This is a genomic window from Mesorhizobium sp. Mes31 (assembly GCF_024519675.1).
GTDB lineage: Bacteria > Pseudomonadota > Alphaproteobacteria > Rhizobiales > Rhizobiaceae > Mesorhizobium.
In genome coordinates, this window is sequence record NZ_JALJRL010000028.1 from 18403 (window position 1) to 62252 (window position 43850).

At 62.9% G+C, this 43850-nt stretch carries 42 protein-coding genes, 1 tRNA gene and 1 pseudogene; 10 read left to right on the forward strand and 34 right to left on the reverse strand.

Features of this window, described 5'->3' with window-relative positions; translation table 11 throughout:
* Both NR193_RS30550 and NR193_RS30555 read right to left on the reverse strand, forming a co-directional pair.
* Nucleotides 1–97 (reverse strand): annotated as a pseudogene (locus NR193_RS30550) (proline racemase family protein); the annotation flags it as partial.
* Between the two features lie 12 nt (nt 98–109).
* On the reverse strand, nt 110–496 hold the full coding sequence (locus tag NR193_RS30555) for an ectoine synthase (protein ID WP_256754396.1): 387 nt from the start codon (nt 494–496) through the stop codon (nt 110–112).
* 127 nt (nt 497–623) lie between these two features.
* On the opposite strand from NR193_RS30555, the gene NR193_RS30560 reads away from it, so the two are divergent.
* The gene (locus NR193_RS30560) at nt 624–1523 is read left to right on the forward strand and encodes a LysR substrate-binding domain-containing protein (protein ID WP_256754397.1); all 900 of its coding nucleotides are present in this window, start codon (nt 624–626) and stop codon (nt 1521–1523) included.
* A 10-nt stretch (nt 1524–1533) separates the two neighbouring features.
* On the opposite strand, the gene NR193_RS30565 is transcribed toward NR193_RS30560, so the two are convergent.
* The 3 genes from NR193_RS30565 to NR193_RS30575 form a co-directional block, all read right to left on the reverse strand.
* Nucleotides 1534–2535: a 4-hydroxyproline epimerase gene (locus tag NR193_RS30565; RefSeq protein ID WP_256754398.1), complete on the reverse strand. Its 1002-nt coding sequence runs from the start codon at nt 2533–2535 to the stop codon at nt 1534–1536.
* Between the two features lie 17 nt (nt 2536–2552).
* Nucleotides 2553–3809, reverse strand: coding sequence for an FAD-binding oxidoreductase (locus NR193_RS30570; protein WP_256754399.1), 1257 nt, complete (start codon nt 3807–3809; stop codon nt 2553–2555).
* Between the two features lie 69 nt (nt 3810–3878).
* Entirely contained in the window at nt 3879–4772 is an 894-nt protein-coding gene (locus NR193_RS30575; protein ID WP_091578860.1) for a dihydrodipicolinate synthase family protein, read from the reverse strand.
* A 111-nt stretch (nt 4773–4883) separates the two neighbouring features.
* On the opposite strand from NR193_RS30575, the gene NR193_RS30580 reads away from it, so the two are divergent.
* Entirely contained in the window at nt 4884–5534 is a 651-nt protein-coding gene (locus tag NR193_RS30580) for a GntR family transcriptional regulator (protein ID WP_167365090.1), read from the forward strand.
* 9 nt (nt 5535–5543) lie between these two features.
* Here NR193_RS30580 and NR193_RS30585 read toward each other — a convergent pair whose 3' ends face one another.
* Together NR193_RS30585 and NR193_RS30590 are read right to left on the reverse strand one after the other, a co-directional pair.
* Nucleotides 5544–5861 carry a hypothetical protein gene (locus tag NR193_RS30585; RefSeq protein ID WP_256754400.1) on the reverse strand — a complete coding sequence of 106 codons (318 nt, stop codon included), beginning with the start codon at nt 5859–5861 and terminating at the stop codon, nt 5544–5546.
* A gap of 230 nt (nt 5862–6091) precedes the next feature.
* Nucleotides 6092–6469, reverse strand: coding sequence for a helix-turn-helix domain-containing protein (locus tag NR193_RS30590; RefSeq protein ID WP_256754401.1), 378 nt, complete (start codon nt 6467–6469; stop codon nt 6092–6094).
* Between the two features lie 78 nt (nt 6470–6547).
* On the opposite strand from NR193_RS30590, the gene NR193_RS30595 reads away from it, so the two are divergent.
* Together NR193_RS30595 and NR193_RS30600 are read left to right on the forward strand one after the other, a co-directional pair.
* A complete protein-coding gene (locus NR193_RS30595) occupies nt 6548–6877 on the forward strand; it encodes a nuclear transport factor 2 family protein (protein WP_256754402.1) in 330 nt (109 codons plus the stop codon).
* Nucleotides 6878–6904: 27 nt separating this feature from the next.
* Entirely contained in the window at nt 6905–7678 is a 774-nt protein-coding gene (locus NR193_RS30600; RefSeq protein WP_256754431.1) for an SDR family oxidoreductase, read from the forward strand.
* Nucleotides 7679–7744: 66 nt separating this feature from the next.
* Here NR193_RS30600 and NR193_RS30605 read toward each other — a convergent pair whose 3' ends face one another.
* The gene (locus tag NR193_RS30605) at nt 7745–9241 is read right to left on the reverse strand and encodes a CoA-acylating methylmalonate-semialdehyde dehydrogenase (RefSeq protein ID WP_256754403.1); all 1497 of its coding nucleotides are present in this window, start codon (nt 9239–9241) and stop codon (nt 7745–7747) included.
* A 197-nt stretch (nt 9242–9438) separates the two neighbouring features.
* On the opposite strand from NR193_RS30605, the gene NR193_RS30610 reads away from it, so the two are divergent.
* The 3 genes from NR193_RS30610 (at nt 9439) to NR193_RS30620 (ending at nt 13043) form a co-directional block, all read left to right on the forward strand.
* On the forward strand, nt 9439–10320 hold the full coding sequence (locus NR193_RS30610) for a LysR family transcriptional regulator (protein ID WP_256754404.1): 882 nt from the start codon (nt 9439–9441) through the stop codon (nt 10318–10320).
* 120 nt (nt 10321–10440) lie between these two features.
* On the forward strand, nt 10441–10884 hold the full coding sequence (locus NR193_RS30615; RefSeq protein ID WP_256754405.1) for a hypothetical protein: 444 nt from the start codon (nt 10441–10443) through the stop codon (nt 10882–10884).
* Nucleotides 10881–13043, forward strand: coding sequence for a phosphatidylserine/phosphatidylglycerophosphate/cardiolipin synthase family protein (locus NR193_RS30620; RefSeq protein ID WP_256754406.1), 2163 nt, complete (start codon nt 10881–10883; stop codon nt 13041–13043). The genes NR193_RS30615 and NR193_RS30620 overlap by 4 nt, the downstream gene beginning before the upstream one ends.
* Nucleotides 13044–13051: 8 nt before the next feature.
* On the opposite strand, the gene NR193_RS30625 is transcribed toward NR193_RS30620, so the two are convergent.
* From NR193_RS30625 to rsfS, 10 genes are all read right to left on the reverse strand, one after another.
* Nucleotides 13052–14308 (reverse strand): D-amino acid dehydrogenase, encoded by a 1257-nt coding sequence (locus NR193_RS30625; protein WP_256754432.1) that lies wholly within the window; start codon nt 14306–14308, stop codon nt 13052–13054.
* Nucleotides 14309–14429: 121 nt separating this feature from the next.
* Nucleotides 14430–14972, reverse strand: a complete 543-nt coding sequence (locus tag NR193_RS30630; RefSeq protein WP_256754407.1) for a nucleoside-diphosphate kinase — start codon at nt 14970–14972, stop codon at nt 14430–14432.
* Nucleotides 14973–14986: 14 nt separating this feature from the next.
* Nucleotides 14987–15409: a nucleoside diphosphate kinase regulator gene (rnk, locus tag NR193_RS30635; protein WP_256754408.1), complete on the reverse strand. Its 423-nt coding sequence runs from the start codon at nt 15407–15409 to the stop codon at nt 14987–14989.
* Nucleotides 15410–15683: 274 nt separating this feature from the next.
* The gene (gene alr / locus NR193_RS30640) at nt 15684–16823 is read right to left on the reverse strand and encodes an alanine racemase (protein ID WP_256754409.1); all 1140 of its coding nucleotides are present in this window, start codon (nt 16821–16823) and stop codon (nt 15684–15686) included.
* Between the two features lie 191 nt (nt 16824–17014).
* The gene (locus NR193_RS30645) at nt 17015–17536 is read right to left on the reverse strand and encodes an RNA pyrophosphohydrolase (RefSeq protein ID WP_256754410.1); all 522 of its coding nucleotides are present in this window, start codon (nt 17534–17536) and stop codon (nt 17015–17017) included.
* 38 nt (nt 17537–17574) lie between these two features.
* Nucleotides 17575–18756: a divergent polysaccharide deacetylase family protein gene (locus NR193_RS30650; RefSeq protein ID WP_256754411.1), complete on the reverse strand. Its 1182-nt coding sequence runs from the start codon at nt 18754–18756 to the stop codon at nt 17575–17577.
* Between the two features lie 282 nt (nt 18757–19038).
* Nucleotides 19039–20370, reverse strand: a complete 1332-nt coding sequence (locus tag NR193_RS30655; protein ID WP_167365099.1) for a S41 family peptidase — start codon at nt 20368–20370, stop codon at nt 19039–19041.
* Nucleotides 20371–21708 (reverse strand): murein hydrolase activator EnvC, encoded by a 1338-nt coding sequence (locus NR193_RS30660; RefSeq protein WP_256754412.1) that lies wholly within the window; start codon nt 21706–21708, stop codon nt 20371–20373.
* Between the two features lie 124 nt (nt 21709–21832).
* Entirely contained in the window at nt 21833–22315 is a 483-nt protein-coding gene (gene rlmH / locus NR193_RS30665; protein WP_256754413.1) for a 23S rRNA (pseudouridine(1915)-N(3))-methyltransferase RlmH, read from the reverse strand.
* A gap of 85 nt (nt 22316–22400) precedes the next feature.
* Nucleotides 22401–22778, reverse strand: a complete 378-nt coding sequence (rsfS, locus tag NR193_RS30670) for a ribosome silencing factor (RefSeq protein ID WP_091578959.1) — start codon at nt 22776–22778, stop codon at nt 22401–22403.
* A gap of 242 nt (nt 22779–23020) precedes the next feature.
* Between rsfS and NR193_RS30675 the strand changes: the two genes are divergently transcribed.
* Complete coding sequence (locus tag NR193_RS30675) at nt 23021–23872, forward strand: mechanosensitive ion channel family protein (RefSeq protein WP_256754414.1); 852 nt, start codon at nt 23021–23023, stop codon at nt 23870–23872.
* On the opposite strand, the gene NR193_RS30680 is transcribed toward NR193_RS30675, so the two are convergent.
* The 5 genes from NR193_RS30680 to obgE all read right to left on the reverse strand — a co-directional run bounded on the left by NR193_RS30680 (nt 23873) and on the right by obgE (nt 29604).
* Nucleotides 23873–25162 (reverse strand): MFS transporter, encoded by a 1290-nt coding sequence (locus NR193_RS30680; protein WP_256754415.1) that lies wholly within the window; start codon nt 25160–25162, stop codon nt 23873–23875.
* Between the two features lie 103 nt (nt 25163–25265).
* Nucleotides 25266–25853: a nicotinate-nucleotide adenylyltransferase gene (locus NR193_RS30685; protein WP_256754433.1), complete on the reverse strand. Its 588-nt coding sequence runs from the start codon at nt 25851–25853 to the stop codon at nt 25266–25268.
* Nucleotides 25854–26102: 249 nt separating this feature from the next.
* A complete protein-coding gene (locus NR193_RS30690) occupies nt 26103–27389 on the reverse strand; it encodes a glutamate-5-semialdehyde dehydrogenase (RefSeq protein WP_256754416.1) in 1287 nt (428 codons plus the stop codon).
* A gap of 3 nt (nt 27390–27392) precedes the next feature.
* Nucleotides 27393–28568 (reverse strand): glutamate 5-kinase, encoded by a 1176-nt coding sequence (gene proB / locus NR193_RS30695; protein WP_256754417.1) that lies wholly within the window; start codon nt 28566–28568, stop codon nt 27393–27395.
* Nucleotides 28569–28572: 4 nt separating this feature from the next.
* Nucleotides 28573–29604 carry a GTPase ObgE gene (obgE, locus tag NR193_RS30700; RefSeq protein ID WP_256754418.1) on the reverse strand — a complete coding sequence of 344 codons (1032 nt, stop codon included), beginning with the start codon at nt 29602–29604 and terminating at the stop codon, nt 28573–28575.
* A 132-nt stretch (nt 29605–29736) separates the two neighbouring features.
* On the opposite strand from obgE, the gene NR193_RS30705 reads away from it, so the two are divergent.
* Nucleotides 29737–30606 carry an endonuclease/exonuclease/phosphatase family protein gene (locus NR193_RS30705; protein WP_256754419.1) on the forward strand — a complete coding sequence of 290 codons (870 nt, stop codon included), beginning with the start codon at nt 29737–29739 and terminating at the stop codon, nt 30604–30606.
* A 7-nt stretch (nt 30607–30613) separates the two neighbouring features.
* On the opposite strand, the gene NR193_RS30710 is transcribed toward NR193_RS30705, so the two are convergent.
* The 4 genes from NR193_RS30710 to NR193_RS30725 form a co-directional block, all read right to left on the reverse strand.
* Nucleotides 30614–31147, reverse strand: coding sequence for a GNAT family N-acetyltransferase (locus NR193_RS30710; RefSeq protein ID WP_256754420.1), 534 nt, complete (start codon nt 31145–31147; stop codon nt 30614–30616).
* Between the two features lie 21 nt (nt 31148–31168).
* Nucleotides 31169–31756 carry a GNAT family N-acetyltransferase gene (locus tag NR193_RS30715; protein ID WP_256754421.1) on the reverse strand — a complete coding sequence of 196 codons (588 nt, stop codon included), beginning with the start codon at nt 31754–31756 and terminating at the stop codon, nt 31169–31171.
* Nucleotides 31757–31892: 136 nt separating this feature from the next.
* Nucleotides 31893–32162, reverse strand: coding sequence for a 50S ribosomal protein L27 (rpmA, locus tag NR193_RS30720; RefSeq protein WP_091578900.1), 270 nt, complete (start codon nt 32160–32162; stop codon nt 31893–31895).
* A gap of 96 nt (nt 32163–32258) precedes the next feature.
* Nucleotides 32259–32918, reverse strand: a complete 660-nt coding sequence (locus tag NR193_RS30725) for a 50S ribosomal protein L21 (RefSeq protein WP_256754422.1) — start codon at nt 32916–32918, stop codon at nt 32259–32261.
* A gap of 444 nt (nt 32919–33362) precedes the next feature.
* On the opposite strand from NR193_RS30725, the gene NR193_RS30730 reads away from it, so the two are divergent.
* Nucleotides 33363–33452 (forward strand) — tRNA-Ser (locus tag NR193_RS30730).
* An 831-nt stretch (nt 33453–34283) separates the two neighbouring features.
* Here NR193_RS30730 and NR193_RS30735 read toward each other — a convergent pair.
* The 7 genes from NR193_RS30735 to NR193_RS30765 all read right to left on the reverse strand — a co-directional run bounded on the left by NR193_RS30735 (nt 34284) and on the right by NR193_RS30765 (nt 43699).
* Complete coding sequence (locus tag NR193_RS30735) at nt 34284–35375, reverse strand: porin (RefSeq protein ID WP_256754423.1); 1092 nt, start codon at nt 35373–35375, stop codon at nt 34284–34286.
* An 840-nt stretch (nt 35376–36215) separates the two neighbouring features.
* Complete coding sequence (locus NR193_RS30740) at nt 36216–37010, reverse strand: antitoxin Xre/MbcA/ParS toxin-binding domain-containing protein (protein ID WP_256754424.1); 795 nt, start codon at nt 37008–37010, stop codon at nt 36216–36218.
* A 964-nt stretch (nt 37011–37974) separates the two neighbouring features.
* Nucleotides 37975–38508: a MucR family transcriptional regulator gene (locus tag NR193_RS30745; RefSeq protein WP_256754425.1), complete on the reverse strand. Its 534-nt coding sequence runs from the start codon at nt 38506–38508 to the stop codon at nt 37975–37977.
* A gap of 588 nt (nt 38509–39096) precedes the next feature.
* Nucleotides 39097–39708, reverse strand: coding sequence for an invasion associated locus B family protein (locus NR193_RS30750; RefSeq protein ID WP_256754426.1), 612 nt, complete (start codon nt 39706–39708; stop codon nt 39097–39099).
* Nucleotides 39709–39955: 247 nt separating this feature from the next.
* The gene (locus NR193_RS30755) at nt 39956–41539 is read right to left on the reverse strand and encodes a type II and III secretion system protein family protein (protein ID WP_256754427.1); all 1584 of its coding nucleotides are present in this window, start codon (nt 41537–41539) and stop codon (nt 39956–39958) included.
* A gap of 281 nt (nt 41540–41820) precedes the next feature.
* Entirely contained in the window at nt 41821–43035 is a 1215-nt protein-coding gene (locus NR193_RS30760; protein ID WP_256754428.1) for a patatin-like phospholipase family protein, read from the reverse strand.
* 190 nt (nt 43036–43225) lie between these two features.
* Nucleotides 43226–43699 carry a MucR family transcriptional regulator gene (locus NR193_RS30765; protein WP_256754429.1) on the reverse strand — a complete coding sequence of 158 codons (474 nt, stop codon included), beginning with the start codon at nt 43697–43699 and terminating at the stop codon, nt 43226–43228.
* Between the last annotated feature and the right edge of the window lie 151 nt (nt 43700–43850).

A 43850-nucleotide genomic window follows, 5' to 3' on the forward strand; every position in this document is an offset into this window, starting at 1 on the left:
ACTTGACCACAAAACCATGCGCGAACGGATCGCGGTCGTCGATGAAGATGGTGTTCAATCCGGTCATCCACGCCCAACCGCCGATCGAGGGGACGATGACTCCTCCGGCTCAGTAGGCAGACCCGCCATTCTCGCTCAGGACATGCCGCTCGGTGCCATCAAGGGGAGGGTTGAATACGCTGACTAGGATCATATCGCCGGCAGCGTCGGCACGCAGATAGTGATCGTCATGTTCATTGAGCACATAGATCGTGCCCGGTTCGATACGATGCACTTCACCGGACATGTCTTCGACTTCACCGGAGCCGGCGACGCAGTAGCAGGCCTCCAAATGCCGCCGATAGTGGAGACGTGATTCGCTGCCTGCCCGCACGACGGTATGACAGACAGTGAACCCCATGCCGTCCTTTTGTGTCAGCAGGCGATGGCTGGTGCCATTGCCCCAATCAACGAAGAAGTCAGATTTTTCTACATCAACCAATTGTCTTGTAAACATGATCTCTCCCGCCGCGGCCATTGAACTGGAGTGCTGAACGCCTCCAGGATCGGGCTGCAGGAGTGCCGCAACGTATGCGGGCTTTCAAATGATTGCTTCTCACCTGATATGTTAGTAAATTTTACATATGAAATATGTCCCGCTCAACGCCGTCCGTGCTTTCGAGGCCGCTGCGCGCCATTTGAGTTTCTCCGCTGCCGGCGAGGAACTTCATGTCACGCACCCGGCCATCAGCCACCAGATAAGGCGGCTGGAGGAGTGGCTGGGCGTGTCCCTCTTCCACCGGGATGCGCGCAAGGTACGACTGACGGATGCTGGGATGATCCTTCAGGCATCGGCGAGCGAGGCACTTGCCGAACTCGGCGCCACGTGCCGGCGCATTCGGCGCAATGCAGCTGTGGCGACCGTTTCCGTGGGGTGCATACCTTCCATTGCCAGCCGCTGGCTCGTGCCCCGCCTGCCGGACTTCAGCGCCAGCCATCCCGATATCGGCATGCGTGTCGCTTACGCCCGGGCAGAGGAGAGGCTCGGCGATGGTGAGAGCGATGTGCTGATCACGCTTGGAGCCGATCCGACGCCCGGCGTTACCAGTCTCAAGCTCTTTTCGCGCCTGAACCGGCCGGTGTGCAGCCCCCACTACTTCGCCGGCAACGACTATCTGCGAACACCTGCCGGGATCGCTGGCGCCGACCTGCTGCATGACGAGAACCGCGAAGGCTGGCGGGAGTGGTTCTCCGAAGCCGGACTACCCAATTTCGATGTAGGCAACGGACCCGTCTTCGCCGACTTCAACATTCTTGCAACGGCGGTCATCGCCGGTCACGGTGTGGCGCTTTGTCCAGTCGACGTTTTTCGTGACGAGTTGAAGCGCGGCGACCTGATCGTCTTGTCGCAGGTCGCAACCAACCGCGACAAGGGCTACTTCCTGACGCTGTCGGTGGATGCCTCGCCCGCCGCGCTTACCTTCGCCGACTGGTTCCGCCAGGCGGTCTCGGTCGATGCCGGGACAGACGATCAGCAGGTCTGAACGTGCGGTATCACTTGACCACAAAACCATGCGCGAACGGATCGCGGTCGTCGATGAAGATGGTGTTCAATCCGGTCATCCGCGCCCAGCCGCCGATCGAGGGAATGATGGCCGGTTTGCCGGCAACGGTGGCGTCCTTTTCGACCTTGCCCTTGAACAGCGAACCGATGATCGATTCATGGACGAAGCTGTCGCCGGCCTTGAGTTTGCCCTTGGCGTGAAGCTGCGCCATGCGCGCCGAGGTGCCGGTGCCGCAAGGTGAGCGGTCGATCGCCTTGTCGCCGTAGAAGACGGCATTGCGTGCGTCGGCTCCCCCCATCGTGGGCTTCCCGGTCCACAGCATGTGCGACAGCCGGTTGATATCAGGGTTTTCCGGATGCACGAAGGAGTACTTTTCGTTGAGCCGTTGCCTCACCACCGGGCTCCAGGCGATGAAGTCGCCCGCCGAATAGTCGGCCATGTCGCGGTAGTTCTTCTGCGGCTCGACGATGGCGTAGAAATTGCCGCCATAGGCGACGTCGACGGTGATTTCGCCGAGTTGCGGGCATTCGACCGTCAACCCTTCGGCGTAGAGGAAGGACGGCACGTTGGTGATGCGCACCTCCTCGACATAATCGCCGACCTGCTTGTATTCGGCGATCACCAGACCGGCCGGCGTGTCGAGCCTGAGCACGCCCGGTGTCTTCGGCTTGATGAGACCGTGCTCGATGGCCATCGTCACCGTGCCGATCGTGCCGTGGCCGCACATCGGCAGGCAGCCCGAGGTTTCGATGAACAGGATGGCGATGTCGCAATCGTCGCGCGTCGGCGGATAGAGGATCGAGCCGGACATCACGTCATGACCACGCGGCTCGAACATCAGCCCGGTGCGGATCCAGTCATATTCGGCCAAGAAATGCGCCCGCCGCTCCATCATCGTCGACCCCTGCAGCAGCGGGCCGCCGCCGGCGACCAGCCGCACCGGATTGCCGCAGGTGTGGCCGTCTATGCAGAAGAAGGATTTCTTGGCCATGACGCTCCTCGAAAAAATCAAAACCGCAGTGGACTGAAGGGGGCCAGATCGATCGCCAGAGTCTGCCCCAGGACGAGTTCGCGGATCAACCGCCCGGTTGCCGCCGCCTGGGTCAGGCCGAGATGGCCGTGGCCGAAGGCATAGACCACCGACCGGCCTCCTGGCGCGCGACCTATGACGGGCACCGAATCCGGCAGTGAGGGACGAAACCCCATCCATTCGCGCCCGCCCGAGGGATTGAGCCCCGGCAGGAACTTCTGCGCCTTCTGCAGCAGCGCCTTCGAGCGGTCATAGTTGGGCGGCCGTTCGATGCCGCCCAGTTCGACGGCGCCGCCGACACGCAGGCCCGTCTCCAGCGGTGTGATGACGAAGCCATGCCCGGAAAAGATCAGCTGCCGCTTCACGTCGAAGGCGCTCTTGGGCAAGGTCGTGTTGTAGCCGCGCTCGGTTTCCAGCGGAATGCGATCGCCAAGCTGCCGCGCCAAGAGGTGCGACCAGGCGCCGGCGGCAACCACGAGCTGCTTCGCATGCCTGGTCGTGCCATCGGCTAGCGTCAGTGTCGCGCCATCCTGGTCCGCCGCGACCCGGTCGATGCGGGCCATTTCAAAGCGGGCGCCCTTCGCCTCGGCGTAGGCCCACACCGCCTTGCCGAGCAGCTTTGGATCGGCGACCGTCTTCCAGCCCGGCACGAAGGTGCCCTTGACGAAGCGCGGAGACAGGCCCGGCTGCAAGCCCGCCAGACTCTCGCCCTCGACATGGCGAAAGCCGATACCAAAGCGTTCGCGCGCGGCCCAGCCCGGCAGCGAGGCGCGGAATTCGGTTTCGCTTTCGTAGAGTTCGAGCGAGCCATCCTCGCGCAGCATCGGCCGCGTGCCGGAGCGATCGAGCAGGCCCATCCATTCCGCCTCGGCGAGCTTCATCATGCCCGCCTGAGCGGCGAGGCCCGCCTCGTATTTTTCCGGCGCGCCGGCGCGCCAGAAGCGGATCAGCCAAGGCAGAAGCGTGGGCAGGTAGGCTGGCGGGATGCTGAGTGGTCCGAGCGGATCGGCCAGCCATTTCGGCAGCTGCCGGATCATGCCCTTGTGCGCCAGCGGCAGCACATCGGAGAAGGCAAAGGCAGCGGCGTTGCCGGAGCTCGTCTCCTCGCAGATGCCCGTCCGATCGAAGATGGTGACCTTGCGCCCCGCCTCGGTGAGGAAGGCGGCGGCGCAGATGCCGATGATGCCGCCACCGATGATGGCGACGTCGAGTTGGGTGCCGCTTTCGCCGCTCACGTGCGGCCACCCGTCTTGTGGTGAGGGAGCATATGAACGAACCCTATGCGAACGCCAAGGACTACAACCTCAAAACTTCGGCAGCGTCGGCCGCACCGCGAGCGCGTCCTTGATGATCTTTTCGACTGCCTTGCGGCGTTCGCCCGACAGCGGCTGGCGCGGCATGCGCACGCGATCGTTGGTTTGAATGGCGAACACTTCGGCAAGCTTGATGTTCTGCACCAGATAGGTCGAGACGTCGAGATCGAGTAGCGGCCGGAACCAGCGGTAGATGGCGAGCGCCTCCTCGCGACGGCCCTGCTGCATCAGCTGGTAGATGGCGACGGTCTCGCGCGGGAAGGCGGTGACCAGCCCGGCCACCCAGCCGATGGCACCGACCGACAAAGCCTCGAAGGCGAGATTGTCGACGCCGGTGAACAGATCGTAGCGGCTGCCGAGGCGATTGATGATCTCGGTCGAGCGGCGGATGTCGTCGGAGGATTCCTTGATGGCGACGAAGCGCTTGTCCGATGCCAGTTCCTCCATCTGGTCGACGGTGACGTCGACGCGGTAGGCGAGCCGGTTGGAGTAGATCATGACGGGCAGGTCGCCGGCCTCGGCGACGGCGCGTAGCGCTGCGACCGTCTCTTCCGCATTGGTGTGGTAGATCGGGCTCGGCACAACCATCAGGCCATTGGCGCCCTCCTTGGCGGCGCGCCGGGCGATGCTGGCGGCTTCACGCGTGCCGGCCTCGTTGACCGTCAGCAGCACCGGCTTCTTGCCGGCGACCTTCTGTGCGGTCTTCAGAACCTCGATCTTCTCGTCATGGGAAAGCATCGGCCCTTCGCCAAGCGATCCGCAGACGATGATGCCGTCGCAGCCGGCCTCCATCTGCAGGCCAAAGCAGCGCTCCATCTCGGCATGGTCGAGGCGGTCGTCCGCGGTGAATTTGGTCGTAACGGCGGGGAAAACTCCGGTCCACATGGTCATTGCTCCATCTGATATATCAGCCGTATATCTGTTAAGAAACCGTCTGTCAATGCGGATTCTCCTGTGATATATCTAAAATATATCAAGAGAGCGCGTTTGATATCCATGGAAGCAAGCATCGCATCCGAGCCGGCGGCGGCCAAAGCCTACCGTGTGCTGGAGCACATGATCGTCACGCTGGAGCTGGCGCCGGCGAGCTTCGTCACCGAGGGCACCCTCATCGAGAGGCTGGCGCTTGGCCGCACGCCGGTGCGCGAGGCGATCCAGCGGCTGGCCTGGGAAGGGCTGCTTGACGTGCGGCCGCGCGCCGGCATCGCGATCGCGCCGCTCCATCCCGGCGACTGGCTGCGCGTGCTCGACGCGCGCCGCGGCGTCGAGGTGGTCCTGGCCCGTTCGGCTGCCCGCTTCGTCACCCGCGAAGCCGCCGACCTGTTTCATGAAGCCGCCCTTGCCATGCAGAAGGCGGTGATCTCGGGCAACGTCCTTGCCTTCATCCAGGCAGACAAGGCGCTCGACGAGGCGCTGGCGCTCGCCGCCGACAACCCGTTCGCTGCCCGGCTTGCGGCACCATTGCAAACCCACAGCCGCCGCTTCTGGTTCCGCTACAAGGCCGACACCGGCCTTGCCGAATCCGCCGAACACCATGTCGCGTTGATCCGCTCGATCCTCGACGGCGACGAGGAGGCCGCCGCTAAGGACGCCAAGCGCCTGATGGCGCTGCTGCGCGGCCATGCCGAAGTGGCTGCAACGCGCTGATCGGGCGGTTCAGATCCCTTGCGCCGGTACGGTGACCGTGTCGGTATTCTCCCATCCCTCACCGGTCGCAAAGATGCAGCTCCGGCCCTGCACGTCGGTTACCAGCATGGACCATGTCCCACTTGCCGAGACATAGACCTCGACAATGGCAACTTGCCCGACCACACCGTAGCCGATCTGCTTTTGTTGGAAGGCCTGCGCCAGTCCCGCGACGAGATCACCGTGGCCGCCACAGACCAATTGCGCCTGTGCGGACAGCGTCGACACCGCCAGCGCGGCGCCGGTCGCGGCTATCCTGACCCATCGAAACGAAAATGTGTGTGCCATTTGGCACCTCCTTCGCCTTCACGGTCCGGCAAAGGGAGGCACATGGGCAGCCTCAATATGCCGGAACGTTCCAAGCCGGGTCCGACGTTTTCATCACGTCACTCCTTCTGGTTTCCGGTCTGTCGTCGGGGAATTTCTATCGCATTCCCTGGATTCGATATGGTGAGGTCCCGATTCGAAAACAAGCACCATTTCGGCCCTTGCGGCGTACTGCGAGCCGACGATCCGCGTCAGGTTCCGGCAGGTTCGCGAAGTGCCGCCCATTTCAGCAGGGCGTCGAGGGCCGGGCATAGCGCCTGCCCCCAGTCGGTCAGGCAGTATTCGACCTTCGGCGGCACCTGGTGGTGCACGATGCGGCGCACGATGCCGTCGCCCTCCATCTGTCTCAGCTGCTGGATCAGCATCTTCTGCGAGATCGCCGGGATCGCCCGCTCGAGATCGGAGAAGCGCAGCACCTTGCCGCCGAACAGGTGAAACAGGATCACCAGCTTCCAGCGGCCCTCGAGGATGCGCAGCACATTCTCCACACCGCTCGCCGCGGATAACGGTGTCAGTGCCTCGACCTTACCTTCTGGTAAGTACCTTACTTTTTCGTCGGTTCTTGTCATTTTCTCAGCATACCGCATTTTAGGAACCGGACAAGCGCCGTGGACTTCGAGGCGACGGCAGAAACCGGAGATGAAACCATGACCGCAGAACTTCCGCAGCCGCTGATCGACTATTTCGCTGCCAAGAACAGGCACGATATCGACGCCATGCTAATGCCCTTCTCGTCGGAGGCCACGGTCAAGGACGAAGGCGAAACCCATCGCGGCTCGATCGCCATCCGCGACTGGATGGAGGCAACGACACGCAAATACCGGGTGACGGTCGAGGTCGCCGATGCGATCGCCAATGGCAATGCATGGCGGATCGCCGGCATCGTCTCGGGCAATTTCCCCGGCAGCCCGGCTACGCTCCACTACAACTTCACGCTGGCAGATGATCGGATCAAGCGGTTGGAGATAGGCGCATGACCATCCCCTGGAAATTCACGGTCGACGATCAGGAATTTTGCCGGCAAGCGCGTTCTGGTCACCGGCGGCACCAAAGGTGCCGGCGAAGCCATCGTGCGCAGGCTTTCGGCGGCAGGCGCAGCCGTTCTCACCACCGCCCGCTCGGCGATCCCCGAAGCGCTGTCGCGGACGCTGTTCGTGCCGGCCGATGTAAGTACCTTGGCGGGCACCGAAACAGTGGCCGCGGGTGTCATGGAACAGCTTGGCGGCATCGACATCATCGTGCACAGCGTCGGCGGTCCGAAGAGTCCCGGTGGAGGATTTGCCGGACTGACGGAGCAGACCTGGCAGGAGGAACTCAGCCTCAACCTGCTCGCCGCGGTGCGGCTCGACCGCATGCTTGTACCGCATATGGTCGAGCAAGGCTCAGGCGCGATCGTCCACATATCGTCGATCCAGCGCCGCCTGCCACTGCATGAATCCACCATCGCCTACGCAGCGGCGAAGGCAGCCCTTTCAACCTATAGCAAGGCGCTGTCCAAGGAACTCGGCCCGAAAGGCATTCGGGTCAACAGCGTGGCGCCGGGCTGGATCCACACCACCGCGTCGGAGGCGATGGTGAAGCGGCTGGCTGCCCATTCCGGTTCGGACGAGGAAACCGCCCGCCAGGGCATCATGGATGCGCTGGGCGGCATCCCGATCGGCCGGCCGGCATGGCCGCACGAGGTCGCCGAGCTGGTGGCGTTCCTTGTCTCGGACCGCGCCTCGGCGATCCACGGCGCCGAATACGTCATCGATGGCGGCACCGTTCCGACCGTGTAGTGCCATGCAAAAGAAAAGGGCGCGACAAAGCCGCGCCCTCAACTCGGTGGAAGTAGATGTCAGACCTCAGTTCATCGTCGGGATGACGAACTCGGCACCATCCTTGATGCCGGACGGCCAGCGCGACGTCACCGTCTTGGTCTTGGTGTAGAAGCGGAACGCGTCCGGGCCGTGCTGATTGAGGTCGCCGAAGGACGATGCCTTCCAGCCACCGAAGGTGTAATAGGCGATCGGCACCGGGATCGGCACGTTGACGCCGACCATGCCGACCTGGACCCGTGAGGCGAAGTCGCGCGCGGCGTCACCGTCGCGGGTGAAGATGGCGACGCCATTGCCCATCTCGTGGTCGTTGGCGAGCTTGATCGCGCTCTCATAGGTCGGCGCCCGCACCACCGAGAGCACCGGTCCGAAGATCTCTTCCTTGTAGATGCGCATGTCTGATGTCACGTTGTCGAACAGGCAGCCGCCCATGTAGTAGCCGTCCTCGTAGCCCTGCATGGAGAAGCCGCGGCCGTCGACGACCAGCTTGGCGCCTTCCTTGACGCCGGTGTCGACATAGCCCTTGACCCGTTCAAGCGCCTGCGCCGTCACCAGCGGGCCGAAATCGGCGGACGAATCCGTCGACGGGCCGACCTTCAGGCTCTCGACGCGCGGGATCAGCTTTTCCATCAGCCGGTTGGCCGTGTCATTGCCGACCGGGACGGCCACCGAGATCGCCATGCAGCGCTCGCCGGCCGAGCCGTAGCCGGCGCCGATCAGCGCGTCGACGGTCTGGTCCATGTCGGCGTCGGGCATGATGATCATGTGGTTCTTGGCGCCGCCGAAGCACTGCACGCGCTTGCCGGCGGCGGTGCCGCGCGAATAGATGTAGTGGGCGATCGGCGTCGAGCCGACGAAGCCGATGGCCTTGATGTCGGGATCGTCGAGGATCGCGTCGACGACGTCCTTGTCGCCGTTGACGACGTTGAGGATGCCCGCCGGCAGACCTGCCTCGAGGAACAGTTCGGCGATGCGCATCGGCACGCCGGGGTCACGCTCCGACGGCTTCAGGATGAAGGCATTGCCGCAGGCGATGGCCGGCGCGATCTTCCACAGCGGGATCATCGCCGGGAAGTTGAACGGCGTGATGCCAGCGACGACGCCGAGCGGCTGGCGCATCGAGTAGACGTCGATGCCGGGGCCGGCGCCGTCTGTGAATTCACCCTTCATCATATGCGGGGCGCCGATGCAGACCTCGACCACTTCGAGGCCGCGCTGGATGTCGCCCTTGGCGTCGGCGATGGTCTTGCCGTGCTCGCGGGCCAGGATATCGGCCAGTTCGTCATAGTCGCGGGCGACCAGTTCGAGGAATTTCATCAGCACGCGCACGCGGCGCTGCGGGTTGGTTGCGGCCCATTTGGGCTGTGCCGCCTTGGCGTTCTCGACCGCCGCGCGCAGTTCGGCTTGCGAAGCCAGCGCCACCGTGCCGCGCACCGAGCCGTCCATCGGCTGCATGACATCCTGCTTGCGGCCGCTGGTGCCGGCGACACGCTTGCCGCCGATGAAATGACCGTATTCGATCATGATTTCTCTCCCTTGTTTGTGATGGCGCATTGTCCGCCTTTACGGGGTCGATGGCAACGCGAGCCAGAACGCAACCGTTGTGCGGAAAATAGATAACAGTTGACGGGGGAGCATCAATTCTCGCAAAATGATAAGGTGCAACTTACCACCACGCGGACTTGAGAGATTGAGTTACTTCACGCTCCGGGACCTTCCCCATGAACTGGGATGACGTCCGCATCTTCCTGGCGGTGGCGCGCGCCGGCCAGATCCTTGGCGCCGCCAGGCGGCTGGAGCTCAACCACGCCACCGTGTCGCGCCGCATCGCCGCGCTCGAGGATGCGCTGAGGACCAAGCTGTTTCGCCGGCTGACCACCGGCAGCGAATTGACGCCCGCCGGCGAGCGCTTCCTCGACATTGCCGAGCGCATGGAGGGCGACATGATCGCCGCGCGTTCGACCGTCGCGGGCGAAGGCGACGATGTCTCCGGCACGGTGCGCATCGGTGCCCCGGACGGGTTTGGTGTCGCCTTCCTGGCCAAGCGGCTCGGTGCGCTGACCGCATTGCACCGCGAACTGACGATCCAGCTGGTGCCGGTGCCACGCTCCTTCTCCCTGTCGCGCCGGGAGGCCGACATCGCCATCACCGTCGAGCGGCCGACGGAGGGCCGGCTGGTGGCGGGAAAGCTGGTCGACTACTCGCTCGGCCTGTTTGCCTCGCGCGCCTATGCGCAAGCGCACGGCTTGCCCAAGACAGCCGCCGAACTTGGCCAGCACACCCTCATCGGCTATGTGCCGGACCTCATCGTCAGCCCCTCGCTCGACTACGCGGCCGAATTCAGCCCCGACTGGCGCACCAGCTTCGCCATTTCCTCGGCGCTCGGCCAGGCCGAGGCGGTGCGCTCAGGCGCCGGCATCGGCATCCTGCATACCTTCGTCGCCCGCTCGATGCCGGAACTGCTGTCCGTCGACGTCGTCGCCCCCATCCGCCGTGCCTACTGGCTGGTCTATCATGAATCGGTCAGGCCGCTGCGCCGCGTCCAGATCGTCGCCAGCTTCATCTCCAAGGCGGTCGAGCGCGAGCGAAACCTGTTCGTTTAGACATGCCGCCTTTTCCTCGCCACAAAATCGATGACTGTGACACCGGGCGCGCAATTCTGCCGGTCGCCCGGTGGAATTGCGCGCCATGGGGTGGGAAATCCAGGAAGCTGCCGGATAGACATGCGAGCCGTTCTTGCCATCCTGCCGCTGCTCTTCTTTTCGGCCTGCGCCAATCCGTGGACGAAGGTGCCGGAAGCCGAATTGCCCAAGCCGATCCGTGCCGCGATGGCCCGGCCCTCGCCTCTCGTCTTCGGCAATTATTGCGGCCCCGGCACCCGCACCGGCGATCTGTCGGCCCGGCCGGTCGACCGCCTTGATGCGGCTTGCCGGACCCATGACGCCTGCTACATCGCCCGCCACGACCATTGCGACTGCGACGGCACCCTCATCGCCTCGGCCAAAGCGATCCGCGACGACAAGACGGCGCCGCGCAAAATGCGCGGCGAGGCGGAACTCCTGATCGCCACCTTTGCCATTCCCGTCTGCAAGGTCTTCCCGCAAGGTTTCATGCCGCCGCGCGACCCGGCGCAACTGAACGCCCTGAAGGCCGGAGCCGCTGGGTGAACGGCCGGGCATCCTTCGCCCTCGCCCTGTTTGGCCTGGCGCTCACGCTGCTTGCCGGCTGCACCAGCGCTGGCCGCGATGCCTGCGACGTCCTGCAAGGCGAAAAAGCCTGCGCGCGTCCTTCGCTGTCGGCTGGCACATTCGGACCGCGGGTCGCCGCCGCGCAATTCTTCGGCGACGCCGGCGCCAGCGACTACGAGAAGCGGTTCCTAGCGCTGCTCGCCCACAACCAGGTCGGTGCCATGGATCGCGCCAATGGCACCGGTCCTTTCGGTCACGATTATCATGACATCCGCAACGGCAACTTCCAGGCGACCTACCGGACGCTGCGGCAACTGGCCGCGCCGGTTGCCGAAACGCATCTGCCACCGGCCGGCAGCGACACCGGCGAGGGCCATTTCGACGGACGCTGGCGGGTGTCGCGGCAGACCCTCTACATCGATGCGGCGGCGCGGCCTTCGGCACCGAAGATTTTCGAGTTTTCCGGTCTGCAGGCGCGCAGCGTCGAGATCGTGCTGCGCCAGGCTGGCACGCGGCCGGCCGACATCGAGGGCACATGCGACGGTGCGTTGGCGATCCGCGCCGGCGGCGGTTCACGCACCATCGCCATGGGCACGGCATTCCGCTTTCGCTTGTCCGGCGAGGACGACACGGTCAGCCTGTTCCCGAGCGAGACCCTGAACCGCTGCAGCCTCGGCGTCCGCTCGAATCTGGCCCCGTCCGGCGCTCCGCTCACCATCCTGCGCGAAGAGATCGCCGACCCGGCGCTCGCTGCCTTCGACAGTCGCTACCAACGCTGCCCGACGCCCGACGCCGCAGGCCTCGACCCCCTTGGCCGGGCGTTCTATGCCAGCCGCTGGCTGTCGCAGACCTGCGCCTTGCCGATCGGAAAACCGCGCCTGCTGCGCAAGTCGCGTGACGGCTTCAATGCCAAGGTCGAGGCGCTGATGGGCGCGCCGCTGTCGGACAGCGCCATCGACAAGGGCGATCCGGACCTGCCTCTCGATTTCTCGAAGGCCCCAAGACTCAAGCTGATCTATCTGTCGTCGCTGGAGTTCAAGGCGGATTTTTCCGGCCGCATCATGGAACGGCTGATCCGCCACCATGCCGCCCTTGGCACCAAGGTGCGCATCATGGTCACCGACGTGCTGGAACGCGAGAAGGATGACGCCCTGCTGCACCGGCTGGCGGCCGAATTCCCCAATGTCGAGTTGCAGGAATATCGCTGGCGGGCGGACCAGGGCGCGCCGATCGACGAGCAGCTGTCGCAATTGCACAAGACCCATCATGTCAAGATGCTGGCCACGCTGGCGCAGGACCCTGGCCGCTCGCGCGTCATCATCGGCGGCCGCAACATCCATGACGGCTTCCTGTTCCACCAGCCGATCGACCTGTCGCGCTATCCGGACCTGCAGCAATACGGCAAGACCGACGGGTTTTCGCTGAACTACTATTCGAACTGGAGCGACTTCGACATCGAGTTCGCCGACCCGGCCACGGTCGAGATGCTCGCGGCGCATCTGTCGACATTGTGGTTGCGCGACGCCGACACCAACATTGCGCGCCCCTTCTCCATTCCGGTCCGTTCCGATGGCCGCCGCCCGCCGGGCACGGCGCGGCACTTCATTTCCGTGCCCTACGAGGACGGCCATGCGCTGGAGGATTACTTCGTCGAACTGGTCGACGCCGCCCAGCACCATATCCAGATCGTCAATCCCTACCTCAACCTGACGCCGAAGCTTGACCTCGCCTTCGACCGGGCACTGGCCCGTGGCGTCAGGATCGACATTATCGGCCGCATCGATCTCAAGGGCGATATCGGCGGCAAATTTCTCACCGCGCTCAACAAGCTGTTCGTCGAGGAATATGGCGACCGCATCAACATCCGCGAGTTCAAGGCGCCCGATGTCGTGCTGCATTCCAAGATCATGATGATCGACGAACGGCTGGTCGCCATCTCATCGGTCAATCTCAACAACCGCAGCTTCTTCCACGACTCGGAGAACGGCATGATGGTCCTGGACCCGGCGTTCTACGCCAGGATGAAGCCGATCTATGACGACTATCTCGCCCACTCGAACCCGGTCGCCACCAAGGTGACGATACCGTGGGCCTATCGCCTGCTGTTCGACGAGGACTGGGTCAAGCAGGCGTTCTGACCTCTCCGCTATCGCAGATAGCGCTCCTGCGCCAGGGCGCGGACATCGATGTCCGGTACCCGGCTGGAGATGATGTCGGCCAGCACCTTGCCGGAGCCGCAGGCCATGGTCCAGCCGAGCGTGCCATGGCCGGTGTTGAGATAGAGGTTGGAAAGCTCGGTGCGGCCGATCAGCGGCGGGCCATCCGGCGTCATTGGCCGCAGCCCGCACCAGAACGTCGCCTCCCGCATGGCGCCGGCGCCCGGAAAGAGATCGCCGACCGAGTGTTCCAGCGTGCGCCGCCGTGATTCGTGCAGCCTGAGGTCGAAGCCGGAAATCTCGGCCGTACCGCCGACCCGGATACGGTCGCCAAGCCGGGTGATCGCCACCTTGTAGGTCTCATCCATCACCGTCGACACCGGAGCGGCGGCGGCATCCTGGATCGGCACGGTGATCGAATAGCCCTTGACCGGATAGACCGGGATCGGCCGCTTCACCCGGCGCATGAACGCCGCCGAGTAACTGCCCAACGCCATCACATAAGCATCGGCGGCTTTCCAGCCCTTGCTGGTTGAGAGATTGGCGATGCGGTTGCGGCTGCGGATGACGCGCCAGATGGTCACGTCGTATTCGAACTTGACGCCGCGCGCCACGCAAAGCTCGGTCAGCCTGTCGGTGAACATCTTGCAGTCGCCGGTCTCGTCGCCCGGCAGCCTGAGGCCGCCGACGAATTTCTCGCGCACCCCGGCCAGCGCCGGCTCAGCCCCGATGCAGCCGTCCTGGTCGAGGATTTCATAGGGCACGCCATATTTCTTCAGCACCTCGACATCGCCGGCGGTGCCATCGAGCTGCTTTTGCGTACGGAACAGCTGCAGCGTGCCCTGGGTGCGCTCGTCATAGGCGATGCCGGTCGCTTCGCGCAGTGCCTTCAGCGTGTCGCGGCTGTACTCGGCCAGCGGCACCATGCGCGATTTGTTGATCGCATAGCGCTCGGCCGTGCAGTTGCGCAGCATCTTGACCAGCCATGTCCACATATGCGGGTCGAAGGCCGGCCGCACCACCAGCGGGCCATGCTTCATCAGCAGCCATTTGATCGCCTTCAGCGGAATGCCCGGCCCGGCCCAGGGCGAGGCATAGCCGGGCGAAATCTCGCCGGCATTGGCGAAGCTGGTTTCCAGCGCCGGGCCTTTCTGGCGGTCGATCACCGTCACCTCGTGGCCGGCCTCGGCGAGATAATACGCCGTGGTCACCCCGATCACGCCACTGCCCAGCACCATGATTTTCATCATTCACTCCTTGCCGCGCCACGTCCTTCAGGACGCCGACGGACGCGGCCACATTTCCGATTTGCGCATGATCCCTTGCGAAAATCGATGCCGATTTTCGAGACCATGCGCCGTTGCCCATTCACGCCGCCGAGGGACCGGGGTCGTCGTCCTCTGTCTGCCGCATTCCGGCTCTCTCGCCAAGAGGCTGCCTGTCGGCCGCGGCGCTGTAGACGAGGGTGAGCCCATGCGGTCGCCTCACCTCGGCGCGGGATTTCTCCTTGACTGCCCGCCGCGCGGCCTCCGGCTGGTAGAGCACGGCCTTGATCAGGATCGACTCACGCCTGCCGTCGGGATATTCGATCGATGTCGTCTGGCCCTGAGCCATGCCGAGCATGCAGAGCCCGCGCCGCGTTGCGACCGACAGGCTGGAGCCGACCGGCCCGCGAACCTCGTTTTGCACCAGGGTTCGCGTCTCGGCAGGGCCGGCATCGATACGAAACACCACTCTGCTGTTCAACGTGACGATATCGGGTCCGACCGCATCGATCGCGACGACATCGGCGGTTGAAAGCTTGTGCTCGAGCATGTGCACGATCGGATCCGCGAATGCCCGCCGGCGCTCCAGCATGACTTCGAGGACGGCGAAGTCCTTCGTCGTCAGACGGCAATTCGTGCTTGTCATCACCGCCTCCACACTCACGACCGCTGCTGGCCGGAGGCGGGCATGTCGACGGCTTCGACAGTCACCGACAGTTCCCGGCCACCACGGCTGCTCCAGCACACCACCTGCCCGACGGTCGCACCGATGAGCGCCGTCCCCATTGGCGTCAGCACCGAGATCCTGTTTTCGGCAATGTCGGCCTCTCCCGGATAGACCAGCGTGATGCGCTGCGTGTTTCCGCCTTCGCCGCTGATTGTCACCGTGGAGCCCATTCGCACCACGTCGGCCGGCATTGCCGCGGCGTCCGTGACGACGGCCCGATCCATCTCCGAAAGCAGATCTTCGGCCGTCTCGAGCGCGCGGTCGAGATACGCTCTCGCCAGGCCCATCAGCCTGTCATGATCGGCATCGCTGACCAGCAGCTGGCTCTGTGGGCGCAGTCCTGTTGCATGTTGCATGGCAAACCTCATGAATTGGCGCATCGAACAGATGCGCGCTTGCCGCCGTGTCGATGGCGGCTCGATGAAAAGCCGACAGCCGCGAGGCCGTCTGGCTTGAGGATGGTGATGTCAGGTAGAGATGCCCCGGTTCGGACGGACGCCAAAAGGCGGCCGCGCCGGGGCTACGATCCCGCGATCGGGCAGACCCTGAACAAGGTTCTGATATGGGCGAGGTTGCTCATGCCCCGAACCTTGCCGACAGGCGTCCGCTTGTCAAGCGCGGCCAAAGCGCTCAACCGCCGACATAGTCCCGATGAAAGCGCGGGCCGAGGCTGGTCAGGATTTCATAGCCGATGGTACCGGCATGGCCGGCAGCGTCGTCGACGCTTTGCGAAGGGCCGAGCAGCTCGACGAGGTCGCCATCGCGAAGCTTGCCGGACGGCAAGGCGGATATGTCGAGAATGATCGAATCCATCGACACCCGCCCGAGGAAGGGCAACCGCACGCCTTCGAACCAGGCCGCGGACGCCGCGCGTCGATGCCAGCCATCGGCATAGCCAAGCGAGATCGTCGCGGCGGCGAGAGGAGCCGTTGTTTTGTACGTGTGGCCATAGCCGACACCAACGCCGGCCTCCAGCATCCGTGTCTGGACGACCTTGGCCTCCAGCCGCGCCACCGGCAGCATCGGGTTCGGCCTGGCCGGAGTCGGATTGATGCCGTAAAGCGCCGCGCCAGGCCGGGCGAGATCGTAGTGAAAGCGCTGCCCGAGAAAGATGCCGGACGAATTGGTGAGCGAGGCCGGCGCCTTCGGCAGCATCTTGCGCAGCCGCTCGAACGCCAGCCGCTGCCGCTCATTGGCCGGATGCTCCGGCTCGTCGGCGCAGGCCAGATGGCTCATCACGAAGCGGATGTCGATGCCCTCAAAGGCACGCGGATCGAGAGCGATGCGCTCGACGTCCCGTGGCGGCATGCCAAGCCGCGACATGCCGCTGTCGACCTGGATTGCCGCCGGCAGCTTCCGGCCGGCACGGCTGGCCGTCTCGCGCCAGGCGGCCAGTTGCGCGAGGCTGTTGACGACGGCGGAAAGGTCGGCCGCCGCGGCATCCGGCTCGGCACCGGGCGGAACGCCGTTCAACACGAAAATGGCAGGACCCGGCCCAAGCGAACGGCGCAAGGCGATACCCTCGCCCAGAAGCGCGACGAAGAAGACCTCGCAGCCTTCGCGCAGCAGCGCCACCGCCACCTGGCTCGCGCCAAGCCCGTACCCGTCGGCCTTGACCACGCCGGCGCAGCGCACACCGCCCAATTGCGCTTTCAGCCGCCGGTAGTTTTCACGGATCGCGCCAAGGTCGATGGTGAGGACGGCCCCAGCCGCCGCCTTGCTTGTGGCGGTGACGTCCTCGGACGGCGACTTGTTGGGGGCGTCGTTCATGGCGACCCTTCTAATGCATGTCGCCCAAAAGTGGCTTCGGTTTTGGGACAACGACATGCATGCAAACAAAGACCAAAGCGCGGCGCACAAATCCGTATCGGCGCGACGCGCTTTAGTGGCGGATAGACATCAATAGGACCCTCGGGTCAGCGCGGCAACTGCGGCCGTTTCAACCGCCGCCGATCGTCCAGCTATCGCACCAGATGCCGGAACGCCGCCACCACCTCTTCATAGACATGACGCTTGAACGGCACGATCAGGTCGGGAAGATCCTGCATCGGCCGCCATGACCATTTGTCGAATTCGGCGGTGTGGTTGCCCGGCGGTGGATTGATCTGGATCTCGCTGACATCGCCGTGGAAGCGGAAGGCGAACCATTTCTGCGTCTGGCCGCGATACCGCCCCTTATAGGCAACGCCGACGAGCTCATCCGGCAAATCGTAGTTGATCCAGCCCGGCGCCTCGGCCAGCAGCGACACGCCGCGCATGCCGGTCTCTTCATAGAGTTCGCGCTCCGCCGCCTGCAACGGCTCCTCACCCTTGTCGATGCCGCCCTGCGGCATCTGCCAGAGTTGCGTCGTGCCGGCGAATTCGCTGTCGGGTTCGGCAATACGATGCCCGACCCAGACCAGGCCATCGGCATTGAGGATCATCAGCCCGACACAAGGACGGTAGGGCAGCGTTTCGCGATCAATCTTTTTCTTCTTTGGCATCAGTCAGTCTTTCCAACCGTCTTGCGATCAGGCCGTGGCTAGCCTTTTTGCGGATCGATCGCCACCGCCGAAATCGGCACGATCTCGATGCCGCGTTTCTTGGCTTCGACTACCCAGGACGACACGGTGTCGACCGTCAGGTCGAACGCCGAGCCGATGCCGACGGCCGAGCCCTTGGCCCGCGCGGTCGCTTCGAGACTGTCCAGTTTCTTCAGGATGGCGCCACGATCCTGCACGGCATCGATCGCCGTGTCGCCGGAGACGAACGGCACGCCGTCCTTCAGCGCTAGGTCCGGTGCGAGGCTGCGCGCCGACGAGCCATCATCGATATAGGCGAGCCCACGTTTGCCGAGCTCAGCCATGAACGGCTCCATCGCCGCCGCGTCGGCGGAAAAGCGCGCGCCCATGTAGTTCATGACGCCGGTGTAGTTTGTCGTCCGCGACAGCGCCCAGTGCAGGTTCTTCAGATTCTCGTCCGCGCTTGCCGCCACCGTCAGCGTGTTGCGGCCCGGATTGACGTTGGGATAGTCGAACGGCTCGAGCGGCACCTGCATGACGATCTCGTGGCCGCTCTGCCTGGCGGCCTGCATCCAGCGGCCGATGCTGTTGCCTTGCGGCGCGAAGGCCAGCGTCACTTCCGGCGGCAGCCTGGCGATGGCCGCCTGGGTGCCGGTCTGCGAAACCGCGAGCCCGCCGATGACGATCGCCACGCGTGCGCCGCGCGCGCCGGACCAGGGCCGCGCATAGACGTCGAACGGCCGCCGGCCATCGGCGGCGCGCACGGGCAACGGCCCGCCGTCGCTGGCTTCGATCAGCGCCTTGTCTGGAATATGTGCGATCTTCAGGTTCTGGCCGATGGTCGACGGATCGTGGATGACGATGGATGCCTTGGGCGGACCATCGCCCTCTTCCGTCTGCACATGAATGATCTGCGGCCCGCCCGTCTTTGTCGGCGTCTCCGCCTTTGGCGCGGCGACCGGAGCCAGCGCGGCCGGCGCTGCGGCAGGTTCGGCGACCGCGGTCACTTTCGGTGTCGAAACGGCAACCTCTTGCGGCTTTCGAAACGGCTTTTCCCTGAGCGCAATCGCACCGGACACGCCGACCACCGCGAGCACGACGACGGACGCCATGACCGCGCCCGAGCTGACCCTGCCGGCGGCGCGCGGCGACCGGACGGTCTGTCCGAGCGGGCGTTCGATGTCCTTGCCTATGTCAGCCAAGCCATATCCCCGGGCGCACGGTCCCGAAATCGGGAACCTTTCGAAAAAGACATGTGCGCATTCATCAATGTCGGCACGCCCTGGCGCCGTACAACGAGGCGCCCTGTTCCCCGAATCAAACTGCCGGGACCTTTCGGTCCCGGCAGCATCGCATCGCTTCGTTCAGGCGGCCAGAGCTGATTGCCCTGGCCCGGGAGCATCGGACCCAAAAGCGGAATCCGGTGTTGGGAAATCCGATGCTCAAGCAAAAAGGCAGAGCGGCGCGTGCGCCGCCCTGGACCGTTACTGGTTGAGCACGGCCTTTTCCGGATTGGGCGGGAAGGCCGGATCAGTCTTCTGGCCGCGCAACAGCTGCTCGGCATAGATGAGCTGCAGGTCGTCCTTCGGATCCGGCGGCACATAGGCTGCCGAACCCGAGCCGGTCGAGCTCTCGTCGGCGCCCTTGATGTGGCCCTTGAGGTCGGATTCGCCGCGCGTCAGGTCCCTGCCCTGCAGTTCCGGCGGCAGCGGCTGGTCGACCTTGATGTCGGGCGTGATGCCCTTGCCCTGGATCGATTTGCCGGACGGCGTGTAATAGAGCGCCGTCGTCAGCCGTAGCGCACCATTCTCGCCGAGCGGAATGATGGTCTGCACCGAACCCTTGCCAAAGGACTGCGTGCCGACCACCGTGACGCGGCGCAGATCCTGCAGCGCGCCGGCGACGATTTCAGATGCACTGGCCGAGCCGCCATTGACGAGAACGATCATCGGCTTGCCGTTGATGTCGTCGACCTGCTTTGGCTTGGCGTCGAAGCGGGTGACGTCCTTCGGATCGCGGCCGCGCGTCGAGACGATCTCGCCACGGTTGAGGAAGGCATCGGACACGCTCACTGCCTGGTCGAGCAGACCACCCGGATTGAGGCGCAGATCGAGCACGTAGCCCTTGAGCTTGTCGTTCGGCACCTGCTTCTTGATGGTGTCGATGGCGTTCTCGAGGTCGTCATAGGTCTTTTCGGTGAACGAGGTGATCTTCATGTAGCCGATATCGTTCTCGACCCGGAACTTGACCGCCTTGACCTTGATGATGTCGCGCACGACCGTCAGTTCGATCGGCTTGTCGGCGCCCTGGCGCAGGATGGTGAGCTTGATCGGCGTGTTGACCAGCCCGCGCATCTTCTCGACCGCGTCATTGAGGGTCAGGCCGCGAACCTCTTCGCCATCGATCTTGGCGATATAGTCGCCGGCCAGCACGCCTGCCTTGGCGGCCGGCGTGTCGTCGATCGGCGTGATCACCTTGACCAGGTCGTTCTCCATGGTGACTTCGATGCCGAGGCCGCCAAACTCGCCCTTGGTCTGGACGCGCATGTCCTGCGCCTGTTCGGCGTTCATGTAGGAGGAGTGCGGGTCAAGCGAGGCAAGCATGCCGTTGATGGCGTTCTCGACCAGCGACTTGTCGTCGGGCGGTGTCACATACTGTGCCCGCACCCGTTCGAAGATGTCGCCGAAGATCGCCAGTTGCTTGTAGGTCTCCGACCCTGCAGCGTTCGCCGCCGAGCCGGGTGTGCCATAGACAAGGCTCATGGCGGACGCGCCCATCAGCGCACCGGCAAACAGAAGCGACAATTTCCGCATTATTCACGTCCTTCCAGAAAAACGGTCCGCCCACCACGGGGCCGGATCGACGGGTTTTCCATCCTTGCGGAACTCGACATAGAGTTCCGGCGTGGCATTTCCATTCTTCGAAACCGAGGTGCTCGCCACCCGGGCTTCTCCCATCGCACCGACCGGCTCTCCTGCGAGCACTGACTGGCCAGTTACGACGCTGATTCTGCTCATCCCCGCCAAAACGACATGATAACCGTCGCCAGCGTTCAGGATCAAGAGTTGACCATAAGAGCGAAACGGCCCCGCATAAAGCACATTCCCATCCGCCGGTGCGGTGACGATGGCTCCCGATTGTGTCGCAACCATGTCGCCAAGCATCACTGCGCCGTTACCGTCATCGGCGCCGAATCGCCGTTTGATGCGGCCGGTCACCGGCAGCGCGATCTGCCCCTGAAGTGCCGAAAAGGGTGCCGCCGCGGCAAGTTGATTGCCTTCCGGAACAGGCAGCGACGCCAGCTCCGCCGGCGCCGACGTCTTGTCACCGTCCGCGGTCTTCTGCTCGGCGGCCTTGGCCGCATCCGCCGCCTTGCGGGTCTTGTCGGCCTGCGCTTCGAGCGAGGCGATCAGTTCCTTCAGGCTGCCGGCCTTGGCGGCGAGCGCCTCGGATCGCTGCTTTTCAGCGGCCATTTCCGTTTGCGTGTCGGCTTCTAGCTTCTGCTTGGCTTCCAGCAGCATGCCCAGCCGCTTCTTTTCCGCCGCCTGGTCCCCGACCGCCGCCGTCAGCCGCGCTCGTTCGGCCTCGATCGAGGCCGTTACCCGCGACTGCTCCTTGAGATCGGCCAGCAGGATATCCGTCTGCTGGCGCAGTTCCGGCACCACGGCGCCGAGCAGGATGGCGCTGCGCACTGACGACAGCGCGTCCTCCGGCTTGACCAGGATCGCCGGCGGCGGGTTGAGCCCCATGCGCTGCAGCGCGCCCAGCACTTCGGCCAGGACGTCGCGTCGCGCCGCCAGCGAGGCGCGGATCTTCTGTTCCTGGCCCTTCAGCCCTTCCAGCCTGGCGCCGATATCCTCGATGTCCTGGCCGAGCTTCTGCTCCGTCATTGCCGACTGGATCAGGGCGGCGGTGATCGAGGCGTGGTCCTTCTTGATTGTCGCGATGTCGGCGGAAAGCTTGGCCAGCCGCTCCGACGACAGCGTGATCTCCTTCGAAACCCGTTCGTATTCAGCCCGGCTCTGATCCGGATCGGGAGCCATGTCGAGCGTGTTCTCGGCCCGCCCGGCATGGAACGACAGGACAAGCGCCGCCGCCGCGATGCCGCAGCGCGCGCGCCATGAGCCCGTTCTCGATTTCCAGCCTTCAGACATTCGGTGTCGACTCTATCTGCGGCTTCGTTAACGAACCATCAACCATGTTTGGAGGGCTCGCTTGTCGATGCAATCTTGCGCGGCAATGGGGCGGAAATCCGGGCAGTCGCGCCAATCCCCCGGTTTATGAGCGGTGATAGGGATGGCCGGACAGGATCGTGGCGACCCTGTAGAGCTGCTCGCCGAGCATCACGCGCACCAGCTGGTGTGGCCAGGTCAGTGCGCCGAACGAGACCACCAGGTCGGCCTGGTCGCGCAGCGACTGCTCGTGGCCGTCGGCACCGCCAATGGCGATGACCACCGCCTTGCGCCCGCCATCGCGCAGCAATCCGATGCGTCCGGCGAATTCTTCGGAGGAAAAGCTCTTGCCACGTTCGTCGAGCAGGATCAGCGCCATGCCCGGCTGCAACTGCGTCTGCAGCCTCTGGCCTTCCTCGCGCCGCCGCTCATTGGCGGTCTGGGGGCGCCCCTCGGCGATCTCGGCCACGCCGGCAAATTCGAGCCCCACTGGCGGGCCGCTCTTGGCGAAGCGCTCGAAATAGCGGTCGGCGAGCTGCTTCTCGGGGCCGGCTTTCATCCGGCCCACGGCATGAACTGATATCTTCATCCTCGCCCCTATAAGCCGCTAATGCATGTCACCCAAGGGTGGAAACCGGTTTTGGGGCAATGGCATGCATCAAAACAAAGGCGGCTTAGTGGAGGGTTTCTTCCTCGAGATCCGGCGCCTGCCACATCTTTTCGAGATTGTAGAATTCGCGGACTTCGGGGCGGAAGACATGGACGATGATGTCGCCCGAATCGATCAGGACCCAGTCGGCGCCAGCCAGCCCCTCGACGCGCGCCGTGCCGAGACCGGCATCCTTGAGCGCCTTGAGCAGGTGATCGGCGACAGCCGAGACATGACGGTGCGATCGGCCCGAGGCGACGACCATATAATCGCCGAGGCTCGATTTCCCCTGGATGTCGATTGAGACGATGTTTTCGGCCTTGGAGTCTTCCAGACTGGCAAGGACTGTCTTGATGGCGCGGGACACGGCGTCGTTTACGCTGATCCCGGCCGGCGAAGGCACGATATAGGCCTTCTTCCGCAGTGCTGTTCTCAGTGTATTTCCTTTCGCAGCAAGAACAACCAAATCACCCCTGAAAGCAGGTGACACCGCTTAGATAGGCAGAGTTCCGTTGCAGTTTCAAGACGGAGACCCAATTGCGGGCGAACTCATTGCGGGCCCGATTGTTCCATGCGAGACGCAAAAGATCGGAACCCAGGCGTCCTGCGACGGTTATCGGCTGACCGACAAACCGGAATCCCGCCATGCCAATCGACCCGCAAAATGCCTTTCTCACCGTCCAGGCCGGCCTCGCCCAGTTGAGCACGCTGATCGTTTCTTATTCCTTCTCGGCCATCGGCGCCGTCATACTGCTGGTTGTCGGCTACATCATCGCCGGCCTTGCCGAGCGTTCCATCTTCGCCGGCCTCGGCCATATCCACGGCTTCGACGCCACGCTGCGGCATTTCTTCTCCAAGATCGTCCGCTATGCCATCCTGATCCTCGTCACGATCATGGTGCTCGGCCAGTTCGGCGTGCAGACCGCGTCGATCATCGCCGCGATCGGTGCCATTGGCCTTGCTATCGGCCTGGCGTTGCAAGGCACGCTGCAGAACATCGCCGCCGGCATCATGCTTCTGGCGCTGCGGCCATTCCGCATCGGCGAATCGGTCGAGGTCGGGTCCATTGCCGGCACGATCGAGGAGATCGGGTTGTTCGCGACGAAGCTGCGGACCGCCGACGGCATCTATGTTCTCGCGCCCAATTCGACCCTGTGGAACCAGCCGGTGCGCAACTTCACCCGCAACGGCGTGCGCCGCAGCGACATCACGCTCAGCATCGGCTCGTGGAACGACATCGACCGCGCCCAGAAGACGCTGCTCGCCATTGCCGCGGCCGAGCGCCGGATCAAGCGCGATCCGTCGCCGATCGCCTTCGTCGCGACCCTTGGCGAAAGCACGGTCTCGATTTCGCTGCGCTACTGGACGTCGTCGGCGGATTTCTTCGCCACCCAGACCGATCTCACCAAGCGCGCCAAGCAGGAATTCGACAGCGAAGGCATTTCGATCCCGCTGCCGCCACCGGAAGCACCGGCGCCGGACGCCCGCCGGCAATAGTCAGCCGCCTCTGTGGCGGTCCTGCTCGTCCGGCGCGAAAGCGAGTTCCACCGGCAGCGGCGCCTGCGCCGTCATCGGCGCGAAGCTGCCGGTTTCCGTGGCGGGAACCGGCAGCGTCGTGAACACGCGCAACAGCACGAACAGGCAGAAGGCGCAAGCGATGACGATCGCCACATAGATGAAGGCCTGCGTGCCGAAGACCGCCGACAGCGCCGTCACGATGCCCGGCACGATGAAGCCCGAAAGCGACCATGCAAACAACAGCGAGCTGGACAGCGCCACCATGTCGTCCTTGCCGGCGCGGTCGGCGGCATGCGCGCTGGCCAGCGAATAGATCGATTCCGACGCGCCGTCCCAGATGATGTAGATCACCACCAGCGCCGCCAGCGCGCCACCGTCGAAACCGAGCGCGAACATGCCCGCCGCGGCGGCGAGCGCGGATGCCGCGACCAGCACATAGCGGCGATCGGTACGGTCGGAAATCCAGCCAAGCGGTATCTGCAGGATCAGCGTGCCGACCGGCATGGCCGAAAGCAGCAGCGCCACATCGGCCTGGCTGTAGCCCTTGGCCGTGGCGTGGATCGGCGCAAAGCCGGCAATCGACATCGACAGGCCGCCGACCGCCAGCATGCCGGCGACGCCGACCGGTGAAATTCGCCAGGCCCGGCCGAGCGCCACCGAGGCCGCTTGCGGCGCCGGCGGCTGGGCCAGCCGCGTCATCCCGACGGGGAGGATCGACAAAGCGGTGAAGACGATGCCGATCAAGGGCGCATCCGCCGTCCTGATATCGACCAGCGCCAGCGTCGCGTAGCCGACGCCAAGCCCGGCGACATAGGCAACGTAGAAGAAAGCCATCACCCTGCCGCGTATGGCGTTGGCAACGGCATCGTTCAGCCAGCTTTGGGCAACGATGAACAGGCCGCAGATGGCAAAGCCGTAGAGCGCGCGGGCGGCAATCCACACGATCGGATGCGGCCCGGCGCCGACGGCGGCATTGGCCAGCGCGATCAGCGCCGACAGCACCATGAACGCACGCGCATGGCCAACCCTTCGCACCAGCGGTCCGGTCAGGATACAGCCGGCGAGACCACCGGCCGAAAGGCCGGTGATGATCAGCCCGGCCCATGTCGGATCGAAGCCTTCGACGCCGAGGCGGACCGGGATATAGGCAAACATCAGCCCGTTGCCGACAGCGATCAGCGCCATCGACACGATGACGCTGGCAATCGCGATCAGCGGCGGCTCTTCGCCCTGCGCGGCGTCGGTGCGGTTTTTTTCGAGAATCGGCATGCCTGCTCAGGATTGCCCATGAAACAGGCAAAGGGAGCGATAAAAGCGACATGGCCGGACGGGTGGAAATCTCCCTTTCGCCTCTTCCGACGGGCCAGGATACTCAGCCTTTCGCCAGCTTGCGGATCGCGCTCGACGACAGCGACGAGCGCGGGCCATGGATGAACGTCCAGGCCGGCGCCTTCATGCGGGCGAGGCGAGGCGCATCTCCCTCGTCGATGCGGGCATAGTCGAAGGTCTTGGCGACCACCGATGATAGGAACGACAGCGTCGCGCCCGGGCGGTCGATGACCGCGATCGGGAAGGTCATGACGATCTCGCGCCAGCGCTGCCAGTGATGGAAGTCGCGCAAGCTGTCGGCGCCCATGATCCAGACGAAATCGACGCCGGGATTGCGCGCCTTGACCAGCGCCAGCGTATCGGCGGTGTAGCGGACATGATGGGCCGCCTCGAAGGCGGTGACCTTGACCTTGGGGTTCCTGGCGATCCGCTCGGACAATTGCAGCCGCTCGGCCAGTGGCGCGAGCTCCCGCGCGCTCTTAAGCGGATTGCCGGGCGTCACCATCCACCACAACTGATCGAGCGCCAGGCGCCGCAGCGCGATCTCGGCGACCAGCGCGTGGCCGGCATGCGGCGGATTGAACGAACCGCCGAACAGGCCGACGGCCAGCCCCTTTTCGGCATGCGGCATCTTCAGATAGGCGGAGGGGGCCGTGTGTTCGGGCTGCGAAAGCATGGTGCTAGGCACCCCCCTCTGTCCTGCCGGACATCTCCCCCTCAAGGGGGGAGATTGGCAGTTTCATTATCGGCGCAAATCCTGCGAGGTTGGAAGTTGGCGAGGTCGAAGATGACAGCCAATCTCCCCCCTTGAGGGGGAGATGCCCGGCAGGGCAGAGGGGGGTGGATGGGCGCAAGCTTCAGGCCCTTTGGACGAAAAGCTTCACGGCCTCACCTGTCCCGACCCGCGCACGCGGTATTTGAAGGAGGTCAACTGCTCGACGCCGACCGGCCCGCGGGCATGCATCTTGCCAGTGGCGATGCCGATCTCGGCGCCCATGCCGAACTCCCCGCCGTCGGCGAACTGCGTCGAGGCATTGTGCAGCAGGATCGCCGAATCGATCTCGTTGAAGAACCGTTCCACCACTTGCGCGTCCTCGGCGACGATCGCCTCGGTGTGATGCGAGGAGAAATTCTCGATGTGCTCGATCGCGCCGCCGATACCGTCGACCAGCTTCACCGCGATGACGGCGTCGAGATATTCGGTCACCCAGTCGGCGTCGGTCGCCGGCTTGGCGTCGAAGAACACTTTCAGCACTTCGGCATCGGCATGGATTTCGCACCCGGCGGCGCGCAAGGCGTCCAGGATCGGCACCAGATGGGTGGACGCGACGGCACGGTCGACCAGCAGCGTCTCGGCGGCGCCGCACACGCCGGTGCGCCGCATCTTGGCGTTGACGGCGATCTCGACCGCCATTTCGAGCCTGGCGGACCGGTCGATGTAGAGATGGCAGATGCCTTCGAGATGGGCGAATACCGGCACCCGCGCCTCGTTCTGCACCCGCCCGACAAGGCTTTTTCCCCCGCGCGGAATGATGACGTCGAGCGCGCCGCCGAGGCCCTTCAGCATTTCGCCGACAGCGGCGCGGTCGGTGGTCGGCACCAACTGGATGGCGTCTTCCGGCAGGCCGGCGGCCTTCAGCCCCTCGACCAGGCAGGCATGGATGGCGGCCGACGAGTTGAGCGAATCCGAGCCGCCGCGCAGGATCACCGGATTGCCGGCCTTGAGGCACAGCGCGCCGGCATCCGCCGTCACGTTCGGACGGCTCTCATAGATGACGCCGACGACGCCGAGCGGCGTGCGCACCCGCTCGATATGCAGGCCGTTCGGCCGGTCCCATTCAGCGATGACGTCGCCGACCGGGTCGCGCAGCGCCGCGATCTCACGGATACCTTCAGCCATGGCGCGGATGCGCGCCGGGTCGAGCTTCAGCCGGTCCATGAAGGAAGCGGAAAGCCCAGACTCGTGGCCATTCGACACATCGATGACATTGGCGTCGAGAATATCCTGCTCACGGGAAATGATCGTCTCGGCCATGGCAAGGAGCGCGGCGTTCTTGGCGGCGGTCGTGGCGATGGCCAGCGGTCGGGCGGCGGCGCGGGCGCGGCGGCCGATATCGGCCATCAGCGCCACGGTGTCATCCCGGGATTTTTCATGCAGCTTCAGCATGGCTCACCCTCCGCTCGATACTTGGTCACCGGTCCGTACCTGGTCGGTAGCCCGTGCCTGGTCGGCGGCATGGCTCACCACGAGGTCGTCGCGGTGGATCATCGCCGAACGCGCTTCGTATCCGAGCACGGTTTCAATCTCGGCCGTTTTCAGACCAGCGATCCTTACGGCATCGGCGGCATCATAGGCAACCAGCCCGCGCGCGATCTCGCGGCCTTCGGGCGACAGGATCGCCACCGTGTCGCCACGCGAGAAATTGCCGCTGACCAGCTTGACGCCGGCCGGCAGCAGCGACTTGCCAGACAGCAGCGCGCCGATGGCGCCGGCATCGACCGTCAGCCGGCCGGCCGGTTCGAGCTGGCCGGCGATCCAGGTCTTGTAGCCCTTGACCGGATTGGCGCTCGGCCGGAAGAAGGTGGCCCGTTCGCCGCGTTCGATCGCCATCAGCGGCGACAGCCTTGTGCCTGATGTGATGATCATCGCGGTGCCGGCGGCGGTGGCGATCTTGCCCGCATCGAGTTTGGTCCGCATGCCACCGCGCGACAGCTCGGAAGCGGCCGCTCCCGCCATCGCCTCGATGTCCGGCGTGATGCGATCGACGACGGGAATGAACTTGGCTTGCGGGTCGCGCGCGGGCGGCGCGGTGTAGAGCCCGTCAATGTCGGAAAGCAGCACCAACAGGTCGGCGCCCATCATCGTCGCCACGCGCGCGGCGAGCCGGTCATTGTCGCCATAGCGGATTTCGGAGGTGGCCACCGTGTCGTTCTCGTTGATGACCGGCACCGCCTTCATCTTGAGCAGCGTCGAGATCGTCGCCCGCGCGTTGAGGTAGCGGCGGCGTTCCTCGGTGTCACCGAGCGTCAGCAGGATCTGGCCCGATTTCAGGCTGCCCTTGCCGAGCGCATCCGACCAGGCGCCGGCCAGCGCGATCTGCCCGACGGCGGCTGCTGCCTGGCTCTCCTCGAGCTTCAGGGCGCGCTTGCCAAGGCCGAGAATGGTGCGACCGAGCGCGATGGCGCCAGACGACACGACGAGGATCTCGGCGCCGCCCTGGGCCAAAACGGCAATATCGTCGGCGAGCGAGGCCAGCCAGTCGCGCTTCAGGCCCGTCGTGCGGTCGACGAGCAGCGCCGAGCCGATCTTGACGGTGATGCGCCGGTATTTCTTCAGCGACTGCATGGCCCTACTTTTCCCAGCGCGTCTCGACCACGGGAGCGGCTTCCGCGCGCGCCTCGGCAATCACCGCCATCAGCGCTCGCAGCACTGCTTCGACACCTTCGCCGGTGACGGCGGACAACAGCATCGGCGCCCGGCCGGCGGCGCGCTTCAGCGAGGCGACCTTCTTCTTGCGTGCGTCGGCATCGAGCGTGTCGACCTGGCTGAGCGCCACGATCTCGACCTTGTCGGTCAGGCCGTTGCCATAGGCGTCGAGTTCGGCGCGCACGGTCTTGTAGGCCTTGCCCAGGTTTTCCTCTTGCGCCGAAACCAGATGCAGCAGCACGCGCGTGCGCTCGACATGGCCAAGGAAGCGGTCGCCGATGCCGACGCCCTGATGCGCGCCTTCGATGAGGCCCGGAATGTCGGCGATGACGAATTCGCGCCCGTCGATGCGGGCGACGCCAAGACCGGGGTGCAGCGTGGTGAACGGATAGTCGGCGATCTTCGGCTTGGCCGCGGTGACGGCGGCCAGGAAAGTCGACTTGCCGGCATTCGGCAGCCCGACCAGCCCCGCATCGGCGATCAGCTTCAGCCGCAGCCAGATGTTGAGCTCGACGCCCGGCAGGCCGGGATTGGCGCGGCGCGGCGCCTGGTTGGTCGAGGTCTTGAAATGCTGGTTGCCGAAGCCGCCATTGCCGCCCTTGGCGAGCAGAAAGCGCTGGCCGACCACGGTCAGGTCGCAGATCAGCGTCTCGTTGTCTTCCTCGAAGACCTGGGTTCCCGCCGGCACCTTCAGCGTGACATCGGCACCCTTGGCGCCGGTCATGTTGCGGCCCATGCCATGGACGCCGGTCTTGGCCTTGAAATGCTGCTGGTAACGATAGTCGATCAGCGTGTTCAGCCCGTCGACCGCCTCCAGCCAGACATCGCCGCCGCGGCCGCCGTCGCCGCCATCCGGTCCGCCGAATTCGATGAACTTCTCGCGCCGGAACGACACCGAACCGGCGCCCCCGTCACCGGAGCGGACATAGACCTTGGCTTGATCGAGAAATTTCATCGGACTGCAGTTTCTTTTATTGGCCTTGCGGCATTGCTCTAAACCTTGGGCCTTGCTCTAAACCAAGGCGCGGCGAAGGGCGAGGACGTTTTGCGACAGGGGCCGCGCGAGATTGGCCGGAGTGATGCCGGAATGAAGCTTGTAACCTACAACATCCAGTACGGCATCGGCCTCGACGGGCGCTATGATGTCGGGCGCGTCACCGACGCCGTGCGCGGCGCCGACGTGATCGCGCTGCAGGAGGTGACCCGCAACAACCCCAGAAACGGTGGACGCGACATGGTCGCCGAGATCGGCGAGGCGCTGCCCGACTATTTCGCAGTCTATGGCAGCAATTTCGAGGCCAATATCGGTTCGCGCATCGAGAACGGCCGCGCCGTCACCAGCACTTTCCAGCTCGGCAACATGGTGCTGTCGAAGACGCCCATTCATCTGTCGCGCAATCTGCTTTTGCCGCGCAGCCGCAGCTTCGAGGTCATGAACTTCCAGCGTGGCGCGCTGGAGGCGCTGATCGAGACACCGCTTGGTTTCATCCGCTTCTATTCCATCCATCTCGATCACCGCAGCCCGGTCGAACGCGCCAGCCAGATCCAGTTCCTGCGCCAGCGCCTGCTGAACTATGCGCTCGAAGGCGGCGCCTTGTCCGGCGTCGCCGAGATCGGCCTGCCGGAATTGCCCCATCCCGAAGCCTTTGTCGGCATGGGTGATTTCAACATGCTTGCCGGATCGCCCGAATATATCGAACTCGCTGGCCGGCCGGATCATGAATTCGGCATGCCGCTGACCGCCGACTTTGCCGTCGATGCCGCCATGCGCCTCAACGTCGCTGGCGACGATCTCGTCTCCTGGGTCGATCCCAAACAACCGGCCAATGCCAGCCGCCACAAGCGCATCGACTACGTCTTCACCAGCGCTTCGCTTGCCAGATCGCTGAAGCGCCTGTGGGTCGACCGCCAGGCGGTCGGTTCGGACCACCTGCCGGTGTGGGTCGAAATGGGCTGATGGCTCTTCATCCGGCTGCGTTTTCGCGTTCGACGATCGCCATCATGATGGCATCGCGATATTCCCCATCGATATAGACCGCGTCGCGCTGCACGCCCTCCCTGACAAATCCGACCTTGTCGTAAAGCGTGATGGCGCGGGCATTGTCGGAATGCACGAAAAGCTCGATACGGACAAAGCCGTCCTTGCGCGCTTGCGCCACGGTTGCATTGATGAGCTTCCGTCCAAGGCCACGCCCCCGATAGGACGGGACAATGCCCATCCCAAGCATGCCGCGATGAGCGTGTATGGGCCGATCATGGCGAGTGATGTCGCACCAGCCGACAACCTCCCCACGAACAGCTGCTACATAGCCTGGATCGCCTCTTGCGATTCGGTCCATCACAAATCTTCTGGCTTGATCCAGCGGCGGCGCCTCAAGAAAGGACAAATACTTTCGCTCACGCGAAACGACATCGAGCGCGCGATGAAAGCTTTCGATATGCCCAAGTGCTAGCGGCTCGATCTCGACCGATTCAATATCGCTGCTGTCCTCAACCATTGGCTTCACCGGCGCCATGCATCAGAAATGAACCCAGTTCCTGAGGCTGATCCACGTCTTCCTGTCGAGCCTGTAGCGCTCGACAGGCACCTGGCCGGCGACGATCGAGTTCAGCATGCCCTGTCCGGCATACTGGAAGCCGCACTTGTGGATCACCCGGCGCGAGGCTGGATTGATGACCCGCGTCGAGGCATGCAGAACCTGGATCGAGGTCCTCTGGAAGGCGAGGTCGACCAGGGCGTGGGCGGCTTCCGTCGCATAGCCGCGCTTCCAGTGGGGTTCGCCGATCCAGTAACCGAGCTCCAGCCCGCGATCGGTGGTGTTGAGACCGGCGCAGCCGACAAAGGTGTCCGTGCCGGTCAGCGTCAAAGCATAGGCGATGCCGGCGCGGCGCGACTTGGTCATGGCCAGGAAGGCGCGCGCCTCGGCCTCGCCATAGGGGTGCGGCATGCGGGCCAGCATCTCGGCGACATGACGATTGTCGGCAAGCTCGACCAGTTGCGCGATATCGCCTTCGTGCGGCGCCCGCATCACCAGCCGCTCGGTAACCAGGACCGGGCAGTCTATCGCGTAACTTTCGTCTTCTGAGTCATCCGCTTCGGCAACCATTTGAAAGTCCTCCAGGCACAAGAAAAAGGGGAGATGGAAACCCATCTCCCCTGATCCTTTTCCTGGCTTTGCCAGACCTTCTGGCTTCCAGACACCGGTTCCCGAGATGGGCGCCGGTGTTCTGGTGCGGAACCGGCTACTCCGCGGCTTTGGTAATCGGGTTGACCGATACGTAGGTTCGGCCGTTGGCTTTCTTGTTGAACATCACGGCGCCGGCTTCGAGCGCAAAAAGGGTATGGTCCGTGCCGATGCCGACATTGACGCCGGGATGCCACGTGGTGCCGCGTTGACGAATGATGATGTTGCCCGGGATGACGGCTTCGCCGCCGAACTTCTTCACGCCCAGACGCTTGGAATGCGAGTCGCGACCGTTGCGCGACGAGCCGCCAGCTTTCTTGTGTGCCATCTAACTAACTCCGTTGCGCCGCAAGGCGCCTAAAAGGCCTTATGAACGCGTTCGCGTTCCGTTTCAAGTCCGATCCGGCTGATGTTTCGCCAGAAATTACTTCGCCGCCAATTCCTTGGCCTGCTCGCGCCAGTCCTTGATCTGGTCGGCGCTGAAGGGCATGTGCTCGTCGATCTTGGCGACATCCTTGTCGGTCAGCTTGGCGAGCTGGGCGAAGGTGATGATGCCCTGCTCGTTGAGATCCTTGGCCGCGACCGGGCCGATGCCCTTGATCACGGTCAGGTCGTCCGGCTCGCCCTTCGGCGCCTTGAACAGCGGTGCTGCCGCGGTCTCGGCTGCCTTGGCCTTGGCTTCCTTCTTCGGCGCGGCTTCGGCCTTCGCTTCGGTGGCGGCCTCTGCCTTCACTTCCGCCTTGGCGGCGGCCTTCTTGGCCGGCTTGGCGCCACCCAGCAGGATCTCGGAGATCCGCACGGTGGTGAGAAGCTGGCGATGGCCGATCTTGCGGCGCGAGTTCTGCCGGCGGCGCTTCTTGAAGGCGATGACCGTGCGGTTCTTGCCCTGTTCGACGACCTCGGCGGTGACCACCGCGCCGTCGACGAACGGCGCGCCGAACGTGACATTCTCGCCCTCGCCATGCGCGAGCACGTGGCCGATCTCGACGATATCGCCGACACTGGCTTCGACTTTTTCGATCTTCAGGAGATCGTTGGCGGCGACGCGATACTGCTTGCCGCCCGTTTTGATGACTGCGAACATTTTTTGCCTTTCGCTGTTCGGTCGGCCTCGATGAATCACCACTGGCGGTTCGGCCGTCTTTTTGTCAGTCTGCGGGTTCAAAAAACAAGCGGCGCGGAAGAACCCTCCACGCCGATTGCGCGCTGTCCCTAACCGAAGGTTGAGTGCGAGTCAAGGCAAACGGCCGCGCCGTTGCCGAGACTGTCATTGGCGGCCGTGTCGGCACGCCCCCACACAGTGTTGCCGTAGGTGGTCATCTTTCCGGCGAGAACAACGGCAAGGCCCCGGAGAAAAGCGTCACGGCGATGAGCGCCAGGGCCACACCTGCGGTGCCTGTGACCGGTAAACACCGGCATGAATCCGCTGCCTGTCAGGCAAGCCAAATAACTGGCCGATTTGGCCTTGTAACCTGCCCGTTCAGCCGTTATCTAGTGCGCCGCGCCGGCAACGGCCGACCATGACCGCGGAGAGGTGGCAGAGTGGTCGAATGCACCGCACTCGAAATGCGGCATGGGTGCAAGCCCATCGGGGGTTCGAATCCCTCCCTCTCCGCCATTTCGCCTGCCGGCCTTCGCCAATGGCGATGAAATAGAACCCGGTCGACATCCGAGGGCATCAGGTTCTGGCTTGACGAAGTTCTGCAGTCGGCCATCCTACCATCCGCCCAGTGCTCGAAGTCGTCGGAGCGGGGTTTCACAAAACAGAACTGATGGATCCGCGACCGGGACGAGAATGCATCGTTGCAAACTTGAGGAGAGGTCGAACGCCTCGACGTTCAGAAGCCGAAGAATTCCTTGCGCAACGCGTCTTCATATCTTCTCTTCAAATCAAGAACCTTACCGCGCACCTCGTCCTCGGCGAAATGCGCCGCTTCCCATTTGTCGACCTCAGCGACTGAATGGTTGACAGAGGCCAGTTCCTCTTCCTGTTTTGATCGCCGCTATCCATTCCTCCACCGCGGCCTTGTAGTCGCTCTGGAGTCGGTCGAGTTCGGACGTATCGACTTGCATGGCTCACCCCATTGTTGGCGCCACCTTTGTAGGTCAGCCCGATGAGCAAACTAAGACACCCGTGGAGGCATTTGACCGGTGCTGCAGGCACGTTTCAGACGCCAGGTCGCCATGGGTGCGGGCCGCCTCGCGTCGCCACCAAACATCTCGCGGGCGCGGCAGGTCCGACGAGGGTCGCCTTCGCCTCGCGGGAAGGTGCCGATGCCGGATCGTTGACGAACCAACGGCCCCTTGAATCGGCCATAGCGAACCATGCGCTCGCCGGCGGCAGCGTTCTGGTCGTGGAGGGCGAGGCCCCTCAATGCACCGCTGAGTAAGTCACAAGAAAATGGTCCGCAGCTTGCGCTGCGGACCATGCCGAACAAAGTGATTGAACCTAGAAGGAACGCTGAAAGCGAAGGATACCGCCGAGGCCATCGTCGCTGGCGTGATAGATGCTGTCTGCCTTGTTGTAGTAGTCGACTTCGGCCGTGACGGTGAGGCCCGGAACGATGTCGTAGGCGACGTTGGCAACCAGGCCCAAGGTCTTGCCTTCATCATACGAAGCCTGAACGTTGAACGAGGTTTTCTCGTTGATCTTGTAGGTGCCGCCACCCCAGATCGCCCAGTTGCCGTCCCACAGCTTGTAGAAGTTGGTGTCGTTGTTCTTGTCGGTGCCATAACCACCCATGACGAACAGCGCCAGTTCGTTGGTGGCGTTCACATCCAGGCGAACCTTGCCGGCCACTTCCTCGTAGTTGCTGTCATAGCCAAGCACGCCGGTGATGGCGCCCCAGCCCTGCGTGTACTTCACACCGCCGACGACATGCGGAACATAGCTGTCGATCGTATAATCGCCCGAGCCTTCTTCCAACGAGGCCACGAATGACAGGCCATTTCCCGCGTCGAAATAGTACTCGATGGCGTTGGTGTCGAACGAGCCATAGCCGACGATCGTGTCGTCGATGACGTTGCCGGCGTAGCCGATGAAGGTATCGAAGGCCGATTCGTCCTTGCCGACGCGCAGACCACCGAGCTGAATCCAGGCGAAGTTCAGGGTGACGCTTGAATTGCGGGCCTGCCAGTTGTCGGAGGTCCCGTCGGAATAGTCGCCGCTGCTGTTGCCAAAATTGAAACGTGTCTCGGTGTAGGTCTTCAAGGTGCCGAACTCGGTTTCCTGGCCGGTCCAGGTCTTCAGCGTGAACCGAGCCTGCTTCCAGTAGGTGTCGTTGCTGCTGCCGTCCTGGTGATCGGTGACGTTCTGCACGCCTTCGCGATCACCGGCGCCGATGTCGTAGCGGATATAGCCGCCGATGCGCAGGCAGGTTTCGGTGCCGGGGATGTAGAAGTAGCCGGCGCCATAGACGTCGCAGATCTTGACGTATTGAGCGGGTTCCGGTTCGGCGACGACGACGGCGTCGGCGGCGCGCGCACCGGAAACTGCGATCAGGGCCGCAGCGGAGCCGAGAAGAAGGCTCTTGATGTTCATTTTTGATCTCCAGTCAAAAGTTTAAGGGGCCGGCAAAAATCTTCCGCCTCAATCCCCACTCCTAGAAGCGGCGCGACGCACCGCCTCCTCGCAAGGAATTGCGTATGAGGGGCGATTCTTCAATGTATACTTCGCAAAGATGGAGCACAGATTACAAATATCACGCGCACATGTTGCCTAAATGTCACCACTTATACAACAATTTGCATCATGTGATACATACAATACATATAGCACTACTTGCCCAAATGGCACATGTGAGACAAGCGGCACTGAAGATTAGATACTTTAAATAAATTGGCGTCGAGTTTTTCGTTGATGTCGTCAGAGAATCCAAGCTTCCTTCTCAGACAATTTTCCGAGGACTGGCAGCGGTGATATTGAGACCAGGCTGGGCCAAGGATCTTATGAGAGGCCGGAATGCTTCAGACGCGGGCCCCGAGAGGCAGAGCCGTGGGCGAATGGCCCCGACCGCCGCGAAGAAACAACCGCCGCGCCAGGTGGCTTCATGCGCGAGGAGTGGCGCGGATCATTCCGCCGATGGCCAGGCTGCTCGTCGTTGTTGTCCTCGCGCCGCCTCGCCGTCGATAAGGGGATGGCATCGGTATGCACCGGCCCTGGGCGGAACTTCGATTCACCGACGGCGCTGAGACTCACGGGGAGACCGCCTATCTCGACCTCGCCTTGGGATCGCGCGCCCGTTCGATCGTCAGGAGGGGCTGCTGGTCCTGTCCCGGCCGGCGCGGATGATCAGGCGTCTCTTGATAGGGATTTCGCGCTGGCAATGGGCCGCTTGCGCGGCTACGCACGGCCTCGCCATTCCAATTCTTACAGTGGAGGCTAGCAAGAAAGGCGCGCGGCCTGCAGGACTTCCGCGACCATGTCTTCTCTGAGCAATTCGACGGGGATACGACCGTCGAGATGAGGCGACGGGCGTATGAGCCACGACCACGCAAGCCTTGGATGCTTTGCCAGAGCAAGCACGTCGGATATTCCTGGGACGGGCCTGCCGTCAACGAACTGGGCCAGTGGGAATACGTGCCTGCCAAGGCCCTTGCGCAAGGCAATGACCTGGTTGCGCCGCTGCCAGCGATGCAACGTCGATCTTGGGATCTGCAGGTTTGCTTCGAGGTAGGTTGGCCCGGCAACCGGACCTGCCCAGTCTTCTACCCGCATTGACCCAAGGTCGCCCCGTCGCTGTTGCGTCAGATCAGCTTCAGAGCTCCGGGCCGCATTCACCGGCGTCAAGGGTGGATCCTTCTCCGCGGAAAGTTGGGCTCCCCTGACTGCGGAACCATGAACAAGCGCAGTCTTCCGCTTCAAGTCTGTCGAGGGCTCGAAGTAACTGATATGGAGTGCTTCGTGCGCGGCGCTGTTGCCCTCGGCGCCCGATCGCGCCTTCAACCCGTCGATAACCTGCCTGATGTCTTCGGCCTGGCACTCAAAGATCACCATGTAGGACCATCGATGCGAACCCAAATCTCCTTGGAGCTCGGCGCAACGCAAACGTTGAGCGCTGACAATTCCCGGAACCTGCAGCGCGTCGTCGAGACGCGCGTCGGAGCACCAGTCGTTGCATTCGTCTTCGCACCCGGTCACAACATTGTTGAGCACGATCAGTTTGCAGTCCTGCACGAAACCGCTCCGCTATTGATTTGATTTGCCGACGCGTCCGAAGCTGTCCAGAAAGGCCATGAACATCCAGCCGCCTGTTGCGTAGTCATGGCGAGCCCCGCCAAATGACTACGTCAGAACGAATTGAGTTGCTCGAAATCCGCAACGCCGTACAGAACTTAGGAAGGTAGTTTCAAATAGTATAGGCAATGGATTTTCTGAATTACACGGATCATATATTAGTGTCATTTTATCATACCACAGCAGAGACTGAGCTATTAGTGACACACGATATCGGTGATAAGTTTCCAGCCTATTTCAGCTTTTTTCCGAATGTTTCCGCAAAAACCAATTTTGTAACGAAGGGTTTCCTTACCGTCTTGGCGCGGGCATCGGTTACCTGCAGGGACGGCCAGTCATGGTCATGGCTCACCGCACGTGAAGCGTTGCCGTAGCGGGATCACAAGGCAATGCGGCGGAGGGCGAGGGATGAGCTACCCCTCCCCTTCGATCTCAACACGCCTATCAATCCATTTTTGACAGGAAATCGCCACGGTGTCTGCCAGCCTGGTGGCTGCCGTCCCTGGCGAACGCTCGGTCTGCCTGCCGTGCCGCCCCGAATGCGATGGAGGTTTACTGAAGTTCCGGGGAGTGGGGCCATTCCATCGCCACCTCATCGAGGATGACAGGGGCCAACATCGCCCTCATAGTCGAGGTGCGGACCGATAGTCTTCAGTCGAGCAACGAAGTGTCTTTGGGCGGCTGACGTGGCGGGCATGGTCACCACCGGGGCCGCTCCCGTCTGTTCGTTCAAGCCACGCCACGGGGTCCTCGAATGGATCGGATCTGACCCAGACCGCCTTCGCCTTGCGCGGTCCGCCGCGCTCCCGAACAATCCGGCCTGGCACGAAGCCCCGCCGCAAAGGCCGGGACTTCGCCATGTTCAGATTCGGCACTGCGTGGCATCTCTGCCGCATGCGGCACGCTACGCTCTGGCCGGTGCCTTGCGCGCTTTATTCGCCGGCGACTTGATCGACGCCGCAGTTGTCGTCGCTGCCGCCGCGCGAGCAACCCGTTTTGGCTTTTCTGCCGGGGCAGGTGTAGGCGTCGCCGCCTTGCGACCGAGCCCTATTGATTTCGCCAATGCCGAGCGAGTGGCCGCGTAGTTCGGCGCGACCATCGGATAATCTGCCGGCAGGTTCCATTTCTGGCGGTATTCCTCGGGGCTCAGATTGTAGTGAACTCCGATATGGCGCTTCAGGGATTTGAACTTCTTTCCATCCTCCAGGCAGATGATGAAGTCTGGCGTCACCGACTTCCTGACCGATACCGCCGGTTCCTGCTTGGCCGCGGGTTCCGTCACCGGTGTGCCGAGCCCTTGCAGAGCGGCATGGATATCGCCGATCAGTTTAGGCAATTCGCCGACCGGCAGGGGATTGTTCGATACATAGGCGGCGACGATGTCAGCCGCGATCGACACGGTATCCGATTGGCTGAGTTGTTCGGGAGCGGTGGTCATACAGTTTTCCTCTTATTGTATCGGACGGTTCTAACGAGTTTGATTTCCCCATGCCGCCAATGACAAATAGTGCTTTTCCTTGTAAAATCCACACTTCGTTCCAACATCAATAAGAGTAAGCTTCGCTTTCCTGGTTCTGATCGACTGCGGATAAGCTTGCCGATCTGTCTGGAAGCGAGGAGCTTCCCCTGACTTCCCCGCGATTGCCGCCTGTGCGGAGCAGCGCTGCCGCCTGGCAAAGCGGCCGACCGCGGCAATGGTCGCGATCCACGTCCATCGGACTCGCCCGACAGTCCGGCTCCGCGCGATGGCATTGGCCTCCATCACTCCCGCGCTCACGCGCCGCCCAAAGGTGGTCCGGGGACATGCCTTCGGCTTTGATGGAAAAGGAGGGAGCACAATGAACCCACCATCAACAGCGAGCCCCACAGCCAGCAGCAGGCAGCTTCCGGCGGTCTTCACGTCGGCATCTCGCGTGGCGATCGGATCGGACGAGTCCCCGGGATGGTTCTTGCGTCCCGAGCGAGCCTTGTGATGCCATGAAGCAGCAGCGGGGGCGGCCATGCCGAGGAAATGTCGAAGGGATATCTATTGCTGCAATTGCGACGTACGCGCCAATGCCGCCCCAAAGCCGGCAAGTGAAATCTGAAAGGTGAGTGGCTGGCCGCTGGTTTCGACCGTGACCCGCGCGGCGAGCCTTGTTCCTGCTTCCAGCGCTTTGATGCTGGCGTCGTTGAATTGCACGGCGGCAATGCATCCTGTCGCGACGCAATGGGTGAACTGAAGCTTTGAGGCAGGATCATGCATGTCCACCTGCAATACGAGCCCATCCGCGAGCCGTATCCCCAGGGGCAACAGAACATGTCCCAACACACCGCCCTCAGACGGGAGCAGGTCTATTGCAAATCCAACCTGTTCAGTAGCCTGGTTGGTCAGGACCTGGTTAAATGTGCAGATCTTTTCGTTCCTGATAATCCTGCACTGAACAGTCCAGGCGCCGTAGACCTCGGAGATGGACGTGGCCCCATTTGGGAGCACCGGAGTACCCTGCGGCGGTGCCGGCATGTCCTGACGGATTGCTGGTTCGCGTTGGTTGTTGTTGGGCGCCTGAGCGAGAAACCAACCCCCGTCGCGTCTCTCGCCGTCATCAGTGCCGCTTTGCCGCGCGGAGACGGTCAGGCATGAAGCGGCAAGCAGCACACAACAGGCCAAGAAGCATCTTGGCAGCCAAAGGCACGACATCACTTTGGCAATCCTGCTGGGAGGCCACGACTGGCCCGGACCGGGCCTGGAGAAGCTGAGACTGTTGGTCTGACACTATTGGTGTGGAGCGTTGTCTGCTGGTGCCCCCGGTGTTTCCGACCCTTGGTTCGGGCCGACCATGAGCACAGCATGTGACGCCCAGGGACGATGCCGGGCGCCCTGGCAACTATCGCCGTTCCGGCCCTCATTTGTAGATGAACCCGATCGTTCCATGGTATTTTTGATCTGGAACCTTGGCATCGCCCCCACCGTATAGTCTGTTCACCTCGCCCATGAACATTGCAGCCGTGTCACCTGCGGCGCTGAAATTGTCATCTGGCTTGGACAGGTCCTTGGCAGGCACTGGACGCACCAGGTACGGCGTCACGATAATCACGAGTTCTGTTTCATTGCGCACAAAGTCCCGGCTGCGAAACAGCGTCCCAAGCACCGGAATCTTTGAAAGTCCGGGGTATCCGCTCACCGCCTGGCGAACGTCATCGCGCACCAGTCCTGCAATCATCATGGCCCCACCGGACGGCAGTTCGACCGTCGTATCGGCCAGGCGTTTGCGAATGGACAGAATGTTCGAGCCTGGGGTGTAGCTTTTGTTGCCGCTGTCATCGACGGTACTGCTACCGGAGGTCGAAACAGATCCTTCGAGTGTCGGCTCGGACACCTGCGTTCGGATCTTGAGGCTGATGCGGCCGGCGGAAAGCACGACAGGCTGAAATTCGAGTCCAATGCCGTAGTCGACCTTTTCAACGGTGTAGTCGGTCTTCCCATCGCTGGTGGATGCATTGGTGACAATGTTGTACTCCCCGCCGACCCGAAAGGTCGCCTTCTCACCTGAAACCGCGGTCAACGTCGGTTCGGCGAGCGTCTTCATGACGCCAGCCTGTTCCATCGCGTTGACCGAGGCGTCCAATGCCGAGGTGCTGATGCTGAAGCCCGAGTTTGAAAGCGCTTTTCCAAGACCGTAGGGGTTGTCGCTGATGGCACCCCAGCTGATACCGTTGCTGGTGCCTGAAGCACTCAGATTTACGCCGAGTTGCTTCACCACCGCGCGGCTGACCTCTGCCACCGTCACCTTCAGAGTAACTTGATCCTCGCCGGATATGGAAAGCAGGTTCACGATCTTGCCTTCTCGCCGTTCGCTGTCCGGATTGTTGATGGTCGCTCCACCGTCCGCGGACCCGCCGACCGCGGTCTGTGAATATTGCCCGGTCGTCGCTTCGCCGCCGCTGACAAATATCGTTGCGAGACTGACGGCACGGGAGGCGTCCAAGGGTGTCTCGACATTTCCGCTAAGAACAACGTTGTCGTTCAGAAGTTCGACGGTGATCTTCGAGTTGGGGATGAAGCGCTTCAAATAAGCCTCCAACCCTGTCACATCCCGTTCGACGACCAGATTGATATTGGCGACTTGTTCTTGATTGGCGCCGAACACGAAGATGTTCGTGTCACCAACCTGCTTGCCAAAGAGGTACACGCGCCGCGGTGTACGCATGACAGCATCAGCAACGGAAGGATTGCCGACCAGAATGTCGCTGGCGTCCGTCGGAATGTCTAAGACCAGAGCCTTGTTGAGGCCAAGCTTTATGCGTTCGACACCGCTTGATACGTGCCTCTCCACAGGTTTGTTGTCTGCAGCTTTAGCATTTGTCAGGCCCGAGACCCAAAATAGATCTCCGAAGCCAAGTGGCGCTATTAACGAAAGTGCTATGCGCGTCGACCGCGAAGGAAAAATGTCTTTCGCAGTTCTGGCTGTTCTGTCAGGATAGCGCATGAGCCCCCGCTTCGTGATATTCAGAACTTTCTGAACAGGCGACGAAGTGATTCCATGCCTAGATTCGCTTAGGAAATTTTCCCGGTTATTTCCGTACGTATCCGAATGTTTCTGCCGACCCGTTTTTTGTGACGATGCGTTTCCGGTTCCGTCCAAGGATGCTTGCTCGGAGGCCAGCCAACAGATCCGCCCACAACCAGGAACCGCGCGGCAACCGGGACGCGGCAATGCCGCCAGCAACGGATGGCGCGCGTTGGACGCCGCGACGACCGTGGCATTTGCTAATCGGCGGGTGAGAACACCGGTTTGTCCTTCCACAAGGTGCCCGCGATCATTTCCGAGTACCCGATGTTGAAGACCGCGCGCATGTACTCGGTGTTGAAAGGGTCAAGCACGGAGTAGCTGAGCTGCCTGTCGATCGAGGCCACATGGAAATGGATGCCGGTGCGCTGCGCGTACATGTAGCTTGCCAGCAGCGCGCTTCGTGTTTGCGATTTGATTTGAATCGCGTAGGCGCGCGCCATGACCGAGAGCGTGCTGTTCGTCACAGTGGAAAACTCGGGCATCAAGGCATTGTTGACGAGCACATACATGTTGAGCCGGATTCCTGGTCGCGCTTTCGCCAGCTTTGCCGACGTCATGAAGCTTTCCGGGACCGTCAGGATCTGAGACCCTGAGCCACCGTCGGAGTGCATTTCCTCAAAGGTGCGCTTGCCGGAATGAGCCTTTATCAGAACAGCGGGGTAGACCCCCGGAATGCTGGCCGAAGCCATCAGGACGTCCTGGAACAGCCTCAGCGAATTGGGCTCGCCGCTGTTCGCGATCGCGCCCATATCCCAAACGACTGCACGTTGGGAATCCAGATTGGAGGTCAACACGAGCAGCCGGCGGCCCTTTCGGTGCTCGGCGGCGACAGCCTTCAGGACATCCCTGGTTACATGGGTTTCAATCAGCCTGCGAAGCGGCTGCTGTTTCAGAAGACTCGTTCCCAGGAGCCCCCTTGGCAACCACTTCGCATCGACAAGATCCTTGGCGACACCGCTGGTATAGAGATCGACAAGAACATCATCGTAGGAAGATCCAAGAAAGGCATAGGGTGCGATGAGAGCCCCGGTGCTGACGCCGCTTACGATGTCGAATTGCGGCCGCCTGCCGGTCTTGGACCAGGCTTTCAGGACACCAGCGCTGAACGCTCCGCCTGATCCACCACCGGAAATGACGAGATAGTTCATCTCGGTCCTCAACGAAGAAGATTTTCGCGGCGGTGGCTCGGCCAGCGTGTCGGACTGCGCGTCCAGGTTCATGCGTATCTGGTGAAAGCCGTTGACTTCGGCAGTTCCTGCATCTTCGGCCCGATAGGGGATGCGTTGACTGGACACGCACCCAATCAACGCAACGGACAACAAAACCTGAAGAACGATCTGAGCGCCGATGACCTGACGGCGGTTGTGCGACGAACACCCAACGGGTTTGGGTACAATCGTGTCACTGGCCATGTCGTGCGGACTTGTGTCGCGTTCGCCGGAAGTTTGTTCGATGTCATGACGAGACCGTCGTCCCGGTCGATCCACGCGTTTGCGCGCACCGTCATCCGGGATTTGTCGAGACCGCGCCCACCGGAACATCATGGGGCGCTCGGATCGTCGGCCCAAAGCGGCGATTGACACGGAACGGAATTTGCCTTCGTCACAACCTCTCCGCCACGCTCGTTTTGCGCTCTCTTGTTCTCTTCGCCGCGGGTCTTTTCGCTTCCTGCGGCTTTAGTCCCAGGCCGAATTTCTTTGCCAGGAGCGAGCGCGATGCAGCGTAGTTTGGAGCGACCATCGGATAGTCGGAGGGCAGGCCCCATCTTGCGCGATACTCGTCCGGCGACAGGCCGTAGCTCACGCGCAGGTGGCGCTTCAGGGATTTGAACTTCTTGCCGCTCTCCAGCGAGATGATGAAATCCGGCGTGACCGACTTCCTGATTGGAACCGCTGGCTTCAATGGCTCCATCTCGGCCTGGGTTGAATGATCGGATCGCAGCAGATCGAAGGACTGGTAGATCTGGTTGATCAAGGATGGAAGTTCGCTTGCAGGAACAAGGTTGTTCGAAACATATGCGGAAACTACCTCTGCCATGAGTTTCATTATTGCGTCTTTCGAGCCGTTGTCGGCCATTTCTCTCTCCTCTGATTGACGGTTCATTTTGTTCACTGCACTACGGCTTTCGACGCCAGCCTTGGGCCGGTCTTGACGTCGATGATCTCGGGTGTGGTGGTGTCGACGACGCCGTCCCAGCCGCCGCCGAGCGCCTTGTTGAGGGCGATGT

Excerpts from the sequence above, each read along its gene's own strand:
- NR193_RS30555 (WP_256754396.1), bottom strand. The coding sequence starts at position 496 with ATGTTTACAAGACAATTGGTTGATGTAGAAAAATCTGACTTCTTCGTT.
- NR193_RS30560 (WP_256754397.1), top strand. The coding sequence starts at position 624 with ATGAAATATGTCCCGCTCAACGCCGTCCGTGCTTTCGAGGCCGCTGCG.
- NR193_RS30565 (WP_256754398.1), bottom strand. The coding sequence starts at position 2,535 with ATGGCCAAGAAATCCTTCTTCTGCATAGACGGCCACACCTGCGGCAAT.
- NR193_RS30575 (WP_091578860.1), bottom strand. The coding sequence starts at position 4,772 with ATGTGGACCGGAGTTTTCCCCGCCGTTACGACCAAATTCACCGCGGAC.
- NR193_RS30580 (WP_167365090.1), top strand. The coding sequence starts at position 4,884 with ATGGAAGCAAGCATCGCATCCGAGCCGGCGGCGGCCAAAGCCTACCGT.
- NR193_RS30585 (WP_256754400.1), bottom strand. The coding sequence starts at position 5,861 with ATGGCACACACATTTTCGTTTCGATGGGTCAGGATAGCCGCGACCGGC.
- NR193_RS30590 (WP_256754401.1), bottom strand. The coding sequence starts at position 6,469 with ATGACAAGAACCGACGAAAAAGTAAGGTACTTACCAGAAGGTAAGGTC.
- NR193_RS30595 (WP_256754402.1), top strand. The coding sequence starts at position 6,548 with ATGACCGCAGAACTTCCGCAGCCGCTGATCGACTATTTCGCTGCCAAG.
- NR193_RS30605 (WP_256754403.1), bottom strand. The coding sequence starts at position 9,241 with ATGATCGAATACGGTCATTTCATCGGCGGCAAGCGTGTCGCCGGCACC.
- NR193_RS30610 (WP_256754404.1), top strand. The coding sequence starts at position 9,439 with ATGAACTGGGATGACGTCCGCATCTTCCTGGCGGTGGCGCGCGCCGGC.
- NR193_RS30615 (WP_256754405.1), top strand. The coding sequence starts at position 10,441 with ATGCGAGCCGTTCTTGCCATCCTGCCGCTGCTCTTCTTTTCGGCCTGC.
- NR193_RS30625 (WP_256754432.1), bottom strand. The coding sequence starts at position 14,308 with ATGAAAATCATGGTGCTGGGCAGTGGCGTGATCGGGGTGACCACGGCG.
- NR193_RS30630 (WP_256754407.1), bottom strand. The coding sequence starts at position 14,972 with ATGACAAGCACGAATTGCCGTCTGACGACGAAGGACTTCGCCGTCCTC.
- rnk (WP_256754408.1), bottom strand. The coding sequence starts at position 15,409 with ATGCAACATGCAACAGGACTGCGCCCACAGAGCCAGCTGCTGGTCAGC.
- alr (WP_256754409.1), bottom strand. The coding sequence starts at position 16,823 with ATGAACGACGCCCCCAACAAGTCGCCGTCCGAGGACGTCACCGCCACA.
- NR193_RS30645 (WP_256754410.1), bottom strand. The coding sequence starts at position 17,536 with ATGCCAAAGAAGAAAAAGATTGATCGCGAAACGCTGCCCTACCGTCCT.
- NR193_RS30660 (WP_256754412.1), bottom strand. The coding sequence starts at position 21,708 with ATGTCTGAAGGCTGGAAATCGAGAACGGGCTCATGGCGCGCGCGCTGC.
- rlmH (WP_256754413.1), bottom strand. The coding sequence starts at position 22,315 with ATGAAGATATCAGTTCATGCCGTGGGCCGGATGAAAGCCGGCCCCGAG.
- NR193_RS30675 (WP_256754414.1), top strand. The coding sequence starts at position 23,021 with ATGCCAATCGACCCGCAAAATGCCTTTCTCACCGTCCAGGCCGGCCTC.
- NR193_RS30680 (WP_256754415.1), bottom strand. The coding sequence starts at position 25,162 with ATGCCGATTCTCGAAAAAAACCGCACCGACGCCGCGCAGGGCGAAGAG.
- NR193_RS30685 (WP_256754433.1), bottom strand. The coding sequence starts at position 25,853 with ATGCCGCATGCCGAAAAGGGGCTGGCCGTCGGCCTGTTCGGCGGTTCG.
- NR193_RS30690 (WP_256754416.1), bottom strand. The coding sequence starts at position 27,389 with ATGCTGAAGCTGCATGAAAAATCCCGGGATGACACCGTGGCGCTGATG.
- proB (WP_256754417.1), bottom strand. The coding sequence starts at position 28,568 with ATGCAGTCGCTGAAGAAATACCGGCGCATCACCGTCAAGATCGGCTCG.
- obgE (WP_256754418.1), bottom strand. The coding sequence starts at position 29,604 with ATGAAATTTCTCGATCAAGCCAAGGTCTATGTCCGCTCCGGTGACGGG.
- NR193_RS30705 (WP_256754419.1), top strand. The coding sequence starts at position 29,737 with ATGAAGCTTGTAACCTACAACATCCAGTACGGCATCGGCCTCGACGGG.
- NR193_RS30710 (WP_256754420.1), bottom strand. The coding sequence starts at position 31,147 with ATGGTTGAGGACAGCAGCGATATTGAATCGGTCGAGATCGAGCCGCTA.
- NR193_RS30715 (WP_256754421.1), bottom strand. The coding sequence starts at position 31,756 with ATGGTTGCCGAAGCGGATGACTCAGAAGACGAAAGTTACGCGATAGAC.
- rpmA (WP_091578900.1), bottom strand. The coding sequence starts at position 32,162 with ATGGCACACAAGAAAGCTGGCGGCTCGTCGCGCAACGGTCGCGACTCG.
- NR193_RS30725 (WP_256754422.1), bottom strand. The coding sequence starts at position 32,918 with ATGTTCGCAGTCATCAAAACGGGCGGCAAGCAGTATCGCGTCGCCGCC.
- NR193_RS30735 (WP_256754423.1), bottom strand. The coding sequence starts at position 35,375 with ATGAACATCAAGAGCCTTCTTCTCGGCTCCGCTGCGGCCCTGATCGCA.
- NR193_RS30745 (WP_256754425.1), bottom strand. The coding sequence starts at position 38,508 with ATGACCACCGCTCCCGAACAACTCAGCCAATCGGATACCGTGTCGATC.
- NR193_RS30755 (WP_256754427.1), bottom strand. The coding sequence starts at position 41,539 with ATGCGCTATCCTGACAGAACAGCCAGAACTGCGAAAGACATTTTTCCT.
- NR193_RS30760 (WP_256754428.1), bottom strand. The coding sequence starts at position 43,035 with ATGGCCAGTGACACGATTGTACCCAAACCCGTTGGGTGTTCGTCGCAC.
- NR193_RS30765 (WP_256754429.1), bottom strand. The coding sequence starts at position 43,699 with ATGGCCGACAACGGCTCGAAAGACGCAATAATGAAACTCATGGCAGAG.